Genomic DNA, 57,671 nt, shown 5'->3' on the forward strand with positions numbered 1-57,671 from the left:
AATCTTTGCCAAAAGCAAATTGCAGTACTTTCATTCCAGGCAATCGGAATTGCTTTCTCAACTGCTCTACATCCGCTGAAATTTCACCCAGATCTTCGGCAATAAAGGGAAGCCTGCCCAATTTCTTTTCCATTGTTTTAAAAAATATCGCACCAGCTCCAGGCTTCCATGTACCATCTACGGCATCTTCATTACTGGCCTTAACCTGCCAATAAGTAGAAAAGGCCCTAAAATGATCTAAACGGAGGAGATTGTACAGCTGTTGGTTTTTCTTTAACCGGTTTTCCCACCATTTAAAATCATCTGCTTTCATCTTTTCCCAGTTGTATATCGGCATGCCCCAGAGCTGCCCTTTTTCATTAAAATAATCGGGAGGAACGGCAGCAACCTCCGTTCTGTTTCCGTTTTTATCCAGTAGAAAATTTTCACGCTGCGCCCATATTTCAACGGAATCATAATCGAGGTAAAATGGGAGATCGCCAATCAGGCCTATGCCTTTCGCATTTGCATATTCTTTTAACCTGTACCATTGGTGATAAAAAACAAATTGGTTCCATTTTATTTCTTCAATTTCAGACTGATTGCTTTTTTCAAATTCAATGATGGTTTCAGCAACCTTTAATTTAAATTTTTCTGGCCAGTTAAACCATTCTTTACCCTTAAAATATTGCTTTATGCAGGTATAAAGTGAAAAATCAGCTAACCAACTTTGCTCATTTTTGCAAAACAGGTTAAATTTATTGACCAGGTTTTCGTTACCTTTAATTTTAAACAATTGATAGGCCTTATTTAAAGTCCGCTGTTTCATTTCTTCTACTTTTTCGAAATCTACAGGCCCCGCTTCCGGTAACATACAGGCGTTCAAATCACTTTCACTTAAAAGGTCTTGGTCAAATAAGCGTTCAGGACTGATCAGCATCATGTTTCCGGCCATGGAAGAGTTGCTGGAATAGGGCGAATACCCAGTTTCTTTTTTAGTTGGATTAATCGGTAAAACCTGCCAGTATCGCTGACGTGATGCAGCAAGAAAATCTACAAATTTATAGGCACCGGGGCCTAAATCGCCAATGCCAAAACGGGACGGCAAAGCACTAATGTGCATAAGCACGCCCGCAGAACGCGGATTATTATCTGGAATTAACTTAATTACCGCCAACTGCATGTGGTTAAACAATTGGCTGATCAGGATACCTTCGTATAAGGGATCTTTGTACTCCTTTTTCCCCGTCAGCAAGTTTTGCCAGCCAAGAGGAGCCTCATTTGGCAACAATATCTGGGTATCTTCCCAATTAAAATTATCAGCTGCTACATTTTGATTTTTACAGCATTTAGCAAACCCCAAAGGAACCACGGTGATTAACCATTGCTGTTTATATTGCCTTGCAAAAGCACAAATATGCTGGCTATATTTACCCTGAACTTGCAAAGGAAAGTACGCTCCACGCTCAAAAACTTCTGACTCGGATTTTCTGATCTTTAGCAAAGTTTTAGTTAGCCACATTTTGATCTTTCCCGAAAACCTGTCTTCCCAAAGTTTTTCAAAATTAGCAGGCACATCAAATGCTGCCATCAGATCCGTCCTATCTTCATAATTAACAGGTCTTCTGTTATCTGGATCAACAAGACTTAAATCCCACAATTCCGTTCCCTGATAGATATCCGGGATGCCCGGACAAGTGAATTTCAGGGTAAGCTGAGCTAAACTATTGATAACTGCAAAATCGGAGATGCGTTTTAAAAAATTTCTGATTAAACTATTGCTCTCCTGCTTTTCAGTTAAAATAGCCTGCGAAAATTCGGTGAGTTTTTCCTCGTAATTTTCATCTGGATTTGCCCAGTCTGATCGCTTTTTCGATTCCCGTAATGCTTTTACAATAAACTGTGCCAAACGGTTTTCGATTTCATGATCATCATCTTCATGAAAGGGCAAAGCACCAATAATGGTCTGCAGGACTAAATAAACATCATTATCATGTAATAGATTAAAAGACGCATGCTGTTTTTTTAAGGATTCGAAGGTTTTTTTTAGTTGCTGCACCAATTGAGACCACTCATCCGGAAGATCGCTAAGTACATTTAATCTTGCCCTAACATCTTCTCCTTTTTTGGTATCGTGGGTGGAACTTCCATTGATGCTAAATGGCCAGTCTTGTTGGCGTTTATGCATTTCATTATGAAATGCAGGCACTGCCATTCCAAAAGCATCAGGTGCATCGCCTACTTCGGCATGGCCTATAAAACGGTTATAGGTAAACATGGCAGTATCTTCTACCCCTTTGGCCATTAGCGGACCTGTAAACTGCATACAACGCTGAAAAAAATGACTCACCTTTTTGTTGTAGTAGGCGTTTGCCTGCTTTGGAGTTTCAAGAAAGACTTTGTTCAACAATTCTCCTGCTTTAGCCAGCTTTTTATGATGGAGAATGGGTGTAAGCAGATTTTTAATATGATGTGATTCTTCCTCTGCCAGTGGAAAACGATAGTTATAATACCGGTATACAGGCATGGCGATAAGCATTTCGGCAAACGCCCTTTTAAGATCAGCTTGCTTAACGATCGAAAAATCTGCCAGTTTAAGTGCCAAAAAGAGTTCAAACAAATTATCAAGTTCGCCCTGCATGTGCTTAAACAAGATGTTACTTTTCTTTTCGTAAATCAGCCTGGATGGATCGAGTTTTTTACCTGTTACTTCCTGATAAAGTTTATTAAAGGGCTTTTCTGCTTCTTTGTTTGTAAAAAGGTTGTTTACCATTGCCAAAAAATCGTAGCCGGTACTTCCCTGTACTTTCCAGTTTTTAGGTAACTCTTCACCGCTTTCGAGAATTTTTTCTACGACGATATAAATATCTTTACCAACAGTTTTCCGAAGCCTTTGTAAATATTCCTTAGGATCAGATAAGCCATCAACATGATCAATCCGCAAACCCTGGAAAACGCCTTTATCAATCAATTCAAAAATGTAACGGTGATAAAGATCGAATGTTTCCTGATGTTGCATATTGAGGCAGATCAGGGCGTTGACAGTAAAAAACCTGCGATAGTTAATGTTATAATCGGTTTCCTGCCAGTTGCACAAGCGATAATGCTGGCTTTGGGCGATCCTTGTTAAAGCAGTAGAATCTGTATTTATATCCTTAAGGTTCTGTGTGGAAATGGTACTGGCTGTTTCCGCATTTAACGGCCAATTGGAATCGCCGTAACTTAAGTAGTATTTGCCTTTAATCTCGAGTACCTTTAATTTCTGCTCTGCAATTGCTACTTCAAGATCCTCACCTAAAAAAGGGACCATCAAACGTCCATCGCCTTTTTGCAGATCAATATCAAAAAAATGTACAAAATCAGATTCATCTCCCTTTTCCAGTATATCCATTAACCACATATTATCTGGATGAAAAGACATATGGTTGGGAACAATATCCTGGAGCCAGCTGATGCCAGCAGCTTTTAACTTTTTAGAAACTTTTATCAATTCGGCCTCGGTACCGATCTCAGGATTTATCTTCAGGGGATTCACCACGTCATAACCGTGTGTACTTCCGGGCATAGCCTCAAAAATTGGCGAAGCGTATATTGTGCCGATCCCCAGCTCTATCAGATATGGAATGATATGATCGAGGGATTTAAGATTAAAATTTTTATGAAACTGGATTCTATAGGTAGAAGTTGGTTTATACATCTGTTTTGTAAAGAATAAGAGTTGATTCGGGAAATAAAGTAATCTGGCCTTCAGCAGATATACTATTTGATTCAAGGGTTTGGCCTCCCCATTTTAGTAAAGCAGAATCTAACAGCACCGAGGCACGTTGAAATGCCGGATCAATGGAAAGGGTTTGTATTTGTTTTGAAAAATTGAATATGGCCATGATTTCTTCACTACCTTTCCAGCGTTTTAACACCAGGCAGTTTTTTTCAGAAAAGGCTTCCGCATGTACACTTTTCCGGTCCAGGTTAGCGAGTACGGTGTGTTGTTTCCGCAATGCGCTCAAAGTTTTATAATAACTGAGCATGATCTGGTGGTTTGGTTCAGTGATTTTTTCCCAGTCGAGCTTGGATCGTTCAAAAGTAGCTTCATCCTGGGGATCGGGTGTATCTCCATTATTGTGGAAAGCTGCAAATTCTGACTTTCTTCCTTTCCTTACTGCCTCTACCAGCTCCTCATCACTATGGCTCACAAAAAACTGGAAAGGATTGGTTTCTGCCCATTCCTCACCCATAAATATTAAGGGTAAAAACGGGCTGCAAAAAACTGCTGCAGCCATCACCTTTAACATTTCAAAACTAACCAGGGTACTGCTTCTTTCGCCCAGCATACGGTTACCGACCTGATCGTGGTTTTGTGAAAAAACAACAAATTTAGCACCTGAAACCTGTTGTACAGGCATTCCAAATTTGCGCTGCCGATGTGTAGAATACTGTCCAGTGTATACATAAGCATCCTGGTAAGATTTGGCGAGATCTGTTACGCCATTAAAATCTGAATAATATCCCTCTTTTATCTGTCCGGTACAAACCCGAAGTGCATGATGAAACTCATCGACCCACTGGGCATCCATTCCATAACCATATTCGCTTTGAGGCCGGATATAACGCTCGTCATTTAAATCAAGCTCAACGATCAATTGGTATGCCCTGCCCGTAAATTGGGAAAGTTTTTCGGTATACGTTTTAATCTCCGCCAGAATATGAACGGGACTGAAATCTTTAATTGCATGTACAGCATCCAATCTAAGGGCATCGATATGAAAATCCCTGAACCACATTAAAGCATTTTCGATAAAGAAATCACGTACTGCATCGGAGCCTGCATCATCAAAATTAATGGCCTTTCCCCATGGGGTATGGTATTTATCGGTAAAATAGTGACCAAAATCGGAGAAGTAGTTCCCTTCAGGCCCTACGTGGTTATAAACAACATCTAAAATTACGGCCAAACCCTTAGCATGACAGGTATTAACCAAATGCTGTAAAGCCAGTGGTCCGCCATAACTATTTTGCACCGCAAATGGAAATACGCCATCGTAACCCCAGTTTCTATTGCCCGAAAATTGTGCAACAGGCATAATTTCAATGGCTGTAATGCCAAGCTCAACAAGATAATCGAGTTTAGTTTCAATTGAGGCAAAATCTCCATCTGGTGTGAAGGTTCCGGTATGGAGCTCATAGATGATGAGATCATTCACGTCTACTCCTTTCCAGTCGGCATCCGTCCATTGAAAAGCATTTACATCAAATGCCGTAGAGCGTCCTTGAGGACCTTCTTCCTGAAATAAAGACGCTGGATCTGCACGATCAATTGTTTCTCCGTCGGTTAAAGGATTAACTTTAAAGACATATTGATCATGTGCTCTGAGCTGGCCTGTTTGCAAATACCAATAGCCATAACCTTCATCAACCAGCGCTAAATTAAGTTCGCGATCTGCTATTAAAATAGAAACCTGTGCGGCCAACGGTGCCCAAAGCCTGATTTCAGCTTCTCTGTTTTCATTAAAATTTAATCCAATATTTCTCTTTCGTATATCGATTTCCATTAAAGCACTTTAGAAAAAAAACAAAAAACATAAGCCAATAGTTTTGGAGGCAGCAAGCTCATTCCCAAAGTTCAAGAAAACTAAACCATCTAAAACTTCATCTGCAGGTCCAAAGATCTCTCCACTCCGCGTTGCTCCGGTCGAGATGACGACGGATTTTCCAGTTAATCAAGCCATTATAAATTAATAGTCTGTCTATTCAGTATTGCTTTTATCAGTCTGCTCATCATGATCCGAATCAGATTTTGATGTTTGTTCAGCCAGTTTCTCTGTAGCGTCATCATCCTGTTGAGCAGTATCAGCATCGCTCCCCTTTATCTGCGAAACCGGAATAACTCCTATTTTATCCTCGTTCTGTGTTTCGATCTCTTTTTTTTGATTTTCCATAGCTTTAAAGTTGTTAAATGATATTAGCGGGCAGATGAATTCTACCCTTATATGTAATGTGTTATGTACTCACCCGCAAAGGGTATAAGTACTCTGCAAACGCACTACATCATCATGGGACAGGAATAAAATGCCTCGCTATTATAGAACCAGTAAAACCTTTGGCAGTTTGGTTTTATTTAAAAAAAAACAACCAGGCTAAATTTACCTGGTTGAAATGATGTTTAAATTATATTGTTCTAAAATTAAACGGCATGCTATGCCGGAATTTTTCTCGGCACTTCCCGGTCCCAAAATCTGTGCTGGGCAATCATCCTGATAAACAAGTCTACTAAAGAAGAAAGATCGTCTGAAACCATTATCCCTTCACGAAGAACAGTTTCCTCCGAATATTCATCCGGAAGTTTTTTATAGAAATAGGTAGCCTCTAAAACTTGTATTGCTGTAGCATCAGCAGCTATCGCCTTACAGTGTTTGAAGGCTTCGTTCAGAAAATGTACCGCATTAGCTTCTGCTTCTAATGTAGCAGAACTGTTCGTTCCTCCCGGCAGATATACGGCATCGTAAAGTACCGAGGCAGCCGTAAGGAAACTCTCATCAACATTGATCTGCTGATCTTCCTGTGAGATGATAGCACCCAGTTTTGGCGCAATAATGTGCACAACTGCACCTTGAGCAATAAGCGCATCCTTTACTTGACTGAGCGATTTACCATCTACCCCATCTGCCGCCAGGATGGCTATTTTTCTGGTAGCAATGCTATCCTTAAGCGTTCCGGACATGCTTAATGCCTCCGATTTTACAAGTTCTCCTTCTTTCTGTTCGGGGCTATAATCAGCAGGATCAGCGTCTGCCGGCACGCTGCCATTTAGTTCTTCCAGAGGAATAACGGGAACGTGAAGCCCAAGTGCATAAGCTACTGCTGCTGCAAGCCCTTTGTCGACATGGTTGAGTAAGCCAAGCATGCGTTCCCTTACCGCAACCGTTTTTACCTTGCCCAGCTCAAAGCTTAAGGCATCTGTAAGGTGGTTTTTTTCAGCATCAGACTGACTATTAAAAAACAACCTCGCTTGCGAAAAGTGATCGAAAAAGCTCCTGCTTCTTGCACGGATCTTCTTCGCATCAATGCGTTCGTTATAACTTACAAAACCGCCATCTGCTGCTGTAGCCTGTTGTGGATCGTTTGCAGCTATTCCATTAGGACCATAACTGGTCTTCCCGCGGTTTATGGTTTGGCGCATATAGCCGTCGCGTTGGTTATTATTTACAGGCACAACAGGTCTGTTAATCGGAATCTCGTGAAAATTTGGCCCGCCTAGTCTGATCAGTTGCGTATCAGTATAAGAAAATAACCTTCCCTGTAAAAGCGGGTCGTTGGTAAAATCTATTCCCGGAACAACATGCCCGACATGAAAAGCAACCTGTTCAGTTTCTGCGAAAAAATTATCGGGATTGCGGTTTAAAGTCATTTTTCCAATGCGCTGCACAGGAACCAGCTCTTCAGGAATTAATTTAGTTGGGTCCAATAAGTCGAAGCCAAACTTAAATTCATCTTCTTCTGCAACAATCTGAACGCCAAGTTCCCACTCCGGAAAGGCACCCGCTTCTATTGCATCCCAAAGATCCCTTCTGTGAAAGTCAGGATCTTTTCCTGAAATATTCTGCGCTTCATCCCATGCAACAGAATGTACACCCAGCAGTGGTTTCCAGTGAAATTTCACAAAACTTGCCACCCCCGATGCATTAACAAAGCGGAAAGTATGTACCCCAAAACCTTCCATCATCCGGTAGCTTCTTGGAATAGCCCTGTCACTCATCAGCCACATAATCATGTGGGCAGATTCGGGCATAAAGGAGATGAAATCCCAAAAAGTATCATGTGCAGATGCAGCCTGGGGCATTTCATTGTCTGGCTCGGGCTTAACAGCATGCACTAAATCAGGGAATTTAACTGCATCCTGAATAAAAAATACAGGCATATTGTTCCCTACAAGGTCAAAATTACCTTCCTGAGTATAAAACTTTACCGCAAAACCACGAACATCACGGGCAAGATCGGTAGAACCTCTTGATCCTGCTACAGTTGAAAACCTAACAAAAACAGGCGTCTCCTGGCCCGGATCGCAAAGGAAAGCTGCCCTTGTAATGTCAGACATATCCTCATAAACCTTGAATACGCCATGCGCTCCGGAACCCCTGGCATGTACAACACGCTCGGGTATCCGCTCATGGTCGAAATGGGTAATCTTTTCCCGTAATATAAAATCTTCTAACAATGTTGCGCCACGATCGCCAGCTTTAAGCGAATTCTGATCATCATTTATTTTGACTCCATGATTGGTGGTGAGTTTTTCACCGGTAGCATCTGCAACAAAGGCCTCAAGTTTTGCTGTTTTATCATTGTCCTGTTTTATCGGACTGGTATCTTTTACTGTTGTTTTTTTTGCCATTTTTTTTCCCTTTCTTAAGCCTCTTCAGCTGCTTTATAGTTAATTTCATTCTGAGCAATATCATTAAGCTTTACGTCGGCAAGTTTTTCTTCTGCAAGTGTTTGTTCAAGTAAATCCGCAATTTCTGTTAAACCCAATGTTGTTGCCAATTGGAAAAGCCCACTGTAAGAAGCAATTTCGTAGTGTTCTACTTTTTGGCTGGCTAATATAATGCCCACATCCCGGGTCGCTGTTCCAGCCTCCGTTTCTTCAATGATACTTTCCCCCTCTTTACTCAATCCTTCCATCGCATCACATTTTTTTGCTATGGGTTTTTCTCCAAGGAGTTCAAATACCTTTTCAAGCCTGGCTACATGTCCTTTAGTTTCAGTAAGATGTGATTCAATTGCGCCTTTGAGTACTGGTGATGTTGCGCTGGAAATCATTTTAGGCAAATTTTTAACCAAATGATTCTCGGCCCAGTAAAGATCACAGATTCCATCTTTAAAGAGTTCTTTCAAGGCCGGAGAAGCCGCTACCGTATCTTTAGCGCTAAGTTTTGGTTTACTGCCGCTGTCTTGTTTTTTCATGGTATGTTTTATGTTTAAGATGTTTCGTCGTTGACCATCATCTAATAGAACCCTATATTTTGCTATTTAGTTTCCGAAATTTATCCGCGTTTTAATACGTGTTTTAATAAAAGATAGCTACCCGGCGTAACCTTCACTTCAAAAACCGGGAAATAACCTGCCGAGCTGATACCGTGAGCTTCATTAAAATTTAGTGATGAGTCCCATTTTTAATGAAAAATTTTAGAGGAGCTCTGTTGGTTAGAAAGAAATAATAAAAGGTTTTAGCATAGAAAAATACAAACAAGTAAAAAACTCAAAACCATCCACAATTTTATCCTGTTCTATAATAAAGAACCTATTAAAAATATAATTATGGCAACTACAAAAACACCGGCAAAGAAAACCGCGAAACCTACAGGTAAAACAGGAAAAATTGAGAATTCAGAATTCCATGATTTTTTTGTAGATGAGTTAAAAGATATTTATTGGGCAGAAAAGCACCTTGCTAAAGCACTGCCGAAAATGAAGAAGGCTGCTACGAGCCCGGAGCTTGCAGCCGCTTTTGAAAAGCATACCCAGGAAACTGAGCAACATATCAGCACCCTTGAAGAAGTATTTAGCCTTTTAGGAGAAAAAGCGACTGCAAAAAAATGTGATGCCATGGCCGGTTTACTGGAAGAGGCAGACGGAATTATCGCTGATACTGATAAAGGTACCATGATCCGCGATGCCGGGCTTATTCTTGCTGCTCAAAAAGTTGAGCATTATGAAATTGCAACCTACGGAACTTTAAGGGTATTTGCAGAGAATATTGGCCACAATGATGTAGCTGAACTCCTTACACAAACGCTCGAAAATGAAAAGGCAACAGATGTAGCCTTGACCGAAATAGCGGTTAATGCAGTTAATGCGGAAGCGGTAACAGAATAAGCGATAAAAAGGCTCTTCGGAGCCTTTTATTGTTTATTCTGTTTTATTTTCCTGGTCGTCACCCTGAATTTATTTCAGGGTCTTTTTTTTGCAAAAAGATACTTCAGCAGAATTAACTAATGTGCAACTAAAACACTAATTGAAATAATTGTTGAAATTACGACCAAAAAGAGAAAGATTCTTCATTGCATTCAGAATGACATAATAAAAACCAGAATGACATAGTGAAAACCTTTTCTCTACAAGTACAGTTATGTTTACATGGAAAATTTAGACTTATTGATTATACCCGCAGCAAGACAAGGAGAAACTGAAGTATTAAAAGAGCTGATCAAAAGGGGAGCCAACGTTGATGCCAGAGATGAGAAAGGTTATACCCCATTAATCATCGCCTGTTATAATAATCGTTTATCAAGTGCAGAGATACTCTTAGATGCAGGAGCAGATATAGATGCTGCAGACTATGGTGGCAATACCGCGCTGATGGGTGTTTGCTTTAAGGGTTACCTGCCCATTGCAGAACTGCTGATCGCCAAGGGTGCAAAATTAGATCTCCAACATGGAAATGGCGGAACCGCGCTTATGTTTGCAGCCATGTTCGGCAGGAACGATCTGCTGAAACTCTTACTTAAAAATGGTGCAGATCCTTCGCTTACCGATATCCGCGGACAGCGTGCCGCAGAGCTTGCAGCCATGCAGGGCAATGAAGAAGGACTCGCAATTTTACAACATTAAGGTCTGCCATCAAGCAGTCCTTTTACCAACAATTTCCATTGAGGATAGGATAAACCAAGCTTTGCACTAAAACCAACAATGAGATTCCGTGTCCTATCAATTAAATTTCCTTCATCCGTATTCGCCACTTCGTTCCTGCCATGCTCCTCTGCCCATACGGTAATTCTATCTCGGCGGATAGTAAAGGTAGAAGTGGCATGGTCTTTTAAAAAATGAGCAGTCTGTTCATCTTGATTAAAAGGTGAAGGACATGGCCGGACACGCATGCTGATTATTTCCTGGTCACCATCATGCTCGCTTCCGATTTCTTCAATCTTCACCCAATCAAATCCACCCCCAGATAATGGCCCGGGGCCAGGGATATCTATTCTAATAAAATCCCCTTCCTGGGCTGATCGAATAGCTTCTGTTCCATCAGGCGCAAAAATCTTAAAGTCTGAAAGTCCGGAGATTTTACCCCATTCATTTACTGCAAGTAATCTTTTTGCAGCTGCTGAGAAAAATTCCTGAGCCTGAATGAGGCTGCTCAATTTACGTTGTTCAACCACATCCATTTGGCTTCCGATAACCTGTTGAGGCACCAGGCTGTTATTTAATTTTTTCATTGTCTTTTCTCTATAGAACCATGTGTTCTTACGCATGGTTTGATTATTTATCAAAAACATGATAAGCCCAGGTGTGTAATAGCCAAAAAAATTACAAGAAACATGGTTCAAACCAATCCGCTACTTAATCCTTTCGCCTGGGATAAGCTGATGCAGCAGATCTTTGATGGTGATAAGAGCCGGAATAATTAGTCAGGAGTCCTTAACGTAGAGTTCTTAAAAGTTTATAGGAAAAGCTATTGGTTCGTGTCTCCACGAACCAGGGACATATAATTCCGCTTTCACTGGCTGATTTTAATAGAAAAGTCTTCATTGCGAGGCACGAAGCAATGAAGAAACCTAACAGCTGAAATAAATTGTATATGATGATCGGGAAGAGAATCATTCAAATAAAAAAAGGGAAAACGTACTCCGGATTATCTTAAACAATAGTTGAGGATTTCAAGCTCCTCACTTTATATATAATTGTTAAACTATTAATTCTATTATCATCCTATAAATACCATAGAATTGACTTTGCAGACCAGAAGAATCTAAAACCAAAACAACGTTCTAATCTCTTTTAATTAAGCAGGGCATTAACCGAATCTAAAATATTGTTCAAATCGAAAGGTTTGGCAATAAATTGATTTGCACCCGCATCATTTGCAATCTGTTCTCCATCCCTGCTGGCTGAAATTACAATAACCTGCAGGTTGTTATGGCCTGAATGGCTTCTTAATTGCTTCAGTACCTCCTGTCCTGAAAGCCTTGGCATCCACAAATCAAGGATCAATAAATCTGGTTGTTCCTTATCTATAACCGACTGCACTTTTAAACTATCGTTAACCGAAATCACCGTATGTCCTACTTCCTCCAGAATCATTTCCAACACATCAATAATCCCTTCATCATCATCGCAGATTATGATTTTCTTTTTATCCATTCGGTTCCTTTCCTGACTTAGGTAAAGTAAAACTAAATATAGAACCTTTGCCTATTTCGCTATCTACCCAAAGGGTGCCGTTATGGTTTTTAATAATCTGGTCGCAGATATAGAGACCTATCCCCATCCCTGGAAATTTCTTCTGGATTTCTACTCCCCGGTAAAACCGATCAAAAACCTTTTTCCTGTCTTCAGGGCTCATTCCCAGGCCAAAATCCCTTACAGATACCTTTACATAATCACTTACATTGGCGATATTCACTTCAATTTTATCAGAATCAGGCGCATATTTAATGGCATTTGACAAAAGGTTGCTTACTACCTGGGCGATGTGCGACTCATCAGCCATTACTTCTGCACCAGTATGGCCATTCAGTACAATTTGATGCTTGGGAACCGTAGCACGCATACCGTCAACGGCTTCTGCAATCATGTTGTCAAAATCGAATTTTGCCATGTGCAGTTCCATATTACCACTTTGGATACGCGAAACGTCGAGCAGCTCACTAATTAGCGAGTTTAACCGTTCTACATACACAGATACTTTCCGAAAAGTCGACAAAAATTTTTCACCAGCATTTTCTGGCATCGCGCGTTCCAACAGCTGCACATAACCTTTTATGGTCGTTAGCGGCGTGCGAAGTTCGTGACTGGCGATAGATAAAAAATCATCCTTCCTGATTTCTACTTCACGCCTTTCAGTAATATCTTCAATCGCCAGTAGGATCTGATCTTTAAATTGTCCTTCAAATTCTACCCGGTATGCATTCAGGAGCATTAATTTCCTCCCAATGTGTGGAAAATCATGCTCAACCTCAAAATCTACAACAGGATTATTGGTTGGCAGGATTTTAACGAGCAAATCGCGGAGCTTTGGAATATCCCACTGATGGTTACCCAAATCATATAACTGACGACCTACCGTTTCTTCCTTACTTACCTTAAAAGTTCTCAGAAAATGATAGTTTGCACTCAATACATTAAATTCAGGATCGAGCACTAAAAGTCCTTCGCGTACTGTTTCAATAATACTCGAAAGGAATGCTTCACTTTCATGAAGTTCCTTTGTGCGTTCCTTGATCCTCTTTTCCATTACCAATTTCTGCTGTCGCAGATCTTCCTCCGAATTCTTTCTCGAAGTTATATCATTCTGAACACCTATAAAATGGGTCACCTCGCCGTCCGGATTTTTAACCGGCGACATATAAAGTTCGTTCCAGAACAGGTCGCCATTCTTTTTATAGTTCCTGATTTCTACCCGGCATTCTTCACCTGCGGTAATACATTTGGCTAAAATTGCCCTTTCTTTCTGGTTTCGGTCTTGCGCCTGCAGAAACCGGCAGTTATGACCTATAATCTCTTTCCTGGAATATCCTGTAATATTTTCAAAGGCCTTATTGCAATAGATAATTGGGTTATCTGGCTGGGTATTATCGGTGATAATAATGCCAGAAATAGAGGCATCTAATGCCATGGTCATCAGCTGGAAATTAGATGCGCCTGCATTTCCTGAAAGTTCGAATTTTCGATTATTAGATGTTTCCAATTGATCAGTATAAAAATGTGAGTATCTGACTTATATTTTAAATAGTGATTTAATCACGCTTAATGAATTAAATCCATCTTATAACCCATTAAGCGATATTTTGTTTTTTTCTTCACAACTAAAATGCAGTAAAATTGCTAAAGTATGGAAGACTGTTTGAGATCATATCTGTGGGATAAAAATAGATAAACCAAGAATATTTCCTCCTACACTTGCTTGGTTTAGCAGCATTCTGAAATACAATTAGTTTAAAATATCCTGCTAAAATAATTTTTTCAAAACAATTCAGAAACTACATCTGTTAAAACCCCACATCTACCTAAAAACTATAAAATCGGTTAGTTGAAAATCGATCCGGCTGCCGGGGTTACCGGCAGCCTAAGTTAAACACCGAGATCGTCAGTCTGAGGAGTAATTATTTCATAAAATCAATATAAAAGACAGATCTTTTTGGCAAAATAGTAGGCTGCGTGAGATCGTCATTCCCAACCCGATTGGGAACCACGGAGTGCTCATGAATGCCTTTGAAACGAAGGAAACTTATGAATAATCGTAATGCAAGCGCTTTAAGATTCCCGCATGCGCGGGAATGACGACCATTCTATTGGAGTCTGCCAATGGTAGGTAGTCCAAGACTCTTTAGATTAATAAATCGCGAATAAATGCCCTTCGACTACGCTCAGGGTGACATGTTTTATGATTTATTCATTACTTAATGACATTGACCTAATAGCGTGCCCTGCAAAACTGAACCCATAACTATAAACCTTAGTTCGATTAATGTTTAAAAATTAATGTACTTTATTAGGACGAATTGGTTAGCCGTTTCGTCATGCTGATCCGATAGCTAGCTATCGGATTTATTTCAGCATCTTTCCTGCTAAACCGCCTTACTATAAAGCCCCTGAAACAAGTTCAGGGTGACGACCGTTCATACAAGGCGCCAAATAACCCAAATTAAAGTACATTAATCGAACTCAGGTTATAAATGATCTTTTTATGCTGGCTTAAAAAGGGCTAAAACATTTTTCCAAAAATTAATGTTTATCTGCAAATAGTTCCTTTCGGGGAGATGTAATCACTATTTTAACGCACAGATTGAAAAAAATAATCAACAAACCTGCAGAAGGAAAGCTTATTTACCGCATTTTGCTAATCCTTGCATTAGGCGTACTGCTTGTGGCCGAAGGCTTTTTCGGTTTCAGGCTGCATGAACTATCGAAAAAACAGGAACAGATTAAACATGATTATTCCAGGGTAAATAACATTACCTATGGGCTGTTCTCTGTACAACAGTGGAAAGATAAGGTAGCCGACATTGTCCACCACCAGGTTTCCAGTCTTAAAATAACCAGCAAACAAAAAAAGATACTACAGGCTGAAGTTGAGCAGGTATTGCTGGCACTTATTGATAAGGCAGAAGCCCTGGTAAACAAACCCAAAAAAACAATCAGTGGCAAGATCCAAAAATTTGCTATCAAAAATTTTGTCAATTCAGATAGTATCCGTGCGCAGGTACCTGCATTTGCCAGAAAAATTATTGCGGAAATAGATAATCCAAAAAATAAAAAGCAACTAGGCCGAATGGCTTTGGGCGAGTTTAATGAAATAGCTAAAGAGGAAAGCCAGGATACTGCATTTGTTGCAAACAATGCCATACTGAAAAAAATTTACCACCAGTATAATGTGTCTTCTAATCAACAGCTAAACCAAAAGCTCAGCAGTACATTAAGCAGCATTCGGCAACAAACCTACTACTACTGTTTTGGCATGTTAAGCTGTGTAATTGTAGTACTTGCATTCTGGTGGCTGTTACGCAAACGCAGAGATTTACATACCACGCTTTTCATTATGTCGTTACTTTTCGCCTTCATCCTTTTAGCTGTGGGCTTAACTGCATCTATGATTGAGGTTGACGCCAGGATCCGCTCTTTAGATTTTGTTTTACTTGGTGAACACGTTGTTTTTAGTGACCAGGTACTCTTTTTCCAGAGCAAGAGTATTATGGATGTCGTTCGGGTACTGATCAGCCAATCGGCAATAGATTCTGTTCTGGTTGGTGTATTGATCCTGGTTTTCAGTATCCTGTTCCCGGTAGTTAAGCTAACGTCAACAGGTGTGCACCTACTTGGTGGCAAGCGGTGGGCAGAAAACAGGATCATCAGGTATTTTGCTTTTCAATCAGGGAAATGGAGCATGGCAGATGTGATTGTAATTGCTATCTTAATGGCATACATTGGCCTTAACGGACTTCTTGAAAACCAGTTACGGGCATTAAATATCAATAATGATTCGCTTACTATCCTTACGACCAATAACACTGCGCTGCAACCGGGCTACATTATTTTTATCTGTTTTGTACTTTACGGATTGATCCTTTCAACAATCCTTAAATCTATTACTCCGCACGACGTGCATTAAATCCGAAAATGAATGAGCGAATTGCAAAAAGATAACATCAGTACTCCTCAGCAGGTTAAGCAAAATCGATCTGGATCAGCGTCTTTTATCCTGATTGCAGCGCTTTCTCTGTTGTTAGTGGCTGCAGCATACTGTGGATACCGCTTCCGGGCACTTGCCTACGAGCAGAAACACATTAAGGAAGATTATAGTCTTTCGAACAACATCACTTTTGGTATATTTTCGGTTGACCGTTGGGGAGATAAAATATCAGCTGTGGTTGATCGCCGGGTAAAGGGCTTTAACCTCACTAAAAGCCAGAAAGCTGATATGCAGCAAGAAGTTGAGGAACAGCTGCATGGTATGGTTAATAAAGCTGTGGCTGAATTTACAAGGCCTCAGAAAGGGCTTGGAGCGAAACTTAAAAAACTTGCTTTCAATACATTTGTCGATGTAAAAGAGATCCATGCGCTGGTTCCATCCTTCTCCCGTACCATTGTTACCAAAGTAACCAGCCCTAAAAGCCTGAAAAAGTTAAAATCTGTAGCAGTAGGAAAACTTAATGAACTGGAAGCACAAACTTACGACCTGAGTGATCAAACCATCTCGTCGGTAGAACATAACATTTATCAAAAATATAAAGTAAACAATGCAACTGCTTTTGACAAAGCTGTAAATGCAAAACTTAAGCAGATTAAGGGATTAAGCTATCAATATGCAATAGGTATGACCGCTTGCATCATTATCGCCCTACTGCTCTGGCTAATGTTGCGCAGGCGGGTAGACAGTGAGGTTAGCCTTTTTGTGATCTCATTGCTTTTTGCCTTTATTTTACTTGCGGTAGGCGTATCTTCGCCTATTATTGAAGTAGATGCCAGGATTAAGACCCTTGAATTTGCATTGCTTGGAGAAAGACTTGTTTTCAACAATCAGGTGCTCTTTTTTCAAAGTCAGAGCATATTGGGTATTATTGGTACATTGGTAGAACAACCTAAACCAGATGCGGTATTGGTTGGTATACTGCTTATGCTCTTTGTGGTGATATTGCCGCTGTTACGTCTTATTGCCCGTGGGCTGCAGGTATCTTGCAGCAAATTACTGGGCGATTCAAAATTTATCCGTTTTCTGGCATTCGACCTCGGCAAATGGGATATGGCTGACGTTATGGTAGTCGGGATAGCCATGACCTATATTGGTCTTAACGGGATCTTAAAAAGCCAGTTATCAGGGCTTAATATCAATACTGAAGCCTTAAAAGTAGTTACTGTAAACAACTCCGCGCTACAGCTGGGCTTCTTCATATTTGTTGCTTATGTAGCTTATAACATCATCTTATCTTCCATTCTAAAGCGCATAGATGAACAAAATGGCCCATGCAATTAGCAGAAATTTTAGGACAAATGAATAGGCATAATTATTGGCTAACCAAAAGCATGGGCATTAAGCCAGAGCATCAATAAAAGCTTTTTGACCGTATATTAGTGAAATACCCTCAAACTCATCTGGTCAAAATACCAAATCGCACTGGCCAAAGCGTCTGCTTGTCCGGATAATAGTATTTAATAAAATAGTTATCAAGCAGATTGATACAAAGAGCAGCATTGATTAAAGATTTTGGAAATGAGCAGTTCAACTCCTGTGGCAGACTATAGTCCCGCTATCGCTTCAAGTCCTCGCTGCGCTGTGGGCTTTCCGTTCTATCGGGTTTATGATTAACGGGAGGTACAGTTAGGCACCATGCAAGCCCAAATAGCAGCACAAACCCAACTAACTAAACGGGATTGAAGTGGCAGCTCCCGATTTTTCATCGGGACTATAACGGAAAGCCCGAATAACATTAAAAAAAGCTACAGACGCTGCTTTCCAAAAAATAGACAGCAAATATGCAGCTGAAAATAGATCGACACAAAGAGCAGCATTGATTAAAGATTTTGGAAATGAGCAGTTCAACTCCTGTAGCAGACTATAGTCCCGCTATCTCTTCAAGTCCTCACTCATTCCTCGTTCCATGAAATGGACTAGTTTTGTAACTACGGTTATTTTATTCCTTGTTTCATCCCCTTTTCAAGATACTCCATTGCATTTACTACATATACCAATGGGGCATTCCAATTGATGGCAATTTCATTACTTGCATAAGAGTTGACATCATCCAGGTATGATGTTTCCGGTTCGGAATCATATTTTAGTCCATCTTGTTTTTCCCGGTTAGGTCCTCCCACCAGCATGCCCGGAATAGGTTCGGCAATACCATCTGCAAATGAAAGGCGATGATGCGGATGCAGCGGTGATTTGTAACCTATACCCGTTACAAAAGAATAACCAGTTGCGTTTTTACCCAGAATATAATCCAAATTACTAACCGCAGCATCGAGATAAGCGTCCTTTTTGGAAAATAAATAACTATTAATCAGTAATATGCTTTGATTCATAGCTGAAGAATTACTTCCCCATGCAAAGTCGTAAAGCGAGGCGCCGATTACGGTATGATATGGGCCTGTGTTAAAATCAACTAAGTAGCGATCAGCAAGTGTAAGTATTTTCTTCTTCAGAATACTGGTTACACTTTTGTAACGCTCAGGAAGCTGCCCCTCGCATCTAATCAATGTATAATATCCCAGTATGCCTACATTACTCCAGCTGGGTAGGCTTACCGGAGCATTTAAACGGAAAAAAAAAGCATCAAAATACGCCTGTTCTCCGGTTGAGGCTAATAGTTCGGCCGAGGCCCAGGTCCATTCATCTTCTAAGTCCTTATCTCCATAGGTGCCTGTGCTTACTTTTAGGTCTGACATCTTATTGAGCAGATCCTGATCGTAAACAGTGTTCGGATTATTTAACGACCAGCGCCAGGCGCTTTTGGAAGCTAACAGACAACTATCTGCCAGCCCGGGATATTGTTCAGGAAAATGTTTAAAAATGCGGTAAGCTTGTGCGGTAACAGCGGCTAAATTTAACGTAGCTGCAGTACCTTTCGCAACTACATAGCGTTTTGATATGGCCTTATCTGGCATAACCATGGCATCGAAATCCAGATTGGTACATTTATGATAAACCCCACCATCAGCAGGGTCCTGCATTTTGAGCATCCATCGCAAATTGTAAACGGCCTCTGTTAATATATCCGGAACTTTGTTTTTCGCATGGGGAATATGTGCCTCCTGGCCAAGAAAATATGCAGTAAAATCTTCATAAGCAGAAAACAAGGTTGAGGTGGAGATCCCACTATTAACAACATATTTATTGTAATCTCCGGCATCATACCATCCGCCAGCAACGTTAATTTTACTATCGGCCTTCCGGTTTTTAGAAGCGGCCGAGGGATGAATATAAACTGCAGTATCCGGATGCCCGGCAATACGATTCCATTTCCCTGCATAGTTTACATCCAGTGCAGATGAGGCACGCTGATAATAAAATGCTTTTAATGCAGCCACTGCAAGATCGTGGTGCACACCATCTGCAATCTTAAAAACAGGGGATTCAGAAACTCCGGGAATACGGATTATATATTGGCCAGGTTGATTGAAGGTACTAAAATCTGCTATTCTGGTTTTAATTTTCGAGTAGCCAGTCGCCTTTGGCTCAGATAACACACCTGTGTACACGGGTTTTCGGTCTGGCATAGACAACAACTCGAAACTATTGCCTGAAACTGCCTGGAGTACAACTGCACTTTTCTCCAGCTTCGGATAATAACCTGACTGGTCAAGAACAATCTCGGGAAGCCCTGTTTGTTGAGCAGTTGCTGCAGTTGTAACCAGCAATAACAATATTAAAAACCGCCTGTATACCATGCCATTCATCATACTACAAATATTTTTCAAACTCAGATTGCGTAATCACTTTCAGGCTTACCTCATCGATGAACATGGTGCCGGTTACATAACCCATTGCAAATAACAATTTTATTTGCGTAACACCCGGTGGAATAATATATGCTTTTTCATATAACTTCCAATCTTGGTCGCCTGTAACTGAAGCAATATTGATTCCTTCGCCTATTTTAGCATCCTGTTTGTTAAGAGTCTCGAAAAGAAATAATGCCCCATTCCAGGATTTTGTTCCGGTACTTACTGCATCTGCTTTAATCTTCGCACTCATGAGTATATACTGGGTATTTTTAGGCAACGAAACAACCTGGTGCATACCGGTCCATTTAGAAGAATCTGAAGAAAAAATAGCACTACTCATTTTCCCAGAACTATACATGTAAGGCGTTACCTTTGCCGAATAATCAACCCACCCATCTAACTCATTTTCGAAGCCACCATTAACCACCAGGTTTTTTTGTGCAAAAGCATGTGTACTGGCTGCCAGCATCATCATACCGACAACAATATATTTTATCACTTTCATTAATCAATTATTTTAAAATTATAAATCTGGAAGAGGTTGTATCCCCTTACCATTGACAGATTTCAAATAAAAAGGATCGTCATCTCGACTGAAGCGCAGCGAAATGGAGAGATCTATCCAAGCAGATTTCTCGGCTGCGTTGCACTCCGTTCGAAATGACGATAACTTAAGGGAGCTATTTCCTTAAATTTTTAGACGAAATTATAGCAACTTATTTATGATACAGCCTTATTAAATTGAAATATTTCCTATAATTAAACTAGTAAACACCAATATCATCCAGGTAAATCGTTTCTGGTGCGTTGCCACTCAATTCCTGAAACCCGATCCAACTTAGACTTGCAGGTTTGCCCGGATGACTGGCATTCTGGAAACGATCCAATGGAACCACATAATTTGTCCACTTGCCAGCATGCAGTACAACACTTACATTACGGTTGTCAAAATCATCTAATGCAACCTTTACCACTTTACCTTCAGTACCCGCTGTGCCATAAATAGAAAACTTAACATAGGTTTTATCACTTAGATCAACAGCATTATTACTGCCTACTGCATATCCTGCGTAATTTCCGGTATAGGTAAGTTTGATTGAATGGGTGCCACGTTTTACCATCTCGGTACTATTTATGTCAGCGTTAGCACCTCCGAAGTTGAAATCGTAACCCGCTGTTATTCCGTCATCATAAAATAAATGGCTGAATCCAAATGGCAGTAATATTGGAACCACAACCCCATCGTAGGATACGTATGGACCAGTACCTGTGCCACCCGGAGTAGTAACACTTATTGCACCCAGCGCACCTGTTGGAACAGTTACCTTCAGTTCAGTGCTGGTTGAAGAGATTACCTTAGCTTCTGTTGTACCAAACTTAACGCTTGATACCTGATCAAAACGCAAGCCGGTAATGGTGATTACATCGCCGGGATTACCAGCAAATTGACTCAAATCACTAATCGCCGGAGCAGGTTGTTTAATGCTAAAATTAAAGGAAGTGGTACCGAACGAATTGCTTAGTGTTAATTTCCCTGTTTGATTGATCCAGGTAGCAGTTGTCGGAATCGTCACCACAATGCTGTTATCACTGAAAAGGGCGGTATTAAGATCGGCTGATGTCCCATTGAAATCGACTTTGTTGGTCGATTTCAAATTTGCCCCTTCTATAACATAAGTAACACCAACATCGCCGGAAGTAACCGTTGAATCCAGCGGGGTAAGGTTACTATCTCCCGGCCTTACTAAAGTACGAATCCTGGTAATGCTTGGTGCGCCCTGTCCTTCTTTGTCTTTTTTGCAGGAGGTAGCAAAAATCAGCATGCAGCAGATGCCAATCAGATAAAGGGCTATAGTATTTTTATATAACGTTTTCATAATAGCTTATTTAAAATTGTAAGGCACCGGAGCCAATAATAATTTTGGATTTAGGATGGTTTCTGTTGTAGGATAAGGCAAACGAAAATTTGCATCAGTTGGGGTATATTTTTGCCCCCAGATTACAACGGGTGTGGTGTTGCTGTAAATTCCTCTTTCCTGATTGGTAATAATTGCAATTGCTTTAGGATGCGAAGTAACATTAAAACCATCTAACCGCCCTAGGTCAAACCAATAATCAGCCTCAAATACAAATTCCATACGGCGTTCCTGATAAATATCCTGGATAGTGATGGAGGTTTTAGGAATGAGTCCAGCCCTTTTTCTGATTTTGTTAAAAGGTATCAGCGCCGCATCATCAGCAGTACGATCGGCACCTGCAAGAACTGCCTCTGCTTCGATTAACAATACATCGGCATAACGCATCAGGTAAGTATTATTGCCTGCCGAAAATGATGCTCCTTTACCGCCATTATCTGCAGGTGTTCCTACTACATATTTTTTAATAAAAGCTGGCATGCCTTGAGCTACTGCTCCGGCAGGTAAAGTGTAGCCACCTTTGGCTTGGTTAATTTCAGGATAAACATCTCCCTGCGTCATAACCGTTGGCTTTTTCCTTAAATCGCCTGCCTCGAAAGCGGTAAGCAAATCGATAGAAGGCGTAACGCTTCCGTAACCGTCTCCTGTACCCGTAATTTCAGAGTTATATGCAAGAAAAGATTGTAGTGCATTACCATGGCCATACGAAGATCCACCCAACCATTGAATAGCGGCAATACTCTCTTCGTTATTATTATTGGCAGTTTTAAACAAGTCGGCGTAAGTCTTGCTGGAAATATCTATTCCATACAATTTAAATTCGCCACTGTTAATTACCTGTTCTGCTTTTATCCGGGCATTCGAATAATCACGCATGTATAAATAAACCTTAGATAATAATGCAGACGCTGATCCGCTGGATACTTTACCCTGAGAAACAGAACCGGTTCTGATCATTTTATCACAATTCTCTTCAGCAAACTTAAGATCATTTATAATGAACTTATAAACATCAGTTACCGGATTGGTATTAATCTGGTAATTGCTTACATGATCCAGGCTATTTTCGATAATCGGCACATTTCCCCATGTTCTTACCAAATAAAAATAGGCCATAGCCCGCATAAATCTGGCTTCGCCAATTGCATTATTTACTATTGGTGCCGGCACGCTTGCTGGCACTTTTTCTTTCAGGTTATTAATCAAGGCATTAGACTGGGCAACTACACTGTATAGAGAATTCCAGGCAGATGCCAATTGGGTATTATCTCCTGTTACAGAAAAATTTCCAAAATTGATAACATCAGGAGAATAAGTGTGTGCATTGCCACTTAGTAATTCAGAAATACACCAGGAAGCTTTGGCATTCCAATCAAACCACGGAGAGTTGTACAAGGCAATGGTACTGGCCTGAACCTGTTCGGTGTTTTGATAAAAATTATCAGCACTGAGTGCATCTTGTGGAGGAATATTAAAAAAGTCTTTTTTACAGCCAGTGCTAACAATGGCCATAAAAATAAAGCTGTATATTAAATATGATTTCATTTTGTTTAAATAATTGTAGGTCACTAAAATTGTGCATTTATTCCAAAAGTGATGGTCCTGGCAATTGGATATCTTCCCAGGTCGATATTATTTAAAATGGCACTCTGATTCATCGCTCCGATTTCCGGATCGTAGCCCTTATATTTCGTAAAGGTGTAAAGGTTTTGTACACTTGAGTAAACTTTTAAATTAGAGAACTTAAATTTTCTAATCCATGAAGCAGGTACCCTGTAACCAAGACTAACGTTCTGGATGCGTAAAAAAGATCCACTTTCTACATAACGGTCGGATACAAACAAATTGGGATTATCAATGCCGATTTTAGGTGCTGGAATATTAGAATCCGGATTTTGTGGTGACCAGAAATTACTATATGCCGCATATTGATTTTGATATACAGCCGCCAGGTTACCCATGGTATTGTTTAACAAATTCATAATTTTTGAACCGTAAGATCCGTTCAGGAATAAGGTAAAATCAAAAGCTTTATAAGTAAAAGTGTTGGTAATGCCATACGTGAATTTAGGATTTGGATTTCCGATCGCTGTACGGTCTTTCTCATTGATTACGCCATCGCCATTTACATCTTCATATTGCACATCGCCCAGCCAGGTGCTACTGCTGTTATTGGCAATAGTACGCCCGAATTGTACCGGAGCGGATTGAAGTTGCGCTGCTGTTTTAAATATTCCCTTCACTTTATAACCATAAAATTCACCTACAGATCCTCCCACTACTGTACGGGTAACCGGAGATTGCAGATAAGCATTGGTTACTGTTCCGAAGAGTTCGGTAAGGCCATTACCAAGCTCTTTAACCTCATTATTATAATGCGAAAGAACTACACTTGTATTCCACTTAAAATTTGTCTTATCAATATTGTGCGAGTTAATACTCAAATCAAAGCCTACGTTTTCAATCTTTCCAAGATTTACATACGGTGGGTTAATACCTCCTAAATAATCAGGACCACCTACCAAATAGGCAGGAAGGGTAAGCTGAAATAAGAAGTCTTTTGATGTTTTCTTATAAACATCTATACTCGTACTAATCTTACCGTTTAAAAAGCGCATATCAACTCCAGCGTTGTATTGGATAGAGGTTTGCCATTTCAATAATTTGTTATCAATCCGTCCGGCAAGAAAACCTGTACCTAAACCTGTTTGTGAAGATCTTAACAAAGAACTGTATAAATAATTGGGAACATCCTGGTTACCCACCTGTCCGTAACCCAAACGGATCTTAAGCCCGCTTACTACCTTATTAATCCCCTGCATAAATGGTTCTTCAGACAATTTCCATGAAGCAGCAAATGATGGGAAATAACCTGACTGAGAACCTTCGGCAAACTTAGAAGTCTTGTCTCTCCTAATTGTAGAAGTAAGGTTATATCTGGAGTTATAGGTATAAATGGCACGCGCATAGATTGATTCCTGGCGTTGCGTACCAATATATTCATCATTTGTAGCCGTTATGGCCTGGCCTAAATTCAACGATTGCACGTCGTTACTATAAAACCCCTGGCGCGTTCCCTCAATCCCTCTCCAGTTTGACTGTTGAACCTCGTAACCCAGAATTGCACTAATGTTATGCTTTTGACCAAAAGTCTGGTTATAATTAAAATATTCTTTCCAGATCAAAAAGGTACTTTGCTGATACCTTTCCTTCAAAGATGCAGTAGGATTAGTAAAACGGCCCCATGAATAGCTTGGCGTAAAAACATTATTATCGGAGAAATTAAAATCACCTCCAAGTTCTGATCTCAGCGATAATGATTTGATAAACTTAATTTCATTATAAATATTGGTATTAATGTTACTCCTGTTCAATTTATTTTTGATTTGCTGGGCCTGGGCCACCGGATTTAATGCAGCAGCGGCAGCAAGTGGGTCAAATACAGAAGGACCAGTATACGAACCATCAAGGTTAGTTACAGCTAAATCAGGAGCCTGCAGTAAAGCATTGTAAATAACCCCGTTATTATCACTGGTCACTACATTTTCTGCAGATCGGCTTCCGGTTAAGGTAATTCCAAGTTTAAACCATTCCTTCACCTGGGCATCAGCATTTATCCGAAGACTGTAGCGGCGAAAATCAGAACCGATAACTGTACCATCCTGTCCAAGGTATCCACCAGAAATGTAGTAGTTTAACCCTTCTTTACCGCCAGAAACAGCTACCTGATGACTCTGCTGTGGTGCAGTTGTAAATATTTCCTTTTGCCAGTTGGTACCCTCTCCCAATACTGAAGGATCTGCAAACTCAACTCTTCTTCCGGTACCGTAAATATCACCCAGTGAGTTTTGAAGTGCTGCATACTGGCGAAGATTCATTACATCCAGATACCTTGCTACACGCTGGAAACCGTAATAACCATCATAATTTATCGAAGAATTACCATTCCTCCCCCTTTTGGTAGTGATGATAATTACCCCGTTCGAAGCCCGGTTTCCGTATATTGCTGTTGCAGATGCATCTTTTAGTACATCAATCGACTCAATGTCATTTGGATTAATCAAAGATAACGGACTTACGGTAGTCTGCGAATTGGCATTAGAAGATGAAGCCTGTAAAGGAGATCTTCCGCTGGTACTCTGATTGCCTGCATCGCCTGAAATTGGCACACCATCTATCACATATAAAGGCTCATTACTACCGCTTAAAGAGGTTACTCCACGTACGCGTACAGATGTATTGCTACCCGGTGCACCAGAGTTTTGCGTAATGGTAAGTCCTGAAGCCCTGCCTTGCAGCATCTGATCGATACTGACTTGAGGCACATTGGCAATATCGGCAGCTTTTACAGACGAAATAGATCCATTAAGATCTGTACGTTTTTGATCTCCGTAACCAATTACCACTACATCAGAAAGTGATGTAGTCTGTGCCTTAAGTACCACATTCAATACACGATTATTGCCCGGACTAATCTCCTGGGGTTCCATCCCAACAAAAGAAAATACGAGGGTGGTTGATCCGGCAGGCAGCGAAATCTTGTATTTACCATTGATATCTGTCATGGTTGATTGTTTGGTACCCTTCACATTAACGGCTACCCCGGGAAGCGTTACTCCCTTTTCATCACTCACAGTACCAGAAATCTCTATATCCCGAACGGAGATACTTGTAAATGGCGAATAGGTATTCTTTTTAAGAATAATTGTTTTCTTGATGATTTTGAAATCAAGGTTGGTATTTTTTAAAACTACGCCCATTACCTGCTCAATAGGCATGTCGGTTACGTTAAGGTTTATTTTATATTTATCATCTATATCAGCACGCCTGAAAAGCAAGTGGTAACCACTCTGTTTTTCGATTTGCTTTAAGATGGAAATAATGTCAGAATTATTCTGTTTAAGCGTTAGATTCTGACTGAAGCTGCTAGCGCTAACCTGCATAAGTGTAAGCGTAAAAAAAAGCACTACGAGTCTCATTGTTAACAAGATTTGGTAAGAATCACGGCGCAATACCTGCCTGATCCTAAAAAATAAATTCATATCTTTATGGAGTTTTGGTTAAATTATAATGTTGTCTAAATCGGATTGTAAGTAACCTTTACAATAACCGGATGTGCTGCGAACACTATCCGGTTTTTTCTTAAAAAGCATAGTTACTCCTTTACATTATACAGTGTTGTAGTAGTTTCTCATGTTTGAATATTTATTTGGTTAAAATTTATTTTTTACCGATTACGTTTCTTTAATCGATTATAGTTAGCACGCGTCCGTTCAATTCATATTTTAATCCTGTGAATTGAAGCATATTTAACAACTCAGAAAGTTCTACATCTTTAGATATTGTTCCTGTATAAGATATTTTGGAAGGCGTTCCTTTAAATACAACCTGAATATCATACCATCGAACCAACTGCCTGGCAATTGCTTTGATCTCCATATCTTTAAAGATGAAAAGATCGTTTCTCCAGGCCATTACAGCTTCCAAATCGCAATTGTTATTCACGTTTATGCCAAAAGGATCTACCAGTGCTTGTTGTCCGGGCTTCAATAGCTGTGAAAATTTACCAGATGATAAATGGATGCTGCCTTCAATTAACGTTGTTTTCTGCTCCGCCTCATCGTCATAAGCCATTACGTTAAAATGCGTACCCAGTACCCTAATTTCTGTTCCACCCGATTGTACCTTAAAGGGTTGTTTGGGATTCTTAGCTACTTCGAAATATACTTCGCCTGTCATCTGCACAACTCTTTCAGCACCCGTAAAAGCAGTTGGGAAACGTAAGCTTGATTTCGCATTTAACCAGGCTTTACTTCCATCAGGCAAAACCACGCTATATTTCCCGCCAAGCGGCGTAGCAATCTTATTAAAGCTGATTTTTGAAGATGCAGATCCGATATGCATTTTATAGCTGAGTTCACCTTCAGCTGTTTTTACAACACTAACATTTTGCTGGTCGGCCAGTGCACCTATTTTGGCTTCGGTTAATACCACTGATGATCCATCGTCTAATGTCAGAACCGCCCTATTGCCACCTGGTTTTATATGAATGGATTGATGTAATTTCGCAGTTTGATTTTGCAGGTGCAGCTGCGAACTATATCTCCAGGTTAGCACCGCACCCAGAACCACAACAAGTGATGCTGCCGCCCAAAATACTGTACTTATACGTATTGATTTTTTAGGAATTGATATGATCTTTTGCTGACTTTTAGCTTCGATATTGAGCAGGATGCGTTCAAAAATTTTATCTTCCACGAGCCTGCGCTGGTCATCAGAAAGGCCAGCAAGGTCTTCAGGTACCTCATCCATACTATCAAACCATTGATCTACTTCTCTTATCTCACTAACAGTACAATCACCAGAAAGATATTTTTTAAGTAGGGAAACGGCTATTGATCTGCCCATGTTGATACGTAGTTATATTTGGTTCGTTAATAGTATAGTCGGATAACCTGCCCCTTCCCCCCAAAAAAAAATAAAAAAAATTTAAAATGCATCCCGGATGTGCAGGCAGCTGTATTTAACGGATTAACCAGGCAAATCCTGAAGCAATCAAAATCACCTTATAATGTACCCTAAAGTGCTTTAAGGCATTGGTAATATGGTTTTCTACAGTCTTTTCAGACAGTCCCAGTAATTCGGCAATTTCCTTATTAGATTTATGCTCCTTCCTGCTAAGTTCAAATACCTTTCTGCATTTAGCAGGTAACTTCGAAATCACGCCGTTGATTCCGTTTTCCAACTCTTTTATAAATATGGTTTCTTCAGTGGTATTCGTAGCCTCCTGATAACTAAATGAAAGCAATTCTAGGTAATTGTTCCGGGTAGCTTCCTTAGCCAGATAATCAATAATTGAATAGCGGATAGCCGAGTGAAGATAAGCCTTTAAAGACCCTTTGATATTTATTTTTTCCCGATTGATCCAGAAAGTTGTGAAGAAATTCTGGATAATCTCTTCTGCGGCTTCTTTAGACCTTAATCTTTTATTGGTAATTAAATATAATTCATACCAATACTTCGTATAAATTTTTTTGAAAGCAACCACTTCGTTCTCCCTCAACATTACGATCAGTTCTTCATCAGTATGATTATGTTGGTTGCTCATAGCCAGTAAAATTATAAAAAAAATTGAATCCAAAACTACGAACATAAAGCCAGACCTGACGATATATTAAAATGCTGATATTTATGGCATTTTGCTTTGATGATTCTAAAAACCTAACCTATAATCCTGATTCAAATACAATAAAATTTGAACTAATTCTAATGCGGGTTTACGAATGAGGAAGGTATTCGTGGTGTCAGATGTTTCCATCTGACACTAATATCGTTCTTCCGAAGTTTGTTCTCCTGGAGAACTTAACGTTTTGGATTTACTCGGGAAATCAGCATTGCGAGAAAGCTATTCCAGTGAGGATAATCAAATATCAAATGAATTAAAATTAATTCGCTTTTCATACCCTCTTCAGATCGCAAGCGTAGTTTTGAATCATAAAATTATTGAAAATCAAAAAAAAAGAGCATATGAAAAGTCAAATCAAAAAAACAGCAATAACTGCTTGTTTCGCGCTGATGAGTATAGTAACACTAGCGCAGGTACGCCCAAATGATAACCCTCCTGCACCACCGGCCGGAGGCCCTGGAGAAATGCTTCCTGGCCCTGGACGAAATAGAGGCGGTTTGGAAGGCGGTGCTTTAAAAGTTTTAACTTCGCTGAACGGAAAGGTTATAGCCTACCAAACAAATGACAGGTATATCTATAATAGTTTCACCTTGCAAAATGGCAGTCAGGTAATCACAGTTAGATTTCCCGAACAACTAGGTAAACAATTGATGAGTGCAGCAGCTAAAGGTAAATCGGTAACTGTAAAAGGCTTTACAGATAATGGACCAGATGGTGTAAATGTATTCCAAATGGCGAGTTTGCTGGTTGATGGAACGCAAATAGTAGATACCCCGCCAACTGTACCTATTGTACCGGTTAATGCACAGCCTGGAACCTTTACAGGAAAAATCAGTGATTTTAAGCGTGACCAGGGAGGTGCAATCCGCGGGCTTAATCTCGACAACAAGGTACAGATAGATTTACCTCCACCTGCAATTGAACAGTTACAATCTTTACTAAAAGCTGGAGATAAAATAAAGGTAACCGGCATTAAAGACACACCACCATCAGGTGTGGCCTTAGAAACCGGTGCCCCAACGATCATTCACCCGGAAACCATTGAGATTAATGGACAGACTTATTTGTTAAGATAATCTGGTTAGACGAGGCTGTACATAAATATAGAATTGTCATCCTGAGCTTGTCGAAGGACATGTTTTAGATGTCATACAGGGCGTTTCGACAGGCTCAACGTGACAAATTCAAAGCAAATACAATTTATGATACAGCCTCATCTTAAATTAATTAAAGTGACGATGAACTAATTGGTTACTTCGCTGTTAACTGATAAAATATAATGGTATTTTGCAGATTGTATGAAAATGGAGCAAGATAATGACCTAGAGCCATTAAAAATGAAAAATTACCGCCCCCTGCTGGTCGTGATCATTATTTTACTATTGGTTATTATCTGGTTGTTAATAAAACCTCCCGTGCCTTTATTACCGAAAGCTCCAATACAACCTGACAGGCCACCGATGGAACGCCTGCAAAAACAACGGATAATTACCGGAATCGTTACCAGGTATAAAAACAATCCTCATTTAGATATCAATGCATTGGAACTGAAAACCGAAAAGGCTGGTTCAATCACTATTGATTTTCGGCCACATACAGCAGCATGGGTAACCAGGATTGGTACCAAAGGAGAATTGGTTACGGTAACTTATGGTTTAAACCCGAGCGATGAAGTAGTTGGTTACCAATTAATAGCCATTAAGAATAATAGAACGGGCATTAGTCAGACTCTCGGGGATTTACCCCCGCCTCCGGATGTTCCAAATCAGCAAACAGAAAAATTTAAACTGGAAAAACCTGTTTTGATCACAGATCAATATGGTGGTATTGTGGCCTTGAGAAAGAATAACCTTTTATTTCACTTTAAGCCGGGGCTGGTAGATGATATCGCACACCTCATCAAAGAAAGCGACATATTTCATCTTGTAGCGGTGAGGCGTCAGGATGACCAGGGCTTTATTAATATAAATCATGATAAAGTATACATTGTGCTAAGCATTACGATAGATAACAAAACATTCCTGGTAAGATGAAAATATTATTAATAGAAGATGAGTTAAAGTTAGCAGGATTTATTGCTGACGCCCTTACACAGGCCGGTCACATCTGTGATCAGGTTGCCGATGGTAATAAAGGCTTGGAAACGGCTATGGTTGGCAATTATGATCTTATCTTATTGGATATGATGTTACCCACTCTTAATGGGTTGGAAGTTTTAAAAAACCTGCGCAGTTTTAATAACCAAACGCAGGTGATTATAATAAGTGCATTAAACGATACAGAGCACGTGATAAACGGGCTTGACCATGGCGCTATTGATTACCTTAAAAAGCCATTTGAGCTTGATGAACTGTTAGCCAGGGTACGCTCTGTACAACGCCGGTCTTTAGCACAGGGTTCACTCAAATTACAGGTTTCGGATCTCAAGGTAGACCTGCTGACAAGAGAAGTTAGCCGGGCCGGTAAACCAGTAATATTGAGTAATCGTGAATTTGCCTTGCTGGAGTTCCTGCTCGCCAATCAGAATAATGTAGTAACAAAATCACAGATTCTCGAAAAAGTATGGGACATAAACTTCGATCCCGGTAGCAATGTAATAGAAGTACACCTTTATCAGCTTCGAAAAAAAATGGATAGAGGTTATGATGAAGAATTGATCCACACGGTTGTTGGGCGGGGTTATGTACTGAAAGGCGACGTAAAACAAGGCTAAATGATAGGAAAGCATCAGTTCGGCATCAAATTAAAAATAACGGCAGCATTCAGCCTGATCTTTATTTTATTGAGTTTTTCCTTCAACCTTTACTGTTACCGGAAGATCAGGATGCTGATGATATCCGATAATGATGCCTATTTAATAGCCAGGGCCCAGACACTTTTGGATAAAACCGAAGTATTACCGGCAATTATTCCTTTGCCTGATAACAACACCTCCATCAGGGTATTATACCATTCAGCAGGAAAGCCCATAACAGTTTTTCAGTCGCCAGGGATCATTAAAAATATCCGCACTCCAACAAAAACAGGCGTAACCGATACCCTGGGAATGAGGGTTGCCTACGTAATCAGCAGTAATGAGGATAACCCAGCCGAATTGATGCTCGTACGAAGTGCAGAGCAATTGAATAATAATTTACAATACTTGCTTTTACTGCTTTTTGCCTGTAGCCTGTTGAGTGTTTTGCTTGCAGGTTTAATTGCCTATATTTTATCGTTTTATTTATTACAGCCGGTGCAACGTATCATTAAAGCCGCCAAGCTTATCAATGCGCATAAACTCAGGGATGTAATTCCGGTTAAGAAAACGAATGATGAATTGCAGGAATTAACGGAAACCATAAATATGATGTTAGTGAGGATCGATGAATCGTTACAGCAGCAGCAAAACTTTTTTGCCTCGGCCTCACATGAATTAAAGACACCGCTGGCCATTATGCGCGCCGAAATAGAAGTCCAGCTATCTAAGCCGGTATTGGCGCCGGAGCTATCAAACCTGATGAAAAGTCAGCTCGCTGAAATTAACAGGCTGCAACAGGTGGTACAGGAATTCTTACTGGTAAGTCAGTTAAAAAGTAGTGGCATTACCTTACATAAGCAACAAATAGATCTTTCATTGGTTATACTTCGATTATTTCACAGGTTCCAACCATTTCTGCAACAAAAAGGATTAAACCCGAAGATTGATTTTGATAAAGATGCAGAGACATTTTTGATAACTGCCGATGATGATAAACTGAATATCTTACTGATGAACCTCGTAGAAAATGCAGTTAAATATGCTGCTCCAGGCACAACCATCCACTGTTCTGTTCAGCGATCCACATTGAAAGATCATATCGCCATAAGCTTTAAAAATACGATTAACGAAGAAAGTTTCCCCACTGAAAATCTCCAAAATGCCTTCCATAGAGAGGCTATAGACTCAAACGGTGCAGGCATTGGTCTTTGGCTGGTTAATGAGATCACGCAATTACATCATGGAAATTTCCACATGGAAAGCAGCAACTTTTCCTTTGAAGCAATAGTAGACTTGCCAATTAGCACATAGTGCTCAGTACTGAGCTAAAAGGTGATCTCGCACCACTTTTTAATATGAAGAAAAATTAATCTCACCAAAAAACAACACAAAAACCTGATTTACAATACATTAAAATAAATTATCCCTATTAAGGATTTAAACATAATGAATGCCCAGGATGTTAAGGAAACCGTATGAGCAAACAAGTGTCAACAGGTGAAACAGATAAGAGGGTAATCTGGCCATTACAATCTCTTAATTTTTTCATGGCTGATCTCCAGGCTGGAATCGGGCCATTTTTAGGGATATTCCTTTTAGCGCATGGCTGGAAAAGCGGATTGATTGGTTCAGTAATGACCATTGGTGGAGTTGCCGGAATGATTATGACTATTCCGGCGGGTGCATTAATCGATGCTACCAAAAGGAAGCGGTTTTATGTGGTTATATCAGCGATCTTCACCATATTGGCATCGGCGATAATCTTATTCACCCAGGAGTTTTGGCTGGTTAGCATTTCGCAGGTGGCAACAGCTATTGCCGGATCAGCTATCGGTCCGGCTATAATCGGAATCACGCTGGGTATAGTCAAACAAAAAGGATTTAACAAGCAAAACGGGTATAACCAGGCATTTAATCATGCAGGCAATGTGGTAGGTTCTGCGCTTTCTGGTTACCTGGGTTATAAATTCGGTATAACGGCAATATTTATTTTAGCTGCTTTTTTTGGCGTATTGTCCATCATTTCAGTATTATTGATTCCGGCCAAATCCATTGACGATCATGTGGCAAGAGGCATGAAAGAGGGAGATAAAAATGAGAAAGCCAGTGGATTTAAAGTGTTATTTCAGTGTAAATCATTATTAGTACTTGCAGGTGCATTGGCATTTTTTCATTTGGGGAACGGCGCTATGCTGCCGCTTTATGGTCTCGCCGCTGCCGCTAATGGCCACAGTAATGCTTCTATGTTTGTGGCCATGACGATTATTATCGCGCAACTGGTTATGATCGGCACCTCATTATTAGCGATAAAGATGGCAGATAAAACAGGCTACTGGCTGGTGTTATTCATCTCTTTCCTGTCTTTACCTATCCGTGGTTTATTTGCCGCTTATATGCACAGTCACATAGGAATCTATCCCGTACAAATTTTAGACGGAATTGGTGCAGGCCTGCAAAGTGTTGCCGTTCCCGGACTGGTTGCTCATATATTGAATGGCACGGGACGCGTAAATATCGGACAGGGCGCGGTAATGACCGTACAAGGGCTAGGTGCTTCATTTAGCCCGGCAATTGGAGGCTGGATAGCAGAGGGAATAGGTTATAATACCACCTTTATCATCCTTGGTGCATTTGCCATTGGGTCCATACTATTGTGGATCATATTTGCAAAAACAATTAAGGACGCCTGCTAACCCATATTAATTCTCATTAGGATAGCTAGTCATAAATGAACTTCACTATGGGAGGATAAGAAAAAACATCAAATGATAACAACAGAGAAACAAGATGCTATAGGATCTTTAAATACAGTAGCGAATACGAAAAAATAAATTATGAGTTCAGCCCCATTAATCTTCACTCATTTAGGAGATCTGCGCATTACTAAAGCCAAAGAACAGAATTACATAGATCTGCTGCCGATTATAACTCAAATTGAAACAGAACTAAAGGCCATAACCGTAATGCAAAACCAATATCTTAGCGCTATAAAAAAATATGACTAACATCCTAATCTGGATCATTTCCTTCCTGGCAATAGCAGGTGTGATCATCAGGCCTTTTAAAGTTACAGAAGCGGTGTACGCCATAAGTGGCGCTGCCTTATTATTATTATTTCAGCTGGTTACCCCTTCTGATGCCTTTTCTGGGATAGCAAAAGGTTTAGATGTTTATTTATTCCTGACGGGCATGATGTTGCTGGCCGAAACTGCCCGGGAGGAAAAATTGTTCGATTGGCTGGCTGCCCATGCCACACTAAGGGCTAGGGGATCTTCTGGAAAGTTGTTTTTGCTGATCTATCTTGTTGGTGTTATTGTAACCACATTTCTTTCCAATGATGCCACAGCTGTTGTGCTAACGCCAGCCGTGGCCGCTGCAGTTAAAGCAGCTAAAGTAGAAAAACCACTGCCGTATTTATTGATCTGTGCTTTCATTGCTAATGCAGCTTCTTTTATGCTTCCCATTTCGAATCCTGCAAATTTGGTCATTTATGGCAAACACATGCCATCCTTAATGCATTGGCTAAGTTTGTTCCTTATCCCCTCTATATGCGCCATTACCGTTACTTATTTTATGCTCCGATTTTCTCAGCGCGACTGTTTTAAACAAAAAATCAGAACTGACATTAGTTTGCCTGAATTAAGCCCTGGCGGTAAAACAGCTTTAATTGGAATCTGTGGAACAGCAGCTGTTTTACTGGCTGCTTCGGCCTGGAATATTCAACTTGGATTGCCTACATTGATCACCGGCATCACCACCAGCGCAATTGTATTGGCCAGAGCAAGAAAAAACCCGGTCAGTATTATTAAGGGGATATCCTGGGCAGTACTTCCGTTGGTGGCAGGTTTATTTGTAGTGGTAGAAGCGTTAAATAAAACCGGGATGACCCAACATTTAAGTGCAATGTTAAATGATGCGATAGCAAGATCTGAGACTGCAGCTGTGTGGCTTAGTGGTACTGTGACCGCCGTAGCCTGCAATTTAATGAATAATTTGCCGGCCGGTTTAATAGCAGGAAATGTGCTGCAAAGTACACATACACCAGATATGGTTAAAAGCGCGGTGCTGATTGGCATAGACCTCGGCCCCAACCTCTCCATAACAGGTTCATTAGCTACTATACTATGGCTGGTGGCTTTAAGACGCGAGGGGCAAGCAGTAAGTGCCTGGACATTTTTAAAATTAGGAAGCATAATTATGACTGCAGCGTTGATAGTTGCCATATTATCCTTATGGATTTGATCTGTTAGGTATTTGCCACTACATGACTTTAATCCTGTAGTCAATTGATATGCCCAAAACAAATGATACAAAAAATGCAGGCGACATCCATCAACCTGCATTAGTCATCATTAACTAATAAAATTTTTACTACTTAGATTTATTTTCATAAATCTCTTTTATTTTCGCTTCCAATACAGGGCCACGAAGATCTTTGGCAATAATTTTTCCTTTTGGATCGATTAAAAAATTCATAGGGATAGCTTTAACATCATATTTAGCCGCCGCATCGTTTTCCCAGCCTTTTAAATCCCCAACCTGTTTCCAGGTCAGTTTATCATCAGCGATGGCTTTAAGCCATTTTGCTTTATCAGCAGCCTTATCCATTGATACGCCTAAAATTTCGAATCCTTTTGATTTATATTGTTCGTAAATCTTAACAAGATTTGGATTTTCTCTCCGGCATGGTGCACACCATGATGCCCAGAAGTCAACCAGCACATATTTTCCTTTGTAATCAGAAAGTTTAACCATTTTACCGTCTGCATCAGGTTGAGAGAAATCCTGCGCGTCTACGCCTTCCTGTGTTTTTTTAAAGTGAGCAATACGCTCAGCTACTTGCTTTCCAAAAAAAGAAGACTTCAGTTCAGGAGAAATATTGGCGAAGATTTTCTCCATTTCGATGGCATCGAAACCAGGGCCTAGGGTTGAATTAAGCGCCATCAAGGCCATGTATTTCGAAGGATTTTGCTTCACATAATTAATTTTGGCATCAAAAATCTCTTTCTCTATCACTTTTGCTCTTTTTTCCAGATCCATGATATAGGTTTTATCCTGTTTTTTAGCTTCTGGCTGATCAGCAAATTCTTTTTCCAGAGCTTTCAGTTTTCCATAAATAGGAGCTAAAAGGGCATCCACTTTTTTACTCTCATCAGTTAAAGTTGAGCCTTTGATTGTAGCGGTTTTAATGGAATCTTTACCTGTAATGGTGATATTCTCATTTCCAAGAATGATCGCCATGCCATCAATTTTAATCCGTCGTCCGGGTGTATCGATGGATTTGTCGTGTTTCAGGCGAAGCGTAGCCTCCATTGGTGAAGGAACTGAACCTTTAAATGTGAAAGCCCCGTTAACCAGTTCTACTGAATCTAGTTTTTCCTTCCCTTCCAGTTTAGTTAAGAGAAAGGCTTTTGCTGGTTTGCCCAGTTTGCCGATCTGGCCTTTGATCACATAGCCTGTTTGTGCAGAGGCAACAAAAGCACTAATCACTAATGTCGCTGCCAATAATGTTTTTTTCATGGTTTATAGATTATTTTTTCGTGATTTTGGATGGAGCGGTTGTATTTTTAGAAGGTTTAGCTTCCAGCAATTGATTATAAATCTTTTGGTTATTTAGGATATCCAATGCTGTACTAAAAGTGGTACTCGCTTCATTTCGAACGCGAAGTGCGTAGCCTTTACCTAAATAGAGCATATCGGCCATTTCTGCCTTTAATTCTACAGCAATGGTTTTTCTCGCTACCTTATCCGTTACCGGTGGTAGTTTAAGTCCCTGCTTAATCGCGCTGGTCATGATCTGATCAATCATTTGCTCATCTACGTTGAAGGAATGATCAAAAGCATCAAAGTCAGCATATTTGTCTGTTAAGTTTTTTCGGTTTTGTTGTACATAATTGAAAGCCGCCTGGGTTACCCGTCCGCTGTTCATCAATTTATTTAACCATGCGCTGTAAATTGCCGTATCAATTGGTATGAACTTATCTGGCATAATCCCGCCCCCACCATAAACCGTTCTTTTATTCAGGAGGGTTGTGTGTTTTAAAGAATCCGGAAAGTTCACATGTCCTCCTTCTGTAAGTTCACCAGAAGCCATGCGCCGGTTAAAATCTTCAAAGTAATCTGTTTTACCTTTTGCATAGGGTTTTTGAATCGATCTGCCAGATGGCGTGTAGTAGCGTGCAGCTGTCAATTTGATTACTGAACCATCGCTCAATTCAAGACCTTTTTGCATGATGCCTTTACCAAAACTTCTTCTGCCAATTACCACTGCCCTATCCCAATCCTGTAAAGCACCTGTTAATATTTCGCTTGATGAAGCCGTTGACTCATCAATCAAAACCACTAAATCGCCTGTCATAAACTGGCCAAAACCACCAGTCATATAATTATCTTTTACACCGGAGTTGGTTACAGAATAGAAAACCAGTTTATCCTTTGCCAGGAATTCATCTGCTACGCCGATAGCAGCTTCAACAAGTCCGCCACCATTAGATTGTAAATCCAGGATTAATTTGGTCATGCCTAAAGCCTTTAACTTCTTTAGTGCTGCATCCATTTCCCTTCTGGTTGACTGGCTGAAAATAGCTAACGAAATGTAGCCTACATTTTTGCTTACCATGTAACTGGTATTGATGGAGAGATCAGCGATCAGTTCCCTCATCACATTAAATTCGAGCGGTGCGGTTTGCGACTTGCGCATAATGCCTAACTTAACGGCTTTCCCTTTTTCGCCACGAAGCATCCGCATCACATCCTGGTTTTTTAAACCTTTACCAAAAATAGAGGCTCCGTCAACCGTACTAATCCGGTCGCCTACCTGTAAACCTGCCCTTGCTGCCGGCCCGTCAGGATTGATACCCGTTATAAAGGTACTATCGGCCACCATTGCAAATGAGATGCCGATGCCCGCAAAACTGCCTGTCATTTGCTCATTCATGGCTTCGATTTCTTCGCGGCTGATGTAGCTGGAATGCGGATCAAGGCTGCTTAACATCGCTTTAATGGCCGCATCAACAACCTGCTCATCATTTACGGGATCTACATAATTATCCTGAATAAGTTTAAGTGCATCCTGCAATTTTATTTTCGGATTCATTTGTGCATGGGCACTATAGCTAATCAATAGCACAAGTATGCTCCATAATATTTTCGCTCTCTTCATTTTATTATTTCTCTGCTCTTAATATTTCTATGGCCATTGATAACTCATCTCTTAACTGGCTCGGACTACCTGAATAACCCTCTGAACTGTATCGAACAACGCCATTTTTGATAATGATCTTACGCGGAATCGCCGATGACTTAAACAATGGTGTCAGGCTTCTGAAAACAAGATCCTGCTCTCCTTTTGGCCCCACAGCATCATGTAAAAGATTAAAACGGTAATGATTATCCAGTACATACTTAACGGATTTTGTTTTGTAATCGCCAAACTGCATGGTACCAATCATATAAACGGCAACCTTAGGATCTTTAGCATACTGGTCAACCAGAAGTTGCATACCCGGGAAAGCTTCAATACATGGTCTGCACCATGTTGCCCAGAAGTCGATCACCACAATCTGGTTTGCCCAATCTTTAGAATTAACCATTTTACCGTCGGCATTTTCTAAACTAAATGGTGTAAGCGGATAGTTAACCATGTTCGCCATTACATGTGCCCTCATTTCACTTTTCTTGTCCGATGGTGTTAAACCTGCAAGGTACTGCTCATAGCCTTCTTCCTTACCGCCATGCTCGCTTTTATATAGTTCCTTAAGTTTGGTAAACATAACCGGAGTAACTGCATTAGTGGCAACACTGGATTCCAAGAATGGCTTAATTGCTTTGGTATCGTTCAATTTTTCCAAAACATTAACATGCATTTCATTTAAGTCAGCATTTCCGAAAGTTCCTTTTTTCGATAAATATTTGAAGTACTGGTTTGCCCCGGCATAGTCACCCTCCGAATTTGCAAGGGAGATGTGCGTAAAGAGGCGATCATCCATCTGATTATCTGCATTTTGCTGAGCCTTTTCCGCATCGTTATCAAAATCGGCTAAATAGGATTTATCCTTTTGTCTTTCCAACAGGTAAGGAATAATTATCTGGCTATCTTTATAAAGTAATTTCCGATCGCTTTTTCCCGCCATTTGATTTCGGGTTATATTCCAGCGGTAGATTTCGTTGGCCGTTTTAAAATCAATATCCTTAAAGAGTCCTAAAAATTTATCATTTTGCCCGTCTTCAAAGTATTGTGTTGCCAGGTTTCTGAATATTGTATAGTAAACAAACGCCTGGTTGTTCGGTGATTTCTCCCATTCCAAATATGGAAAAGCCTTGAGAAATTCTTCGGCACCTGTTTCGAAATCCTTTCCGTATTTTCCCTCCGTATATTTTCTGAAGGCTAAAAACCTGGCTGTGCTGCTTTTTGGATAATCTTTGAAAATAATTGATTCTACTGTAGCTGAACCACTTTTATTTTTCAACTTTTCGTAATAGCGTTGTGCCTGTGCCAAAAACTGTTCGTTAAGATTCCCTCTTTTTAGTTCGCTTTTTAACAGATTATCAGCCATTGCGCTGAAATCAGAAGCGGGCATGGTGAGCTGTTTAAGATCCAGATAATTGAATAAAAGTGTTCTTGGTATACGCTTAGAAAGCTTTTCTTCCTTTTGCAGCAAAGAATCAATCATCTTTTGATCTTTGGAAGGACTAACAAAGCTGTTCAATGTCCAATCGCCTGTTGCACCTGCCTTGAAACTGGCCTCTGCCAGGTAGCTACCCGGGGCTATTTTTCCCTTAGCATCCATAACCTGGTGATAATAACCTTTACCATTCTGATTGTCAAATGCTTCAGGATTCTGAAGATCGCCCTGATAAAATTTCAAAGCAATTAATACGGCATTTTCCGGAAGCTGATAACTTCCGTTCCACATGTCGTTCTTTTTCTCTAACTGAACCGGGACAGTGTTCCATTTGCTACCGCTGTATACTGCCGCGAGTGCTTTAGGCCCGTCACTAAATTCGAGATCGCCACCTTTCGGTTGGTATTGAAAGCTGATTTTCTGGTTTTGCTTTAGTATTTCGGGCTGCCAGGTTACCGTTTGTGCAGCTAACTGCTGCCCGAAAAACGGGCAAAGCAGTAGCATACATTTTCTAAAAAAATGTTTTTTCATGGATTTATTTTCTATCTGGGGTTTTGTTGCAATTCGGGGTTCAGAAGAATGTATTTATCTCCGATAGGATATACGTAAAGGTTACTATTAGGTTGTAAAGTATAATTAACGCCTTTGAAACTGCGATTCTTTGTTACGGCGAAGTCGTTGTCAAGATTCAGACGCTTCTGGTCAAACCAGCGCATACCTGTTCCAAAAAACTCTCTTCTTTTTTCTTCAACAACGATACGAAGTGCGTCAGTAGCACTTGCTGCTGTTAATGGAATATAATTAGCCGTTGTAAAGCGCTTAATTCTCAAATTATTGACCAAAGTCATTGCATCTTCAGTTTTTCCAGCCCTGGCTAAACACTCTGCTTTAATCAGCATCATTTCAGGCACAGTAGGGCCGTTGTTAATTACAGATTCATTAATCAGGTATTTGGTTGATGCCCTTCCGGTAAAAGAAGCACTAAACTGCCCCCTAAACCGATTCCCTACATCTGTAAAAAGCTTATAACGTAAATCTGTTGTTCCCAAAGAAGTCAGTAAATCACTACTTAAGGAAGTAGCAACATAATTCACGCCTGCAATTTTGGAAAAGATAATCTCAGGATTTAACAATCTTACCGGAATGGTTCCTGCGGCATTTTCGTAAGTTTTCAGGTCTAGTAAGCCACTTTGCAAAGCCAGGGCGCTATCCGCATATAAGGCTGCATTGTTAAAATCGCGCATGTTTAAATAGGTCTTGGCAAATATGGCATAGCCTGATACTTTTGCCGGGCGTACATTATACTCCGCAACCGCAGGTAAGCGACTTATTGATATTCTTAAATCATTTAATATTTGCTTATAAACATCGGCAACAGGGGCTCTGTTGAGTTTGGTGAATAAATTTGATGTGGTGAGCAGCGGAACGCCCAAATCGGTTGATGCGGTGGCCGCGTTATACTGCTTGCCATACGTATTTACCAATGTCAGATAGGCATAGGCCCGGTGAACCAGGGCCTCTGCGTAAATTCGCTGCTTTTCTGCTTCCGTTCCATCCTGAGATGTTAAAACACCATCTAAAACCTGGTTGCACACATAAATGGTTTTATATTGTTTATCCCAGTCGGCGTCGCTTTGGCTTTCAGAAGTATATTTTGGCGCCCACGTGTATACATTGCCTAAAACGTCTCCCACTCCGAGAGAGGTTTGCCTTGTTGCATCATTGATTTCTATATCATCACCTGATAGTATCGGGTAAGAATAGGTTCCTTCCAGAACACCATTATTGTTCATGGTATTCCTGAAATCGGAAGTATATTTTAGTGTCCTGACTGAAAGCTGATCAATCTCCACATATTTCCTGCAGCTTGCCAAAGTAATTGCTAAGGCAAACAATATAATTGAATATCTATTTTTCATGTTGATTAAAGCGTTGCGTTGATTCCAAAAACATAACTTGGCGTTGGTGTTGTACTACCAAAATTTCCTGTATTGATAAATTCAGGATCGATGCCATCCTTATTTGCGCGCCAGACAATCCCCAGGTTTCGCACATTTGCCGATAGCGACAAAGATTTCACGAAGTTACGGGGCAGGAAGCGCTGCGGAACGATGTAAGCAAGAGAAATCTGTTGTAAACGGATGTTATCTGCATTTCGGACCAAAGCATCTGAAAAACGGTAACGGTTAATGCTGTTAAAGTTCACGTCTGTCAAGCCCGGAATAACATCAGGATTGGCTTCATCACCTGGTTTTCTCCAGCGATTATCCAGTTCTCCCTGACGACCAAGCACGCCTGAGTATGTGCCTGCAAAATTTGGATAATTTGTCACGGCATTTTTTAAGAAAATATGGCCGAAATAACCTACAAACCTCACCCCTAATTCTAACTGGCCGTAGCTGAAGTTATGGTTGAAACCGGCTGTATAAGGCGCGTATCTCCTACCTGCATAAACCAAATCTTCTTTCGTAAATGCATTCGTGAGGTTGGTCGTATTGTTGATGATGTTGTTGTTGCGATCATAGATCTGAGATTGCCCTTTGTTGTCAAGCCCTGCAAAACGATAAACGTATGTCGCCCCCAAAGGCATTCCCTCAATTGTTGCTGCTGTTCCTGCTATATTACTGGCATTATTGACATATCGTTGATCAGTAACCTTATTTGTGGTATAGCCAAAATTCAATATAGATTTCCAGCTAAACTTTCCAGCCCTGATGATTTCACCGTTTATAGTAAATTCATAACCCTGGCCGTTTAAGGTTCCACTATTGAAATTAAGGCTCGACCATCCGTATGTCGGGTTGTAAGCAAAGTTCCCTAAAATGCCTTTTGTTCTTTTTAGATACACATCAAAGCTTCCATTCAACCTTCCTTTAAAAAATCCAAAATCCATTCCCAGGTTGCCCATTTTGGTGGTTTCCCAACCCAAATCAGAATTGGCAGGGAAATCGATATTACCTACAGGCTGGTTGGTTCTTGGATCGGTACCAGTTATCGCTAATATAGGCACATTATTACCAGACTGAGGCACTACACCGCTTGTACCCAGGGTTGCGCGAAAGCTAAGGGCATCCAGCCATTGTAAATTCTGTATAAATTCTTCTTTGTTTGCATTCCACCGCAAACCAACCGACCAAAACGGCACGGCCCTCTTGCTTCTGTCAATTCCCAGCAGCGTGTAATCGTCAAACCGAACACTACCTGTAACAAAATATTTTTCCTGATAACTGTATGATGCATTACTATAATACGATAAATATCGCTTACGGTAAGCAACCAGATTACTTAAATTAGCACCAAGAGTCTGGGTATAGCCATACATGTCTGGGTATTGTTGCGTAGGGTTAACTGTTGCGATCGTACGCGTATCCGCGTTGTAGCCATATCTGGTTTCAGATGTATTATCCGAATTGGTTTCCCTGATTTCGGCACCAGCAATGGCATTGAACTGGTGTTTGCCTCCGATATTAAAGTCGGAGTTTAACTGACCTCTTAACGATGTTTCTGATGATGTGGTTCCATAGGTAATGTAGCGTCCACCCGCAAAGGTTGGTGCAACTGCTCTACCACTAACAAGCGGGGTAAAGTTATTTGTAAGCAGTCTGCCTGCATAACTATTTGCATCATCCAGCGTATAAGAGCTACCGAACTGGCGCTGATTGGATATTGAAATATCAGCATTTAACCATTTCGCAATTTTCCCATTTAAACCTGCACTCATTCTGAGTACATTATTTTTTGCGATAGAGTTTGAATAATTTAACTCATCTAATGTATTGTAAGTAAAGGGTAAATAACCCTGGCCAACCATTTGCTTTGCTATAGCATCGGTAATGATAATATTTCTTCCAATACTATTACCATTTGCATCCTGCAATAAATCATAAGGGCGTAATGCCGTGGGGCTTATTGATAAGGCATTTGCTGCAGTTGGATTGTATTGCGACTTCGAGTACTGATAATTAAATAATGCCCTCAAGGTTACTTTTTTGTTAAAAAAATCGGTTGAAGTATTGGCATTTACAAATGCATTTTCGCCGTAATTGCTTTTAAAAACCGGTACATCTTTAGTGTAGTTTCCAGATATGTAGTAGGTACTCGATTCCGAACCGCCTGAATAAGAAAGGTTATACTGATGATTAACTGCATTTTGCAATAAATAATCTTCAATCTGTTTCATACCATCTCTGGAACCGATTTCTGCGAGTGCGGCATCGCGCTGTGCTATAGTAGCCGTACCCCGTTTAACCCTGAACATCCATTCAGTTGCTTCACTATTGTTAGGGGTGTAGATCGCATTGCTCGGATCTGTTGCGATTGCTGCAACGGGATCTACAAGGATTCCTTTATCCACCATCTCCTGCTCTAAATTGATGTATTGAGCACTATTCATCCAGTGCAAATCAGCAATAGAAGGATTTTTTGAAATACCGAAAACATAACCAACATTCAATGAAGGTGCAATTTTTTTTCCTTTCTTAGTTTCAATTACAATTACACCATTTGCTGCTCTTGAACCCCATATAGATGAAGCTGAAGCATCTTTAAGGAAAGTAATCTGCTCAATATCTGCCATATTGATGTTGCTGATAATTGAATTACCAAAAGTATTGCCGGCCACCTGTTTGGTGAGGGTCGCTGCATCACTGGGATTCATTAAAGGAAATCCATCCACTACGATGAGCGGAAGGCCACTACCACCTGCATAATTATTTACGCCGCGAATCTGAACGGCGTTGCCTTTGATATCGAACTTTACGCCAGCTACCTGCCCTTCCAGGCGTTCCAGAATGTTTACAGCCGGGTTAGCTGCCAGTTCTTTACCAGTAATAACTGCATAAGCACCTGCAGCACGCTCCTTGCTTATTTTCTGATAGCCGTTTGAAACCACTGATACTTCTTCCAGCGAAGCTGAAGACTGTCTGAGTGTGATATAATAAGTAATCGTCTTCCGGTCAACGAAAATCTCCTCGCCCTTAAAGCCCAGATAACTGATTTGCAGAACATAACCATTGGCAGGCACATCATTAATCACCAAATCTCCGTTTTTGTCGGTGGTGTACATCTTATTGATTGTTTTGTTGTACACATTCGCTCCCGGGAGTGGCCTGCCTGAAGAATCCCTTACTGAAAGCTTTACATCAACGGCCTTAATAATATCAACCAGTTTATCAGTCACACTTTTTTCTTTAATTACAATGGTTTTACCATCCAGCGAAAAAGAAAGGGCCTGGTTATTTAATGATTTTTGAATAGCCTCGAATACACTAACCTGATTTACATTGATGGAAACAGGTTTAGCATCCAGAATAATATTGAGGTCATAAATAATGTCGTAACCGCTCTGTTTACGTATCTCTTTCAGCACGCGTTCCAATGGCGCATTTTTTTCAACAATGGAAACTTTTTGTGCCATTGTTGATGCACTGATTTGCATGAACGTTAAAAGAAGAATCGCAGCAGTTAGTCGCATAACGAGTAGCAGTTTTCGGAACTGCCGGTTAAGCAATCCGAGTGAAGTAAAATTTTTATACATTTGTTTGTTTGGTTATTGCATTCGGCCCGGGCTTCGAAATCAGGACCTTATGCGATTATTAGTTGATTAATTATTGTCGACTACCAATTATCCAGGGGTGCCGCCAAGCACTTCTGGTTTTTTTTGGAATCGTTTTTAATTTATTTAGAAACGATTACCCTCCTTCCTTCAAGTTTAAAGTGTACTTTTCCTGTTAACTGAATATGGTTCAGCACTTCTGAAATATTTGTGCCTCTCGACATCCAACCGCCCAGCATTAAATTTTCTGGTGCAGTTCCTTCATAAACTATTTCTACATCATACCATCGGGCTACCTTTCTCATAGCGCTGCGTAAATCTTCTCTAAATACAAACGCTCCGTTTTTCCAGGCAACCGCCATTTCAGTATCTGCTTCTTGTACCTGTATATTTTGATTACTCAGCTTTGCCAGCTGACCTGGTTTAAGCAATGTAGGTTTATTATCGTTTAAAGCAACACTTACGCTTCCTTTAAGTAAAGTAGTTTTAATAAAGGGCTCATCCGCATAGGCACTGATATTAAAATGCGTGCCCAGCACCTGCACCTTTTCTGATTGAGCATTGTTTTTAATCACTGATACGGAGAAAGGCACTCTCCCTTTAGCTCCTTCTATATGCGCAACTTCAAAATATCCTTCCCCAGTTAAGACTACGTTTCTTCCATTTGCGGCAAAAGTTGTCGGATATTTTAAAGATGATCCTGAATTTAACCAAACTTTTGACCCATCAGGCAGGATAATAGTATATTGTCCACCTATAGGTGTAGTAATGGTATTAAACCCAACACCTTTACCTTTTGTATCTAAAGCCTTGTAAACCAAAGTTCCCTCTGAGGATTTTGTAATTTCAATTCCAGCTTCGGTTGCAATTTTACCAACAGCATCCTTATTTAAATCAATTACCCTGCCATCAGATAAAGTTAATATTGCCTTATCAGTACCAGCAGGCAGGTCATATTTTTTTTCAATAACAAACCGATCATGAGTAGTACTGTTATCCTTAAGCATCAGGTAACCTACTCCGGCCATCAGTAATATGCTTGCGGCAATCCCTATTGAAATTATTCTTTTATATGAACTGCTTAATTTCTGAACCTTTGGCAATTCAGGTGCGGCTTGTGAAACATCAGAAAGAATTTTGTTCCAGATTCTGGCTTGTAACTTTTCATATTCTATTGGTGGTGGATCAACAGATTTATTTTCTTCAGCTTTTAACAAATACCAGGTTTCAAGCCGGGCATTTTGTTTTGCTGTAAGTTTATTATCAAGATAGTCTCTGATAAATCCACTTATAGTTTGTTTGTTCATGTTTATTACAGGTAGTATAATAGTATGACAGCTAGCTCAAGGCAATGTTGTATCCAATATTAAAAAAAAGTTACTTTTTTATTAATTTATTGAAAACAGCGCTATAATGAGATAAAGAAAGAGGGTAAATGATTCCCAAATTTGGTTCGCAATGTAGAAATAGCTTTGTTCATTTGCGTTTTAACAGTAAGCTCAGAAATATCCATAATGCCCGCAATTTCTTTATAGGAAAGATTTTGTTTTCGTTTCAGCTCGAAAACCTCGCGCATTCGTGGAGGCAGTTTTTCAATTTCCTCTTCAATTAGCTTGGTTAAAATGCGTTCTCTAATGAGATGATCGGTGATTTCCTGTGCCTGATCCAAAAATTGACCAAGATCGGTTAAATAAGCATGATGCACTTGATTTTTACTAAAAAAATTCAGAATTGCATTTCTGGTAGAAACATAAAGATATGCTCCAAGTGAAGTATTGGATGACAATTGTGGTGCTTTCTGCCACAACTTTGTAAATACCTCCTGAACTACATCCTCACTCTCGTTCCCATCTTTGAGCATCCGTAGCGCGTGTTTGTACAATAATGGCCAGTATCTGTTATAAATTTCTGAAAAAGCCCTGTTATCCCGATCTATTAATAGCGAAAGTAACTTGTCGTCATTATATGTGGCATAGTCCTGGTCCATTGATGAGTAAAAATAGAACTTATTTATTGTAAATAGAAATGGGTAAAAAGCACACCAATAACAATATGATAATGATTCGGATATAATCTTGTTTGTTAATTGAATATTATTCAGAATAAATAGTCCAATTTGCTCAACGTTAAGTATCCGCCTTTATCCATCGATAATATTTAATATTAGATGAGCATGGATCTTTTAATCTGGAAATAAACAATGTTATGGAGGAATACTGAAAAGAAACCCTCTTTTGACCCTATAAGTTTAAGGATTCTTACATTTAGTGCATTTATGCGAAACGGCAATCAATTTTGTTTAGGGCTTATTTGGTAATAGAGACCTGTTATGCAAGCATGCTATCTCCCATGACAGTAAAATAAGCATATTGATAAACAGCTTAACAAATGAAAATTATTGTTACCGTTAAATCATTGTAAAGCCAGTCTTTATTTAATATTAAAATGCATTATTAATCAGTTTTCTATAAATAATAACGACACTTTTAATATCAATTACGTTTCAATTGGCGTTAATGGGTTATGAAACTTCAAAAATTTTTACTCGTTACCTTACTCATCATTGGCAGCGACCGCCTGTTTGCACAATCAACTTCTCCATCCTCTACCATGAACCCATTGGAAAGTAATAGAAAGAAAATAGATTCCTTAGATCAGCAACTCATTGAATTATTGGGGCAGCGCGAACTTGTAGTGAAAGAAATAGGGATTTATAAAGCAAAGAACCACATCCCACCCCTACAGGCCGCACGTTTTCAGCAGGTGCTGGATAAAAATATAGCAGCGGGTAAAAAGCATGATTTATCGCCGGACTTTGTAACTGAAGTTTTCAATGCCATTCATAAAGAAAGCTTAAGAAAAGAAGAGGAAATAAAATCAGGCCATTCCGGACAATAAGCTCATTCAGCTTCATGATATTCAATAAAATCATTGATTTTATTGAATATCATTTTTGTCCCTCAGGAGTTCCCTGTTTAATCCATCCTACATTCAGACAATACCGCAGATTGTTTAACACTTATGAAGAGAAAATTGATTATTGGAAACCGCTGTTCTTAGATCTGGAATACTTCTAATGAGGCATTCAATATCGTGGATCGACGAATGGGCTTCTTCCAGACGTTAAGTATACGGATACTATGGAAAAAAGAGAGTTTATAGATCTGTTCGACTCAAATCTCTACTATGAAATGCCATTATCCAACACCTGTAGCACTATATTTTTAATCAATCAATTGTAAATGAGTCACTTACAAAAAAAATAAAGACAAAAAAAGGAGAATTTTTCAATTCTCCTTTTAGTGCACTTGTAGGGATTCGAACCCCAAACCTTCTCATCCGTAGTGAGATGCTCTATCCAATTGAGCTACAAATGCGTTTCCGTATCGTTAACGGACTGCAAAGGTATAATTTGATATTTTAATTTCCAATTAATTTTTAAAAAAATCTTAAAATAATTCTTTGCAGAGTTTGCTTTATGCGCCTAATACATCATTAATTACTTTAAAATCAGGCAAATCCTTTGCATTTTCCAAAACTTCAGCATAAGCAATTTTTCCTTCTTCATCGATAACAAAAGCTGCTCTTTTAGAAACACCTCTTAATCCGAAAGCAAATTCATCATAAAGAGCACCGTAAGCTGCCGATACTTCTTTGTTAAAATCAGACAATAATGGAAACTGGTAACTTTGTACTTCTTTAAATTTCGCCAAAGAGAAAGGAGAATCAACAGATATGCCAATTACCTGTGCATCTATTCCTTCGTAATAACTGAAATTATCACGCATGGTACATAACTGCTCGGTACACGTTCCGGTAAAAGCCATTGGAAAAAAGTGAATAATTACTTTTTTGCCTTTAAAGCCAGAAAGAGAAATTTCTGTTAAATCAGAACTGTATAATTTAAAATCAGGGGCGGTATCGCCAATTTGTAATGCCATTTGTACTTTTTTTTATAGGTTAAATATATTTAATTGGTTCAGTTGTTCATTAGACATTTGTTCATTCGTGTTACATCAGCCTAATGAATCAATGACAAATGAACTAATTTGCTTTATCCATTTGTTGCTCCAAAATTAACAATCCTTCTTCAAAAGAATGCGGATTGTATCCTAAATCTTTAATGGCCTTATCCAGCACAAATCCTGTTTTTACAGGCCTTTTAGCAGTTTGGTTTAAACTTGCAGAACTTATTTCATTAATAAACGAGTCATCCAGCTTCCAATAGCCGGCAACTTTCCGCACTAAATCGGCAATGCTCATGTAATCTTTACCCGATATATGGTAAATCCCCTTAGCATCTTTTTCAACAGCCAGCAGGCAGGCCTCGGCCAGATCTTCGGCCAAGGTCGGCATGCGCCATTGGTCGTTCACCACATTTATGGGTGATGCTTTTTCTAATGCTCCCTTAGCCCAAAGCACAATATTACTCCGGCTCATATCATTGCTAATGCCATACACTAATATTGTTCTTAAAATAGCGCAATTTGCATTTGATTTCTTGAGCAGTTCTTCAGCCAGCACCTTAGATTTACCATAATAACTGACCGGATTTACAGCATCTTGCTCTTTATAAGGCCCGTCTAGTCCATCAAAAACAAAATCGGTACTCAAATGGATCAACTGGATATTTTTTTCCTCACACATAGATAACAAGGTTCCAACTGCATCAACATTTAACCGATGGCAAAGCTCTTTATTTGCCTCACAGGTATCTACATTAGTCATTGCAGCGGTGTGGATAACCGCGTCAGGACGATATTTTTCAATAACCTCTTTCACCTGTTCAGGATTTAAGATATCCATTTCTGCATACTCATATCCTTCTTTAACAGGAAAACGGTTTACCCCTACCGAAGTAGCTATCAGATTTACCCTCCCCTCGAATAATACTTTTTCTGTTATTTTCTGCCCCAAAAGACCATTGCTACCGGTAACCATTATTCTTTTCATCTTTTATAAAAGATTATTTTTTGTCACTTACGACTAATTGTAATAGGTTTATGACAAAATTTCAAACTAATCAATTCTAGAACCAAAGATAACGATGAAACCCTTTTTAACTGCTCTATTATTTCTACTTGGCTTTAAAGCTATTGCCCAGGATTCAAAACTGACTGAACATTACATCAAAAAAAACAGCATTTATGCGGAACTCCTTGGAAATGGAGGGGTATATTCGATTAATTACGATAGGGTATTTCAATTAAGTAAGCAAGTAAAGATAGTACCTAGAGTTGGTTTTTCAACTCTTGAAGATGTATTGATTTTTCCACTAGAGGCAAACCTCCTCCTAAGCAAAAGTAGCACATCTAAAAATTTCTTCGAAACAGGTATTGGTCTAACTATATTAAAACCATTAAATGGTTTTTCAGGACAATTACTTACCATTAACGGATATGATTATAATTTTAATAACAGAGCCGTTAATACCCCAGTGATTTTAAGGGCTGGTTTTAGGCACCAAAAACCGACAGGCGGTTTTATGTACAGAACAGGCGCACTCTTATTTACGGGCGATGAAACCCTATTGACTATAGGAATTGGATTAGGCTATACTTTTTAATGTTGTCCTGACGATTCAAAGATTTGAAAAACAACAGGTTTTTGAACAGTTTTTCCACTAAAATCTGACAACATTTTAGATGTTAAAAAATTTTGTAATATATATTTAGAATTCAGTAAGAATAACTTAACTTTGCCAACCGAATTGGAGCCCCTATAAACAGCTTTAATTCATTGACTGTAATAAATTTACTCACAACAGATATGCCTAACTTAGGAAAAATAGCACAAATTATCGGCCCAGTGGTTGACGTTAGCTTTGCTGATGATGCCCATCTACCTAAAATTTTTGATGCGTTAGAGATAACGAAAGAAAATGGACAAAAAATTGTTTTAGAAGTTCAACAGCACTTAGGTGAAGACCGTGTACGTGCAATTTCAATGGACTCTACAGATGGTTTAGTTCGTGGAATGAAGGTTCTTGATACTGGTTCAGCAATTAAGATGCCAGTAGGCGATCAAATTAAAGGTCGTTTATTTAATGTAGTTGGTGAAGCTATTGACGGTATTACAGCTGTTGATAAAACTGATGGTCGTCCTATCCACGCTACTCCTCCTAAGTTCGAAGATTTATCTACTGAAACTGAAGTACTTTTTACAGGTATTAAAGTAATCGATTTATTAGAGCCTTATGCAAAAGGTGGTAAAATTGGTTTATTCGGTGGTGCTGGTGTAGGTAAAACAGTATTGATCATGGAGTTGGTTAACAACATCGCGAAAGCTTATGCTGGTTTATCAGTATTTGCAGGTGTTGGTGAGCGTACTCGTGAGGGTAATGATTTACTTCGTGAGTTTATCGAATCAGGTGTAATCAACTATGGTGACGAATTCTTACACTCAATGGAAAAAGGTGGATGGGATTTAAAAGCTGTTGATACTGAAAAATTAAAAGAATCTAAAGCAACATTGGTTTTCGGACAAATGAACGAGCCTCCTGGTGCACGTGCACGTGTAGCATTATCAGGATTAACTGTTGCAGAATATTTCCGTGATGGTGATGGCGAAGGCGCTGGAAAAGATATCCTTTTCTTCGTTGATAACATCTTCCGTTTTACACAGGCAGGTTCTGAGGTATCGGCTTTACTAGGTCGTATGCCATCAGCTGTAGGTTACCAACCAACATTGGCAACTGAAATGGGTTTAATGCAAGAGCGTATTACTTCAACAAAACGTGGATCAATTACATCAGTACAAGCGGTATATGTACCTGCGGATGATTTAACTGACCCGGCTCCGGCAACAACTTTTGCCCACTTAGATGCAACTACAGTACTTTCGCGTAAAATTGCCGAGTTAGGTATTTACCCTGCGGTAGATCCATTGGATTCTACTTCACGTATCCTTTCTCCAGCTGTTTTAGGTGATGAGCACTATAACACTGCACAACGTGTTAAAGAAACTTTACAACGTTATAAAGAATTACAGGATATCATCGCGATCTTAGGTATGGATGAATTATCTGAAGAAGATAAATTAGTCGTATCAAGAGCACGTCGTGTTCAGCGTTTCTTATCTCAACCTTTCCACGTAGCTGAGCAATTTACAGGCTTAAAAGGTGTATTGGTTGACATTAAAGACACCATCAAAGGATTTAACATGATCATGGATGGTGAAGTTGATGAGTACCCTGAAGCTGCATTTAACTTAGTTGGTAGCATTGAAGATGCAATCGAAAAAGGTAAAAAATTATTAGCAGAAGCGAACTAGTATCGAGATTTGAGTATTAAGTATCAAGACTGAAATACAATCTTGATACTTGATACTAACTACCAGATACTCCAATCTAAAAAGAATGAATTTAGAAATATTAACTCCAGATAAAAAAGTTTTCGAAGGTGAAGTAACAGCAGTTACGGTTCCTGGTACTTTAGGTTCTTTTCAGATTTTAAAAGACCATGCCGCCATTATCTCTACTTTAGAAGATGGAGAAGTGATTATAAAAGCAAATAAAGCTGATGAACAACGCTTTTTTATTAAAGGCGGTGTAGTTGAAGCTATTCACAACAAAATTGTGGTTTTAGCTGAAGGTATCGCTTAAGCAAAATAATTAACTCATTTAGAAAGCCTTCTGATTTTAAATCAGGAGGCTTTTTGTTTAACTTAGTATTTCAAACCAATCATAACCAGAATTAAAGTTTAAAAAATATTTAGAGATTGTTTAAAATCGATCCGTCACCCTGACCTGTAGCGAAGCGGAAAGCTACGAAGTAAACCGAGCCTTAAGCGAGCTCACCGAAGGTAATTTATTTCAGGGTCTATATTCAAACACTAATGTTTCTTTACATTTTCTCACAAAAAACCTGCTAAAATTTTCAATTTTCAGTGCGTGTTTGGGCATTTTAGGCAGAAAAATAGAAAATTTATAATGCAAGCATAACAAACAGACCATATACCGTTTTGATATCTGGTCTACAGCTATCGGCATTAAATAACTAATTCAACATTAGTTAAGAATATTATTCCGATCATAAGGCAAATACAAGAATAATATTCTTATTTAACTTTTTTCTGATTTCTCTTGCATATTAATGAACCAAAAACTAAATTGGTTTATTATAAACAATAAGATAATAATGACTATTCAGCACAACATATTTCCTACCTCTACTACTGCAAAAGCAGCTGGTAATGTAGCGTTGTTACCTGTCATTTTACTTAACCTCCTACTCCTAAACATTTTATGGAGTAAGAAAATGGGCAGCTTTTAAATAGATTTTAAAAAACTAAATATACCTAAAGCGTCCCGATACAAACGGGACGCTTTTTTTAGATAACAAAACACAGTATTATGACCCATTCATGCAAATAGGTTAAAAAAACAATAAGAATAAACAGATGAAATACTATAATTCTAATACGATTATTTACCTTGACGGACAGTTTGAAAAGGCTGTGAACAGCAGTACTGATCTTTACGGACAGTCGCTACACTACGGCTATGCTGCTTTCGAGGGTATTAGAGCCTATAAAACGCATAACGGTAACCGCATTTTCAAAGCTGCTGCCCATTTCGACCGCTTAGAACGTTCTTGCCAGTTGGCAAACATTCCTTTCCCATGGGATAAACAAGAATTAATTGCTGCAACCTATAAACTACTACAGTTGAACAAACTGAAAGATGCTTATATCCGCCCCTTGGTATTTTGCCATCCGAACATGAAATTAAACGAGCCGAGCGGAGTCTCGATCTTAATATGTGCATGGGAATGGGATGCTTATTCGGGCAACAAATTGTTAAATTTAACTATTTCTGATTACGAGAGGCCAAATCCAAAATCGACTCCAATGGAAGCGAAATTGAGTGGAAACTATGTCAATTCTATTTTAGCAACTACAGCAGCAAACATTAAAGGTTACGACGAAGCTTTACTTTTAGATATGCATGGCTTTGTTGCCGAAGCATCCGGAGCAAATATCTTTCTGGAAAAAGATGGAAAATTATATACCCCATCTTTAGGGAACATTTTACCAGGCATTACACGTGCAACTGTAAAGGAACTTTGTACTGTTTTGGATATAGAATGTACTGAGAAAAAACTAACCATAGAAGACCTTAAAAATGCCGATGGCGCTTTCTTATGCGGAACAGCGACCGAGATAGCCGGCATTGCCTCCATCGATGATATTGTTTATCGTCCACTATGGCGGGAATCTATTGGTTATACCATACAACGTGCCTATAAAAACCTTGTGCTTGAAAAAGTGAATTACGAAGTGATCATTTAAAATGGGTCGATAGTCCATAGTAAAACGGCTCATAGTAGATTAGCATACTCGCTATTAACCAAAAGACCATGAACTATGAGCCAGAAGAAATTGGAATAACAACGAGCAATTAAAAACAAATGACTGAAGAAATCAATCAAAATTATCCAAAAGCTTACCAGCAAATAGATACGGCTACCAAGGCTTCGGGTTTTGATATGGCATCGGACGTGTTGACCTGCTCTTTGCTTAAAACCCTTGCTGCAACCAAACCTTCAGGTAAATTTCTGGAGCTTGGAACCGGAACTGGTTTATCGACCTCATGGATATTAGATGGCCTGGATGAACACAGTACTTTGACTTCGATTGATAATGATGCTAAATTTTTAGCGATTGCGAAAGATTTTCTTAGCGGAGATGAACGCTTAACATTGGTTGAAACTGACGGAGCGGAGTGGATTGAAAAGAATAAAGACAAAAAATTCGATTACATATTTGCCGATACCTGGCATGGAAAATATTTGCTTTTAGACGAAGCGATTTCCATGCTCAACAAAGGTGGTCTTTATATAATCGATGATATGTTACCTCAGCAAAATTGGCCTGAAGGACATCAGGAAAAGGCAATTAAGTTGATTAAAGATTTAGAATCCAGAGATGATTTGCTTTTAACTAAACAGGTTTGGGCAACCGGAATAGTAATCGGGGTAAAAAAATAGAGAAATACATTAAAATAGTTCTTTGCATTTTTTGAGAAGTTAGTATGTTTGTAATTCAGTCGACGACATGAATATAAATACAAACATTATTAGCAACCTAATTATTGTCATTTCTCAAAAGAGAGGTGGAAATCGTTGCGTATAATATAAAATATACCCTATCGAAACCGCCTCCTAAAAGAGGCGGTTTTTTTTTGCCTTAAAATATAACAACTTACAGAACCAGAATATACATTTTAAACAATGAGCGAATTAAACAAGTACAGTAAAACATTCACACAAGATCCAACACAACCAGCCGCACAGGCTATGCTTTATGGAATTGGTTTAACCGACGCTGATATGGCTAAAGCACAGGTCGGTATTGCAAGTATGGGCTACGATGGTAACACCTGCAACATGCACTTAAACGACCTTGCAAAAGACGTCAAAGCCGGGGTCTGGAAAAATGATTTAGTGGGCTTGGTTTTTAATACCATTGGTGTAAGTGACGGGATGAGCAACGGTACAGATGGCATGCGTTACTCATTGGTTAGCCGTGACGTAATTGCTGATAGTATCGAAACCATTTGCGGCGGGCAATATTATGATGGCATTATCTCCATCCCTGGCTGTGATAAAAATATGCCGGGCGCCATCATGGCCATGGCACGTTTAGACCGCCCTTCGATTATGGTTTATGGCGGTACAATTGCCCCAGGCCATTATAAAGGAGAAGAATTGAATATTGTTTCGGCATTCGAGGCATTAGGTCAAAAAATCTGTGGTAACCTTTCAGAAGAAGATTATCAGGGCATTATTAAACACACTTGTCCTGGTGCTGGAGCATGTGGTGGTATGTATACCGCAAATACTATGGCATCAGCAATTGAGGCCTTGGGTATGAGTTTACCATATTCCTCGTCTAACCCAGCGGTTAGTGAAGAGAAAAAACAAGAATGTTTAGATGCCGGTAAATACATTAAGATTTTGCTGGAGAAAGATATTAAACCATCAGATATCATGACGCGAAAAGCATTCGAAAATGCAATCCGTTCCATCATTGTATTAGGTGGTAGTACCAATGCTGTTTTGCATTTTATCGCTATGGGTAAAGCCATTGGCGTAGAAATTACGCAGGATGATTTCCAGAAAATGAGCGATATAACTCCGGTACTTGCCGATTTTAAACCTAGTGGAAAATATTTAATGCAGGATTTACACCAATATGGTGGTATCCCTGCTGTACTAAAATATTTATTAAATGAAGGCTTGTTGCATGGCGATTGCTTAACCGTAACCGGGAAAACGATGGATGAGAATTTAGCTGATGTGAAATCGATTATGGATTACGATCAGAAAATTGTTCAAAAATTAAGCGAACCTATAAAAGCAACTGGTCACTTACAGATTCTGTATGGAAACCTTGCCGAAAAGGGTTCTGTAGCAAAAATCAGTGGTAAAGAAGGCGAAAAATTTGAAGGTCCTGCACGTGTATTTGATGGTGAACACGATTTAATCGCCGGCATTTCGAGTGGCCGTGTTCAACCTGGCGATGTTATCGTAATTAAAAACTCAGGTCCGGTAGGTGCACCTGGTATGCCAGAGATGTTAAAACCAACTTCAGCTATTATCGGTGCCGGTTTAGGTAAATCGGTTGCTTTAATTACCGATGGTCGCTTCTCCGGTGGTACACATGGTTTCGTGGTTGGTCACATCACACCTGAATCTTACAAAGGTGGTTTAATCGGTCTTGTAGAAGATGAAGACAGGAT

The 57,671-nt window shown here is 39.6% G+C and carries 41 protein-coding genes and 1 tRNA gene (2 of these 42 cut by a window edge); 17 read left to right on the forward strand and 25 right to left on the reverse strand.

The window, feature by feature from the left end; translation table 11 throughout:
• From treY to ACUN24_RS25285, 5 genes are all read right to left on the reverse strand, one after another.
• A protein-coding gene (treY, locus tag ACUN24_RS25265) for a malto-oligosyltrehalose synthase (protein WP_445564993.1) crosses the window boundary here: on the reverse strand, positions 1–3,676 show its 5' portion. 377 nt of this gene lie to the left of the window's left edge; 3,676 of the gene's 4,053 nt are visible here — the first part of the coding sequence; it begins with the start codon at positions 3,674–3,676; its stop codon lies off the left edge, out of view.
• Complete coding sequence (treZ, locus tag ACUN24_RS25270) at positions 3,669–5,528, reverse strand: malto-oligosyltrehalose trehalohydrolase (protein ID WP_445564994.1); 1,860 nt, start codon at positions 5,526–5,528, stop codon at positions 3,669–3,671. Before treZ ends, treY begins: the two co-directional genes overlap by 8 nt.
• 195 nt (positions 5,529–5,723) lie before the next feature.
• Complete coding sequence (locus ACUN24_RS25275) at positions 5,724–5,915, reverse strand: hypothetical protein (protein ID WP_315423177.1); 192 nt, start codon at positions 5,913–5,915, stop codon at positions 5,724–5,726.
• A gap of 257 nt (positions 5,916–6,172) precedes the next feature.
• Positions 6,173–8,365, reverse strand: coding sequence for a catalase (locus ACUN24_RS25280; protein WP_445564995.1), 2,193 nt, complete (start codon positions 8,363–8,365; stop codon positions 6,173–6,175).
• Positions 8,366–8,379: 14 nt separating this feature from the next.
• Positions 8,380–8,934 (reverse strand): ferritin-like domain-containing protein, encoded by a 555-nt coding sequence (locus ACUN24_RS25285; RefSeq protein WP_132400462.1) that lies wholly within the window; start codon positions 8,932–8,934, stop codon positions 8,380–8,382.
• A gap of 354 nt (positions 8,935–9,288) precedes the next feature.
• On the opposite strand from ACUN24_RS25285, the gene ACUN24_RS25290 reads away from it, so the two are divergent.
• Together ACUN24_RS25290 and ACUN24_RS25295 are read left to right on the forward strand one after the other, a co-directional pair.
• Positions 9,289–9,846, forward strand: a complete 558-nt coding sequence (locus ACUN24_RS25290) for a YciE/YciF ferroxidase family protein (protein ID WP_121283660.1) — start codon at positions 9,289–9,291, stop codon at positions 9,844–9,846.
• Between the two features lie 261 nt (positions 9,847–10,107).
• On the forward strand, positions 10,108–10,581 hold the full coding sequence (locus ACUN24_RS25295; RefSeq protein ID WP_445564996.1) for an ankyrin repeat domain-containing protein: 474 nt from the start codon (positions 10,108–10,110) through the stop codon (positions 10,579–10,581).
• On the opposite strand, the gene ACUN24_RS25300 is transcribed toward ACUN24_RS25295, so the two are convergent.
• The 3 genes from ACUN24_RS25300 to ACUN24_RS25310 all read right to left on the reverse strand — a co-directional run bounded on the left by ACUN24_RS25300 (position 10,578) and on the right by ACUN24_RS25310 (position 13,657).
• The gene (locus ACUN24_RS25300) at positions 10,578–11,222 is read right to left on the reverse strand and encodes a hypothetical protein (protein WP_445564997.1); all 645 of its coding nucleotides are present in this window, start codon (positions 11,220–11,222) and stop codon (positions 10,578–10,580) included. The genes ACUN24_RS25295 and ACUN24_RS25300 overlap by 4 nt on opposite strands.
• 526 nt (positions 11,223–11,748) lie before the next feature.
• A complete protein-coding gene (locus ACUN24_RS25305; RefSeq protein ID WP_445564998.1) occupies positions 11,749–12,111 on the reverse strand; it encodes a response regulator in 363 nt (120 codons plus the stop codon).
• Positions 12,104–13,657: a PAS domain-containing sensor histidine kinase gene (locus ACUN24_RS25310; protein WP_445564999.1), complete on the reverse strand. Its 1,554-nt coding sequence runs from the start codon at positions 13,655–13,657 to the stop codon at positions 12,104–12,106. Before ACUN24_RS25310 ends, ACUN24_RS25305 begins: the two co-directional genes overlap by 8 nt.
• Before the next feature lie 1,098 nt (positions 13,658–14,755).
• On the opposite strand from ACUN24_RS25310, the gene ACUN24_RS25315 reads away from it, so the two are divergent.
• Positions 14,756–16,078, forward strand: a complete 1,323-nt coding sequence (locus tag ACUN24_RS25315; RefSeq protein ID WP_445565000.1) for a paraquat-inducible protein A — start codon at positions 14,756–14,758, stop codon at positions 16,076–16,078.
• 12 nt (positions 16,079–16,090) lie between these two features.
• Complete coding sequence (locus ACUN24_RS25320) at positions 16,091–17,440, forward strand: paraquat-inducible protein A (RefSeq protein WP_445565001.1); 1,350 nt, start codon at positions 16,091–16,093, stop codon at positions 17,438–17,440.
• Between the two features lie 653 nt (positions 17,441–18,093).
• Here the strand turns inward: ACUN24_RS25320 and ACUN24_RS25325 are convergent.
• From ACUN24_RS25325 to ACUN24_RS25355, 7 genes are all read right to left on the reverse strand, one after another.
• Positions 18,094–19,866, reverse strand: a complete 1,773-nt coding sequence (locus ACUN24_RS25325) for a glycoside hydrolase family 9 protein (RefSeq protein ID WP_445565002.1) — start codon at positions 19,864–19,866, stop codon at positions 18,094–18,096.
• Between the two features lies 1 nt (position 19,867).
• Positions 19,868–20,416 carry a carbohydrate binding domain-containing protein gene (locus ACUN24_RS25330; protein WP_445565003.1) on the reverse strand — a complete coding sequence of 183 codons (549 nt, stop codon included), beginning with the start codon at positions 20,414–20,416 and terminating at the stop codon, positions 19,868–19,870.
• Between the two features lie 259 nt (positions 20,417–20,675).
• Complete coding sequence (locus ACUN24_RS25335; RefSeq protein WP_445565004.1) at positions 20,676–21,788, reverse strand: IPT/TIG domain-containing protein; 1,113 nt, start codon at positions 21,786–21,788, stop codon at positions 20,676–20,678.
• Between the two features lie 6 nt (positions 21,789–21,794).
• Positions 21,795–23,372 (reverse strand): RagB/SusD family nutrient uptake outer membrane protein, encoded by a 1,578-nt coding sequence (locus ACUN24_RS25340; RefSeq protein WP_445565005.1) that lies wholly within the window; start codon positions 23,370–23,372, stop codon positions 21,795–21,797.
• Positions 23,373–23,395: 23 nt separating this feature from the next.
• Positions 23,396–26,869 (reverse strand): SusC/RagA family TonB-linked outer membrane protein, encoded by a 3,474-nt coding sequence (locus tag ACUN24_RS25345; protein WP_445565006.1) that lies wholly within the window; start codon positions 26,867–26,869, stop codon positions 23,396–23,398.
• A gap of 202 nt (positions 26,870–27,071) precedes the next feature.
• Complete coding sequence (locus ACUN24_RS25350; protein ID WP_445565007.1) at positions 27,072–28,235, reverse strand: FecR family protein; 1,164 nt, start codon at positions 28,233–28,235, stop codon at positions 27,072–27,074.
• A gap of 115 nt (positions 28,236–28,350) precedes the next feature.
• Positions 28,351–28,935 carry an RNA polymerase sigma-70 factor gene (locus ACUN24_RS25355; RefSeq protein ID WP_315423002.1) on the reverse strand — a complete coding sequence of 195 codons (585 nt, stop codon included), beginning with the start codon at positions 28,933–28,935 and terminating at the stop codon, positions 28,351–28,353.
• 419 nt (positions 28,936–29,354) lie between these two features.
• Here ACUN24_RS25355 and ACUN24_RS25360 point away from each other — a divergent pair, with 419 nt between their 5' ends.
• From ACUN24_RS25360 to ACUN24_RS25385, 6 genes are all read left to right on the forward strand, one after another.
• Entirely contained in the window at positions 29,355–30,089 is a 735-nt protein-coding gene (locus tag ACUN24_RS25360) for a hypothetical protein (protein WP_445565008.1), read from the forward strand.
• A gap of 261 nt (positions 30,090–30,350) precedes the next feature.
• Positions 30,351–31,046, forward strand: a complete 696-nt coding sequence (locus ACUN24_RS25365; protein ID WP_445565009.1) for a hypothetical protein — start codon at positions 30,351–30,353, stop codon at positions 31,044–31,046.
• Positions 31,043–31,726, forward strand: a complete 684-nt coding sequence (locus ACUN24_RS25370) for a response regulator transcription factor (RefSeq protein WP_121283675.1) — start codon at positions 31,043–31,045, stop codon at positions 31,724–31,726. The genes ACUN24_RS25365 and ACUN24_RS25370 overlap by 4 nt, the downstream gene beginning before the upstream one ends.
• Positions 31,727–33,061: a sensor histidine kinase gene (locus tag ACUN24_RS25375; protein WP_445565010.1), complete on the forward strand. Its 1,335-nt coding sequence runs from the start codon at positions 31,727–31,729 to the stop codon at positions 33,059–33,061.
• A gap of 164 nt (positions 33,062–33,225) precedes the next feature.
• Entirely contained in the window at positions 33,226–34,443 is a 1,218-nt protein-coding gene (locus ACUN24_RS25380; RefSeq protein WP_445565011.1) for an MFS transporter, read from the forward strand.
• 304 nt (positions 34,444–34,747) lie between these two features.
• The gene (locus ACUN24_RS25385) at positions 34,748–35,992 is read left to right on the forward strand and encodes an arsenic transporter (RefSeq protein WP_445565012.1); all 1,245 of its coding nucleotides are present in this window, start codon (positions 34,748–34,750) and stop codon (positions 35,990–35,992) included.
• Positions 35,993–36,121: 129 nt separating this feature from the next.
• On the opposite strand, the gene ACUN24_RS25390 is transcribed toward ACUN24_RS25385, so the two are convergent.
• From ACUN24_RS25390 to ACUN24_RS25420, 7 genes are all read right to left on the reverse strand, one after another.
• Positions 36,122–37,270, reverse strand: a complete 1,149-nt coding sequence (locus ACUN24_RS25390; RefSeq protein WP_445565013.1) for a redoxin domain-containing protein — start codon at positions 37,268–37,270, stop codon at positions 36,122–36,124.
• Positions 37,271–37,280: 10 nt separating this feature from the next.
• The gene (locus ACUN24_RS25395) at positions 37,281–38,912 is read right to left on the reverse strand and encodes a S41 family peptidase (RefSeq protein WP_445565014.1); all 1,632 of its coding nucleotides are present in this window, start codon (positions 38,910–38,912) and stop codon (positions 37,281–37,283) included.
• A 4-nt stretch (positions 38,913–38,916) separates the two neighbouring features.
• The gene (locus ACUN24_RS25400) at positions 38,917–40,905 is read right to left on the reverse strand and encodes a TlpA family protein disulfide reductase (RefSeq protein ID WP_445565015.1); all 1,989 of its coding nucleotides are present in this window, start codon (positions 40,903–40,905) and stop codon (positions 38,917–38,919) included.
• A gap of 11 nt (positions 40,906–40,916) precedes the next feature.
• Positions 40,917–42,293: a RagB/SusD family nutrient uptake outer membrane protein gene (locus tag ACUN24_RS25405; RefSeq protein ID WP_445565016.1), complete on the reverse strand. Its 1,377-nt coding sequence runs from the start codon at positions 42,291–42,293 to the stop codon at positions 40,917–40,919.
• A 5-nt stretch (positions 42,294–42,298) separates the two neighbouring features.
• Positions 42,299–45,790 (reverse strand): SusC/RagA family TonB-linked outer membrane protein, encoded by a 3,492-nt coding sequence (locus ACUN24_RS25410; RefSeq protein ID WP_445565017.1) that lies wholly within the window; start codon positions 45,788–45,790, stop codon positions 42,299–42,301.
• A 260-nt stretch (positions 45,791–46,050) separates the two neighbouring features.
• Positions 46,051–47,235 (reverse strand): FecR family protein, encoded by a 1,185-nt coding sequence (locus ACUN24_RS25415; RefSeq protein WP_445565018.1) that lies wholly within the window; start codon positions 47,233–47,235, stop codon positions 46,051–46,053.
• A 101-nt stretch (positions 47,236–47,336) separates the two neighbouring features.
• The gene (locus ACUN24_RS25420; RefSeq protein WP_445565019.1) at positions 47,337–47,915 is read right to left on the reverse strand and encodes an RNA polymerase sigma factor; all 579 of its coding nucleotides are present in this window, start codon (positions 47,913–47,915) and stop codon (positions 47,337–47,339) included.
• 536 nt (positions 47,916–48,451) lie between these two features.
• Between ACUN24_RS25420 and ACUN24_RS25425 the strand changes: the two genes are divergently transcribed.
• Positions 48,452–48,826, forward strand: coding sequence for a chorismate mutase (locus ACUN24_RS25425; RefSeq protein ID WP_219075726.1), 375 nt, complete (start codon positions 48,452–48,454; stop codon positions 48,824–48,826).
• A 405-nt stretch (positions 48,827–49,231) separates the two neighbouring features.
• Here the strand turns inward: ACUN24_RS25425 and ACUN24_RS25430 are convergent.
• The 3 genes from ACUN24_RS25430 to ACUN24_RS25440 form a co-directional block, all read right to left on the reverse strand.
• Positions 49,232–49,305 (reverse strand) — tRNA-Arg (locus tag ACUN24_RS25430).
• Positions 49,306–49,404: 99 nt separating this feature from the next.
• Entirely contained in the window at positions 49,405–49,869 is a 465-nt protein-coding gene (locus ACUN24_RS25435) for a redoxin domain-containing protein (RefSeq protein ID WP_445565020.1), read from the reverse strand.
• A gap of 103 nt (positions 49,870–49,972) precedes the next feature.
• On the reverse strand, positions 49,973–50,881 hold the full coding sequence (locus tag ACUN24_RS25440; RefSeq protein WP_445565021.1) for an SDR family oxidoreductase: 909 nt from the start codon (positions 50,879–50,881) through the stop codon (positions 49,973–49,975).
• Between the two features lie 94 nt (positions 50,882–50,975).
• On the opposite strand from ACUN24_RS25440, the gene ACUN24_RS25445 reads away from it, so the two are divergent.
• From ACUN24_RS25445 to ilvD, 6 genes are all read left to right on the forward strand, one after another.
• The gene (locus tag ACUN24_RS25445; protein WP_445565022.1) at positions 50,976–51,494 is read left to right on the forward strand and encodes a hypothetical protein; all 519 of its coding nucleotides are present in this window, start codon (positions 50,976–50,978) and stop codon (positions 51,492–51,494) included.
• 203 nt (positions 51,495–51,697) lie between these two features.
• Positions 51,698–53,200: a F0F1 ATP synthase subunit beta gene (gene atpD, locus ACUN24_RS25450; protein WP_116251722.1), complete on the forward strand. Its 1,503-nt coding sequence runs from the start codon at positions 51,698–51,700 to the stop codon at positions 53,198–53,200.
• Between the two features lie 85 nt (positions 53,201–53,285).
• Positions 53,286–53,531, forward strand: a complete 246-nt coding sequence (gene atpC, locus ACUN24_RS25455) for an ATP synthase F1 subunit epsilon (protein WP_025145830.1) — start codon at positions 53,286–53,288, stop codon at positions 53,529–53,531.
• 797 nt (positions 53,532–54,328) lie between these two features.
• A complete protein-coding gene (gene ilvE / locus ACUN24_RS25460; protein ID WP_445565023.1) occupies positions 54,329–55,219 on the forward strand; it encodes a branched-chain-amino-acid transaminase in 891 nt (296 codons plus the stop codon).
• A gap of 119 nt (positions 55,220–55,338) precedes the next feature.
• The gene (locus tag ACUN24_RS25465; RefSeq protein ID WP_445565024.1) at positions 55,339–55,917 is read left to right on the forward strand and encodes an O-methyltransferase; all 579 of its coding nucleotides are present in this window, start codon (positions 55,339–55,341) and stop codon (positions 55,915–55,917) included.
• Positions 55,918–56,160: 243 nt separating this feature from the next.
• A protein-coding gene (gene ilvD / locus ACUN24_RS25470) for a dihydroxy-acid dehydratase (protein ID WP_445565025.1) crosses the window boundary here: on the forward strand, positions 56,161–57,671 show its 5' portion. Its footprint extends 172 nt past the window's final position; 1,511 of the gene's 1,683 nt are visible here — the first part of the coding sequence; its start codon is at positions 56,161–56,163; its stop codon lies off the right edge, out of view.

This window comes from Pedobacter sp. WC2501 (assembly GCF_052682415.1).

Bases quoted from the DNA above. Each gene is read 5' to 3' on its own strand.
- ACUN24_RS25365 (WP_445565009.1), top strand. From the start codon at position 30,351: ATGAAAAATTACCGCCCCCTGCTGGTCGTGATCATTATTTTACTATTG.
- ACUN24_RS25340 (WP_445565005.1), bottom strand. From the start codon at position 23,372: ATGAAATCATATTTAATATACAGCTTTATTTTTATGGCCATTGTTAGC.
- ACUN24_RS25395 (WP_445565014.1), bottom strand. From the start codon at position 38,912: ATGAAGAGAGCGAAAATATTATGGAGCATACTTGTGCTATTGATTAGC.
- treZ (WP_445564994.1), bottom strand. From the start codon at position 5,528: ATGGAAATCGATATACGAAAGAGAAATATTGGATTAAATTTTAATGAA.
- ACUN24_RS25360 (WP_445565008.1), top strand. From the start codon at position 29,355: ATGAAAAGTCAAATCAAAAAAACAGCAATAACTGCTTGTTTCGCGCTG.
- ACUN24_RS25330 (WP_445565003.1), bottom strand. From the start codon at position 20,416: ATGAAAGTGATAAAATATATTGTTGTCGGTATGATGATGCTGGCAGCC.
- ACUN24_RS25420 (WP_445565019.1), bottom strand. From the start codon at position 47,915: ATGGACCAGGACTATGCCACATATAATGACGACAAGTTACTTTCGCTA.
- ACUN24_RS25390 (WP_445565013.1), bottom strand. From the start codon at position 37,270: ATGAAAAAAACATTATTGGCAGCGACATTAGTGATTAGTGCTTTTGTT.
- ACUN24_RS25405 (WP_445565016.1), bottom strand. From the start codon at position 42,293: ATGAAAAATAGATATTCAATTATATTGTTTGCCTTAGCAATTACTTTG.
- ACUN24_RS25345 (WP_445565006.1), bottom strand. From the start codon at position 26,869: ATGAATTTATTTTTTAGGATCAGGCAGGTATTGCGCCGTGATTCTTAC.
- ACUN24_RS25350 (WP_445565007.1), bottom strand. From the start codon at position 28,235: ATGGGCAGATCAATAGCCGTTTCCCTACTTAAAAAATATCTTTCTGGT.
- ACUN24_RS25285 (WP_132400462.1), bottom strand. From the start codon at position 8,934: ATGAAAAAACAAGACAGCGGCAGTAAACCAAAACTTAGCGCTAAAGAT.
- ACUN24_RS25335 (WP_445565004.1), bottom strand. From the start codon at position 21,788: ATGAAAACGTTATATAAAAATACTATAGCCCTTTATCTGATTGGCATC.
- ACUN24_RS25325 (WP_445565002.1), bottom strand. From the start codon at position 19,866: ATGATGAATGGCATGGTATACAGGCGGTTTTTAATATTGTTATTGCTG.
- ACUN24_RS25290 (WP_121283660.1), top strand. From the start codon at position 9,289: ATGGCAACTACAAAAACACCGGCAAAGAAAACCGCGAAACCTACAGGT.
- ACUN24_RS25320 (WP_445565001.1), top strand. From the start codon at position 16,091: ATGAGCGAATTGCAAAAAGATAACATCAGTACTCCTCAGCAGGTTAAG.
- ACUN24_RS25305 (WP_445564998.1), bottom strand. From the start codon at position 12,111: ATGGATAAAAAGAAAATCATAATCTGCGATGATGATGAAGGGATTATT.
- ACUN24_RS25355 (WP_315423002.1), bottom strand. From the start codon at position 28,935: ATGAGCAACCAACATAATCATACTGATGAAGAACTGATCGTAATGTTG.
- ACUN24_RS25385 (WP_445565012.1), top strand. From the start codon at position 34,748: ATGACTAACATCCTAATCTGGATCATTTCCTTCCTGGCAATAGCAGGT.
- ACUN24_RS25280 (WP_445564995.1), bottom strand. From the start codon at position 8,365: ATGGCAAAAAAAACAACAGTAAAAGATACCAGTCCGATAAAACAGGAC.
- ACUN24_RS25465 (WP_445565024.1), top strand. From the start codon at position 55,339: ATGACTGAAGAAATCAATCAAAATTATCCAAAAGCTTACCAGCAAATA.
- ACUN24_RS25415 (WP_445565018.1), bottom strand. From the start codon at position 47,235: ATGAACAAACAAACTATAAGTGGATTTATCAGAGACTATCTTGATAAT.
- ACUN24_RS25410 (WP_445565017.1), bottom strand. From the start codon at position 45,790: ATGGCACAAAAAGTTTCCATTGTTGAAAAAAATGCGCCATTGGAACGC.
- ilvE (WP_445565023.1), top strand. From the start codon at position 54,329: ATGAAATACTATAATTCTAATACGATTATTTACCTTGACGGACAGTTT.
- ACUN24_RS25300 (WP_445564997.1), bottom strand. From the start codon at position 11,222: ATGCGTAAGAACACATGGTTCTATAGAGAAAAGACAATGAAAAAATTA.
- atpD (WP_116251722.1), top strand. From the start codon at position 51,698: ATGCCTAACTTAGGAAAAATAGCACAAATTATCGGCCCAGTGGTTGAC.
- ACUN24_RS25295 (WP_445564996.1), top strand. From the start codon at position 10,108: ATGGAAAATTTAGACTTATTGATTATACCCGCAGCAAGACAAGGAGAA.
- atpC (WP_025145830.1), top strand. From the start codon at position 53,286: ATGAATTTAGAAATATTAACTCCAGATAAAAAAGTTTTCGAAGGTGAA.
- ACUN24_RS25380 (WP_445565011.1), top strand. From the start codon at position 33,226: ATGAGCAAACAAGTGTCAACAGGTGAAACAGATAAGAGGGTAATCTGG.
- ACUN24_RS25400 (WP_445565015.1), bottom strand. From the start codon at position 40,905: ATGAAAAAACATTTTTTTAGAAAATGTATGCTACTGCTTTGCCCGTTT.
- ACUN24_RS25435 (WP_445565020.1), bottom strand. From the start codon at position 49,869: ATGGCATTACAAATTGGCGATACCGCCCCTGATTTTAAATTATACAGT.
- ACUN24_RS25370 (WP_121283675.1), top strand. From the start codon at position 31,043: ATGAAAATATTATTAATAGAAGATGAGTTAAAGTTAGCAGGATTTATT.
- ACUN24_RS25375 (WP_445565010.1), top strand. From the start codon at position 31,727: ATGATAGGAAAGCATCAGTTCGGCATCAAATTAAAAATAACGGCAGCA.
- ACUN24_RS25445 (WP_445565022.1), top strand. From the start codon at position 50,976: ATGAAACCCTTTTTAACTGCTCTATTATTTCTACTTGGCTTTAAAGCT.
- ACUN24_RS25440 (WP_445565021.1), bottom strand. From the start codon at position 50,881: ATGAAAAGAATAATGGTTACCGGTAGCAATGGTCTTTTGGGGCAGAAA.
- ACUN24_RS25275 (WP_315423177.1), bottom strand. From the start codon at position 5,915: ATGGAAAATCAAAAAAAAGAGATCGAAACACAGAACGAGGATAAAATA.
- ACUN24_RS25425 (WP_219075726.1), top strand. From the start codon at position 48,452: ATGAAACTTCAAAAATTTTTACTCGTTACCTTACTCATCATTGGCAGC.